This is a genomic window from Sulfurimonas sp. (assembly GCF_023229025.1).
In the GTDB taxonomy this organism is placed as follows: Bacteria; Campylobacterota; Campylobacteria; order Campylobacterales; family Sulfurimonadaceae; genus Sulfurimonas.
The window spans coordinates 1-56,032 of record NZ_JALOAA010000013.1; the positions used below are offsets into that span (position 1 = coordinate 1).

Annotated in this window: 60 protein-coding genes and 2 tRNA genes; 50 read left to right on the top strand and 12 right to left on the bottom strand. The window is 35.8% G+C overall.

The annotated features are described in order from the left end of the window. The 3 genes from M0Q20_RS04595 to M0Q20_RS04605 form a co-directional block, all read right to left on the bottom strand. Positions 1–1,458 (bottom strand): PAS domain-containing protein (locus M0Q20_RS04595; protein WP_295058993.1); only part of this gene is annotated, 1,458 nt, incomplete at its 3' end. 131 nt (positions 1,459–1,589) lie between these two features. Continuing rightward, positions 1,590–1,664, bottom strand: a tRNA-Glu gene (locus M0Q20_RS04600). Positions 1,665–1,744: 80 nt separating this feature from the next. Next, positions 1,745–1,820, bottom strand: a tRNA-Lys gene (locus M0Q20_RS04605). Positions 1,821–1,929: 109 nt separating this feature from the next. Here M0Q20_RS04605 and M0Q20_RS04610 point away from each other — a divergent pair. The 14 genes from M0Q20_RS04610 to M0Q20_RS04675 all read left to right on the top strand — a co-directional run bounded on the left by M0Q20_RS04610 (position 1,930) and on the right by M0Q20_RS04675 (position 15,872). Then, complete coding sequence (locus tag M0Q20_RS04610) at positions 1,930–2,853, top strand: VWA domain-containing protein (protein WP_295058994.1); 924 nt, start codon at positions 1,930–1,932, stop codon at positions 2,851–2,853. Further along, positions 2,850–4,271, top strand: a complete 1,422-nt coding sequence (locus M0Q20_RS04615; RefSeq protein WP_295058995.1) for a VWA domain-containing protein — start codon at positions 2,850–2,852, stop codon at positions 4,269–4,271. The genes M0Q20_RS04610 and M0Q20_RS04615 overlap by 4 nt, the downstream gene beginning before the upstream one ends. After that, the gene (locus M0Q20_RS04620; protein ID WP_295058996.1) at positions 4,252–5,355 is read left to right on the top strand and encodes a hypothetical protein; all 1,104 of its coding nucleotides are present in this window, start codon (positions 4,252–4,254) and stop codon (positions 5,353–5,355) included. Before M0Q20_RS04615 ends, M0Q20_RS04620 begins: the two co-directional genes overlap by 20 nt. Positions 5,356–5,404: 49 nt before the next feature. Next, a complete protein-coding gene (locus M0Q20_RS04625; RefSeq protein ID WP_295058997.1) occupies positions 5,405–6,139 on the top strand; it encodes a hypothetical protein in 735 nt (244 codons plus the stop codon). Further along, the gene (locus tag M0Q20_RS04630; RefSeq protein WP_295058998.1) at positions 6,140–7,042 is read left to right on the top strand and encodes a hypothetical protein; all 903 of its coding nucleotides are present in this window, start codon (positions 6,140–6,142) and stop codon (positions 7,040–7,042) included. It abuts the gene before it with no gap. Between the two features lies 1 nt (position 7,043). Beyond that, positions 7,044–8,450, top strand: a complete 1,407-nt coding sequence (locus M0Q20_RS04635) for a hypothetical protein (protein WP_295058999.1) — start codon at positions 7,044–7,046, stop codon at positions 8,448–8,450. Positions 8,451–8,459: 9 nt separating this feature from the next. Beyond that, positions 8,460–8,867 carry a YcfL family protein gene (locus M0Q20_RS04640; RefSeq protein WP_295059000.1) on the top strand — a complete coding sequence of 136 codons (408 nt, stop codon included), beginning with the start codon at positions 8,460–8,462 and terminating at the stop codon, positions 8,865–8,867. Next, a complete protein-coding gene (gene lpoB, locus M0Q20_RS04645) occupies positions 8,840–9,457 on the top strand; it encodes a penicillin-binding protein activator LpoB (RefSeq protein ID WP_295059001.1) in 618 nt (205 codons plus the stop codon). Before M0Q20_RS04640 ends, lpoB begins: the two co-directional genes overlap by 28 nt. A gap of 69 nt (positions 9,458–9,526) precedes the next feature. Further along, the gene (locus M0Q20_RS04650) at positions 9,527–10,474 is read left to right on the top strand and encodes a MoxR family ATPase (RefSeq protein ID WP_295059002.1); all 948 of its coding nucleotides are present in this window, start codon (positions 9,527–9,529) and stop codon (positions 10,472–10,474) included. 15 nt (positions 10,475–10,489) lie between these two features. Beyond that, the gene (locus M0Q20_RS04655) at positions 10,490–11,320 is read left to right on the top strand and encodes a DUF58 domain-containing protein (RefSeq protein WP_295059003.1); all 831 of its coding nucleotides are present in this window, start codon (positions 10,490–10,492) and stop codon (positions 11,318–11,320) included. Beyond that, complete coding sequence (locus M0Q20_RS04660) at positions 11,321–11,728, top strand: hypothetical protein (RefSeq protein ID WP_295059004.1); 408 nt, start codon at positions 11,321–11,323, stop codon at positions 11,726–11,728. It abuts the gene before it with no gap. Next, complete coding sequence (locus M0Q20_RS04665) at positions 11,721–12,650, top strand: VWA domain-containing protein (RefSeq protein ID WP_295059005.1); 930 nt, start codon at positions 11,721–11,723, stop codon at positions 12,648–12,650. Before M0Q20_RS04660 ends, M0Q20_RS04665 begins: the two co-directional genes overlap by 8 nt. After that, positions 12,647–14,437 carry a VWA domain-containing protein gene (locus M0Q20_RS04670; protein ID WP_295059006.1) on the top strand — a complete coding sequence of 597 codons (1,791 nt, stop codon included), beginning with the start codon at positions 12,647–12,649 and terminating at the stop codon, positions 14,435–14,437. The genes M0Q20_RS04665 and M0Q20_RS04670 overlap by 4 nt, the downstream gene beginning before the upstream one ends. 16 nt (positions 14,438–14,453) lie before the next feature. Continuing rightward, a complete protein-coding gene (locus M0Q20_RS04675) occupies positions 14,454–15,872 on the top strand; it encodes a BatD family protein (protein WP_295059007.1) in 1,419 nt (472 codons plus the stop codon). On the opposite strand, the gene M0Q20_RS04680 is transcribed toward M0Q20_RS04675, so the two are convergent. Next, complete coding sequence (locus tag M0Q20_RS04680; RefSeq protein WP_295059008.1) at positions 15,869–16,699, bottom strand: prephenate dehydrogenase; 831 nt, start codon at positions 16,697–16,699, stop codon at positions 15,869–15,871. The genes M0Q20_RS04675 and M0Q20_RS04680 overlap by 4 nt on opposite strands. A gap of 100 nt (positions 16,700–16,799) precedes the next feature. On the opposite strand from M0Q20_RS04680, the gene bamA reads away from it, so the two are divergent. Then, positions 16,800–19,055, top strand: coding sequence for an outer membrane protein assembly factor BamA (gene bamA, locus M0Q20_RS04685; RefSeq protein ID WP_295059009.1), 2,256 nt, complete (start codon positions 16,800–16,802; stop codon positions 19,053–19,055). Here the strand turns inward: bamA and M0Q20_RS04690 are convergent. The 6 genes from M0Q20_RS04690 to plsY form a co-directional block, all read right to left on the bottom strand. Further along, positions 19,052–20,521 carry a Ppx/GppA phosphatase family protein gene (locus tag M0Q20_RS04690; RefSeq protein ID WP_295059010.1) on the bottom strand — a complete coding sequence of 490 codons (1,470 nt, stop codon included), beginning with the start codon at positions 20,519–20,521 and terminating at the stop codon, positions 19,052–19,054. The genes bamA and M0Q20_RS04690 overlap by 4 nt on opposite strands. A 4-nt stretch (positions 20,522–20,525) precedes the next feature. After that, on the bottom strand, positions 20,526–20,777 hold the full coding sequence (locus M0Q20_RS04695) for a YfhL family 4Fe-4S dicluster ferredoxin (protein ID WP_295059011.1): 252 nt from the start codon (positions 20,775–20,777) through the stop codon (positions 20,526–20,528). Positions 20,778–20,939: 162 nt separating this feature from the next. Then, positions 20,940–22,232, bottom strand: coding sequence for a HAMP domain-containing sensor histidine kinase (locus M0Q20_RS04700; protein ID WP_295059012.1), 1,293 nt, complete (start codon positions 22,230–22,232; stop codon positions 20,940–20,942). Between the two features lie 139 nt (positions 22,233–22,371). Continuing rightward, a complete protein-coding gene (gene hsrA, locus M0Q20_RS04705) occupies positions 22,372–23,046 on the bottom strand; it encodes a homeostatic response regulator transcription factor HsrA (protein WP_295059013.1) in 675 nt (224 codons plus the stop codon). A gap of 101 nt (positions 23,047–23,147) precedes the next feature. After that, positions 23,148–23,477: a dihydroneopterin aldolase gene (locus tag M0Q20_RS04710; RefSeq protein ID WP_295059014.1), complete on the bottom strand. Its 330-nt coding sequence runs from the start codon at positions 23,475–23,477 to the stop codon at positions 23,148–23,150. Continuing rightward, positions 23,474–24,088, bottom strand: coding sequence for a glycerol-3-phosphate 1-O-acyltransferase PlsY (gene plsY, locus M0Q20_RS04715; RefSeq protein ID WP_295059015.1), 615 nt, complete (start codon positions 24,086–24,088; stop codon positions 23,474–23,476). Before plsY ends, M0Q20_RS04710 begins: the two co-directional genes overlap by 4 nt. A gap of 116 nt (positions 24,089–24,204) precedes the next feature. Here plsY and nadA point away from each other — a divergent pair, with 116 nt between their 5' ends. From nadA to M0Q20_RS04840, 25 genes are all read left to right on the top strand, one after another. Beyond that, on the top strand, positions 24,205–25,203 hold the full coding sequence (gene nadA / locus M0Q20_RS04720) for a quinolinate synthase NadA (RefSeq protein ID WP_295059016.1): 999 nt from the start codon (positions 24,205–24,207) through the stop codon (positions 25,201–25,203). Continuing rightward, complete coding sequence (gene nadC / locus M0Q20_RS04725) at positions 25,164–26,015, top strand: carboxylating nicotinate-nucleotide diphosphorylase (RefSeq protein ID WP_295059017.1); 852 nt, start codon at positions 25,164–25,166, stop codon at positions 26,013–26,015. Before nadA ends, nadC begins: the two co-directional genes overlap by 40 nt. 40 nt (positions 26,016–26,055) lie before the next feature. Beyond that, positions 26,056–26,187, top strand: coding sequence for a hypothetical protein (locus M0Q20_RS04730; RefSeq protein ID WP_295059018.1), 132 nt, complete (start codon positions 26,056–26,058; stop codon positions 26,185–26,187). A gap of 9 nt (positions 26,188–26,196) precedes the next feature. Further along, positions 26,197–27,255 carry a flagellar biosynthesis protein FlhB gene (gene flhB, locus M0Q20_RS04735; RefSeq protein ID WP_295059019.1) on the top strand — a complete coding sequence of 353 codons (1,059 nt, stop codon included), beginning with the start codon at positions 26,197–26,199 and terminating at the stop codon, positions 27,253–27,255. 361 nt (positions 27,256–27,616) lie between these two features. Then, positions 27,617–28,426: a hypothetical protein gene (locus M0Q20_RS04740; protein ID WP_295059020.1), complete on the top strand. Its 810-nt coding sequence runs from the start codon at positions 27,617–27,619 to the stop codon at positions 28,424–28,426. Positions 28,427–28,543: 117 nt separating this feature from the next. Next, on the top strand, positions 28,544–29,578 hold the full coding sequence (locus tag M0Q20_RS04745; RefSeq protein WP_295059021.1) for a hypothetical protein: 1,035 nt from the start codon (positions 28,544–28,546) through the stop codon (positions 29,576–29,578). Between the two features lie 148 nt (positions 29,579–29,726). After that, positions 29,727–29,981 carry a hypothetical protein gene (locus M0Q20_RS04750; RefSeq protein ID WP_295059022.1) on the top strand — a complete coding sequence of 85 codons (255 nt, stop codon included), beginning with the start codon at positions 29,727–29,729 and terminating at the stop codon, positions 29,979–29,981. A 139-nt stretch (positions 29,982–30,120) separates the two neighbouring features. Continuing rightward, positions 30,121–31,446 (top strand): hypothetical protein, encoded by a 1,326-nt coding sequence (locus M0Q20_RS04755; RefSeq protein WP_295059023.1) that lies wholly within the window; start codon positions 30,121–30,123, stop codon positions 31,444–31,446. A 10-nt stretch (positions 31,447–31,456) separates the two neighbouring features. Next, positions 31,457–31,732 carry a hypothetical protein gene (locus M0Q20_RS04760; RefSeq protein WP_295059024.1) on the top strand — a complete coding sequence of 92 codons (276 nt, stop codon included), beginning with the start codon at positions 31,457–31,459 and terminating at the stop codon, positions 31,730–31,732. After that, complete coding sequence (locus M0Q20_RS04765) at positions 31,729–32,802, top strand: site-specific integrase (RefSeq protein ID WP_295059025.1); 1,074 nt, start codon at positions 31,729–31,731, stop codon at positions 32,800–32,802. Before M0Q20_RS04760 ends, M0Q20_RS04765 begins: the two co-directional genes overlap by 4 nt. Before the next feature lie 76 nt (positions 32,803–32,878). Further along, positions 32,879–33,817 carry a DHH family phosphoesterase gene (locus tag M0Q20_RS04770; protein WP_295059026.1) on the top strand — a complete coding sequence of 313 codons (939 nt, stop codon included), beginning with the start codon at positions 32,879–32,881 and terminating at the stop codon, positions 33,815–33,817. Between the two features lies 1 nt (position 33,818). After that, positions 33,819–35,189, top strand: a complete 1,371-nt coding sequence (locus M0Q20_RS04775; RefSeq protein ID WP_295059027.1) for a M23 family metallopeptidase — start codon at positions 33,819–33,821, stop codon at positions 35,187–35,189. 45 nt (positions 35,190–35,234) lie between these two features. Then, positions 35,235–36,119 carry a UDP-3-O-acyl-N-acetylglucosamine deacetylase gene (gene lpxC, locus M0Q20_RS04780; protein ID WP_295059028.1) on the top strand — a complete coding sequence of 295 codons (885 nt, stop codon included), beginning with the start codon at positions 35,235–35,237 and terminating at the stop codon, positions 36,117–36,119. A 67-nt stretch (positions 36,120–36,186) separates the two neighbouring features. Then, complete coding sequence (locus M0Q20_RS04785) at positions 36,187–36,573, top strand: hypothetical protein (protein WP_295059029.1); 387 nt, start codon at positions 36,187–36,189, stop codon at positions 36,571–36,573. A gap of 7 nt (positions 36,574–36,580) precedes the next feature. Next, positions 36,581–37,462 (top strand): homoserine kinase, encoded by an 882-nt coding sequence (gene thrB, locus M0Q20_RS04790; RefSeq protein ID WP_295059030.1) that lies wholly within the window; start codon positions 36,581–36,583, stop codon positions 37,460–37,462. A gap of 45 nt (positions 37,463–37,507) precedes the next feature. Next, complete coding sequence (locus tag M0Q20_RS04795; RefSeq protein WP_295059031.1) at positions 37,508–37,771, top strand: hypothetical protein; 264 nt, start codon at positions 37,508–37,510, stop codon at positions 37,769–37,771. Further along, positions 37,755–40,409: a translation initiation factor IF-2 gene (gene infB / locus M0Q20_RS04800; RefSeq protein WP_295059032.1), complete on the top strand. Its 2,655-nt coding sequence runs from the start codon at positions 37,755–37,757 to the stop codon at positions 40,407–40,409. Before M0Q20_RS04795 ends, infB begins: the two co-directional genes overlap by 17 nt. Further along, a complete protein-coding gene (rbfA, locus tag M0Q20_RS04805) occupies positions 40,406–40,756 on the top strand; it encodes a 30S ribosome-binding factor RbfA (protein ID WP_295059033.1) in 351 nt (116 codons plus the stop codon). Before infB ends, rbfA begins: the two co-directional genes overlap by 4 nt. 12 nt (positions 40,757–40,768) lie before the next feature. Beyond that, complete coding sequence (locus M0Q20_RS04810; RefSeq protein ID WP_295059034.1) at positions 40,769–41,218, top strand: ribosome maturation factor; 450 nt, start codon at positions 40,769–40,771, stop codon at positions 41,216–41,218. A gap of 17 nt (positions 41,219–41,235) precedes the next feature. Next, complete coding sequence (gene ribD / locus M0Q20_RS04815; RefSeq protein WP_366933653.1) at positions 41,236–42,237, top strand: bifunctional diaminohydroxyphosphoribosylaminopyrimidine deaminase/5-amino-6-(5-phosphoribosylamino)uracil reductase RibD; 1,002 nt, start codon at positions 41,236–41,238, stop codon at positions 42,235–42,237. 1 nt (position 42,238) lies between these two features. After that, positions 42,239–42,949 carry a bifunctional demethylmenaquinone methyltransferase/2-methoxy-6-polyprenyl-1,4-benzoquinol methylase UbiE gene (gene ubiE / locus M0Q20_RS04820; protein ID WP_295059036.1) on the top strand — a complete coding sequence of 237 codons (711 nt, stop codon included), beginning with the start codon at positions 42,239–42,241 and terminating at the stop codon, positions 42,947–42,949. A gap of 9 nt (positions 42,950–42,958) precedes the next feature. Further along, positions 42,959–44,209 carry an exodeoxyribonuclease VII large subunit gene (xseA, locus tag M0Q20_RS04825; RefSeq protein WP_295059037.1) on the top strand — a complete coding sequence of 417 codons (1,251 nt, stop codon included), beginning with the start codon at positions 42,959–42,961 and terminating at the stop codon, positions 44,207–44,209. Positions 44,210–44,217: 8 nt separating this feature from the next. Further along, positions 44,218–44,814 carry an FmdE family protein gene (locus tag M0Q20_RS04830; protein WP_295059038.1) on the top strand — a complete coding sequence of 199 codons (597 nt, stop codon included), beginning with the start codon at positions 44,218–44,220 and terminating at the stop codon, positions 44,812–44,814. A 65-nt stretch (positions 44,815–44,879) separates the two neighbouring features. Beyond that, positions 44,880–45,293: a hypothetical protein gene (locus tag M0Q20_RS04835; RefSeq protein WP_295059039.1), complete on the top strand. Its 414-nt coding sequence runs from the start codon at positions 44,880–44,882 to the stop codon at positions 45,291–45,293. Between the two features lie 10 nt (positions 45,294–45,303). Further along, complete coding sequence (locus M0Q20_RS04840) at positions 45,304–45,777, top strand: methylated-DNA--[protein]-cysteine S-methyltransferase (protein ID WP_295059040.1); 474 nt, start codon at positions 45,304–45,306, stop codon at positions 45,775–45,777. A gap of 3 nt (positions 45,778–45,780) precedes the next feature. Here M0Q20_RS04840 and sppA read toward each other — a convergent pair whose 3' ends face one another. Continuing rightward, positions 45,781–46,650, bottom strand: coding sequence for a signal peptide peptidase SppA (gene sppA, locus M0Q20_RS04845; RefSeq protein ID WP_295059041.1), 870 nt, complete (start codon positions 46,648–46,650; stop codon positions 45,781–45,783). Continuing rightward, positions 46,650–47,870: a metal-dependent hydrolase gene (locus M0Q20_RS04850; protein ID WP_295059042.1), complete on the bottom strand. Its 1,221-nt coding sequence runs from the start codon at positions 47,868–47,870 to the stop codon at positions 46,650–46,652. The genes sppA and M0Q20_RS04850 overlap by 1 nt, the downstream gene beginning before the upstream one ends. A 94-nt stretch (positions 47,871–47,964) precedes the next feature. Between M0Q20_RS04850 and aroQ the strand changes: the two genes are divergently transcribed. The 10 genes from aroQ to mnmA all read left to right on the top strand — a co-directional run bounded on the left by aroQ (position 47,965) and on the right by mnmA (position 55,900). After that, positions 47,965–48,450, top strand: coding sequence for a type II 3-dehydroquinate dehydratase (gene aroQ, locus M0Q20_RS04855; RefSeq protein WP_295059043.1), 486 nt, complete (start codon positions 47,965–47,967; stop codon positions 48,448–48,450). Positions 48,451–48,455: 5 nt separating this feature from the next. Beyond that, positions 48,456–48,944, top strand: coding sequence for a 2-amino-4-hydroxy-6-hydroxymethyldihydropteridine diphosphokinase (folK, locus tag M0Q20_RS04860; protein WP_295059044.1), 489 nt, complete (start codon positions 48,456–48,458; stop codon positions 48,942–48,944). Further along, entirely contained in the window at positions 48,941–50,215 is a 1,275-nt protein-coding gene (gene flhF / locus M0Q20_RS04865) for a flagellar biosynthesis protein FlhF (protein WP_295059045.1), read from the top strand. The genes folK and flhF overlap by 4 nt, the downstream gene beginning before the upstream one ends. After that, positions 50,212–51,087: a P-loop NTPase gene (locus tag M0Q20_RS04870; RefSeq protein ID WP_295059046.1), complete on the top strand. Its 876-nt coding sequence runs from the start codon at positions 50,212–50,214 to the stop codon at positions 51,085–51,087. The genes flhF and M0Q20_RS04870 overlap by 4 nt, the downstream gene beginning before the upstream one ends. Positions 51,088–51,157: 70 nt before the next feature. Continuing rightward, on the top strand, positions 51,158–51,442 hold the full coding sequence (locus M0Q20_RS04875; RefSeq protein WP_295059047.1) for a hypothetical protein: 285 nt from the start codon (positions 51,158–51,160) through the stop codon (positions 51,440–51,442). Continuing rightward, complete coding sequence (locus M0Q20_RS04880) at positions 51,439–52,122, top strand: RNA polymerase sigma factor FliA (RefSeq protein WP_295059048.1); 684 nt, start codon at positions 51,439–51,441, stop codon at positions 52,120–52,122. Before M0Q20_RS04875 ends, M0Q20_RS04880 begins: the two co-directional genes overlap by 4 nt. 1 nt (position 52,123) lies before the next feature. Continuing rightward, on the top strand, positions 52,124–53,242 hold the full coding sequence (fliM, locus tag M0Q20_RS04885) for a flagellar motor switch protein FliM (RefSeq protein WP_295059049.1): 1,119 nt from the start codon (positions 52,124–52,126) through the stop codon (positions 53,240–53,242). 3 nt (positions 53,243–53,245) lie between these two features. After that, entirely contained in the window at positions 53,246–54,106 is an 861-nt protein-coding gene (gene fliY, locus M0Q20_RS04890) for a flagellar motor switch protein FliY (RefSeq protein ID WP_295059050.1), read from the top strand. A gap of 1 nt (position 54,107) precedes the next feature. Further along, complete coding sequence (locus tag M0Q20_RS04895) at positions 54,108–54,866, top strand: TIGR00730 family Rossman fold protein (RefSeq protein WP_295059051.1); 759 nt, start codon at positions 54,108–54,110, stop codon at positions 54,864–54,866. 5 nt (positions 54,867–54,871) lie between these two features. Continuing rightward, complete coding sequence (mnmA, locus tag M0Q20_RS04900) at positions 54,872–55,900, top strand: tRNA 2-thiouridine(34) synthase MnmA (protein WP_295059052.1); 1,029 nt, start codon at positions 54,872–54,874, stop codon at positions 55,898–55,900. Positions 55,901–56,032: the final 132 nt, after the last annotated feature.

A 56,032-nucleotide genomic window follows, 5' to 3' on the forward strand; every position in this document is an offset into this window, starting at 1 on the left:
TCTAAACATAATGCTGGGGATATGGTTGACAATTGATTGGAGCTCATTTTTTATAGAGCAGATTTTCTCTTCATACTCAACAATATTGGTTACATCATGAACTGTTCCTACTGTATGTGTATGTTCGCCTTTTTCATTGTAGGAGTGATAACCGATCTCGTTTACATGGAGTATAGAGTTATCCGGTCTTACAACTCTGTGTTGGATTTGGTAGTCGCTTTTTGTCTTTATAGAGTCTGAGAATACATTTTTTAACATTTCTTTGTCATCAGGATGAACATAGCTTAAAAAGATATCAAAAGTAGGCGTAATGGATTGCTGCTCAAGATTGAAGATATCGTATATTTCATCGCTCCATGTCAGCTTCTTGCTCTCTGCATCAAACTCCCAAAAACCGAGTTTTGCAAGACGTTTTATGCTCTTTAGCGCGTTATTGCTTTTTTGAAGTTTTTGACTCTTTTTTTGAATCTTGTAGTAGAAGTATGTCAGTAGAGCAAAGAGAAGTATTGTAAGTATATTAATGAGTATATCTTTTTTAAACATATACTCAAGGGAAGGGTTTGGGCGACTTGCAATAATGTACGCTACATGTCGGTTTGAGTATTTGTTGATAATGGGGATAAATGTAGTCATATAGAACTTATCATCAAGGCATGAAAAGAAATTAAACCCTATACCCTTAGAGATACTCTCTTTTAACTCTGAGTAGTTTGCGGTTAATTTTTCAATAAGCTCATTGCCATCTTGTGAAATGCTTTTCTCATAATAGTAGTCACTGCTAATGTTGCTCTGTGTGTAATTTGTCTTTTCATTGTCAAAAACTTTTTTCTCAACTATATCTTTTTTAATGATAAACTCAACATCAGCAGTAGCTTCATTCTTTAAATGCTGAACTATATCTTGCATAGAGATAGAAATCTCAACACTTCCATAATGCTTATCCCCATCAATAACTGGGTAAACAAATCTATAGCCATTGTAAATTTTTCCCTCTTCAAAGCCTGAAATAGGCTCTTTATATCTGTTTACATACGCAACGGTATCTCGCACGCCCTCAAGATTGTCTCCATATTTATCTACTTTGTGAAATCTTAAAAAACTCTCATTGTTTGGCAGATGAAAATGAAGCTGTTTTATTTTAAAGATTTTCATAGAGTTGTAGCTGTCAAAAAGAAGGGAGTATAGCTCTCCACGTGCGCTGTTTTTCTCTCCGATATTCGTGCTATTTGCTTTTTTCATCAACGCATAAACTTCTGCTACATTTATCTTGGTAGTAAGAAATATCTCAGAGTACGCTTTGTAGGCCTTAATAATAGTGTTATAGGTTATGTTTAGCATCTCTTGTTCTTGCTTTAATACTTCTTTTTCGTGATTTTTTATCTGATAGTAAGAGATTAAAAGAGCTGTTGTGCTCAAAGAGATAAAAAAGAGTAGGTACTTTAAGTTTTTTTTGTTCATTAAGATATATTCTTTGTGGAGTTATTTTTATTATTATAACGTGATTATAGCGTTAATATTTTAAAGATATTATATCTAGATAAGTTGTTGTAATGTTAAGCTAATTGAGTTTATAAAGAGAGATGTTTAAGTGGTGACCCCGAGGAGAATCGAACTCCTGTAACATGGATGAAAACCATGGATCCTGACCGCTAGACGACGGGGCCACTCTTTAGTTGGTTTTTGATTTAGTTGTGCCGAAGTTTTGAGCGAAGCATAAAACTAAAAGTGCAAATAAACAAAAAAATGGTGTCCTGTGATGGATTCGAACCATCGGCCACATCATTAAAAGTGACGTGCTCTACCAGCTGAGCTAACAAGACATCTTTAACCTCAAACCTATTGTTTGTGGACGCGAATTATAGGCAAATAGAACTTGCATGTCAAGAAAAAAGAGTTTAAATTTGAAAATTTTTTGCTAGAATACAATCAATGAATTATTTTAGCTTTGAATATGCATATTTTATCCTGCTGTTAATTCCTATTTTATACTGCATGTATAGATGTAGGGAGCAGATAAAACCTATATTTTTTGTTCATTTGCATTTTTTATCCGCAAAAAAGAGCTTTATAAAGCTTGAGCGGCTTATAAAGATTATTATATTTATACTGCTTTGCACGGCTCTTGCTTCTCCGATAGTAATTGATAAGATAAATCCGCTAAATAGGCACGGAAAAGATATTGTTATCTCAATCGATGGCAGTGGCTCGATGAATGCGTCTGGTTTTGATACTCAAGATGAGATAAGCAAAGGCGAGAGGCTTTCTCGTTTTGAGCTTACGAAGCTTATTGCCGCTGATTTTATACAAAAAAGAGAGAGCGACAATGTCGGAGTTGTCCTATATGGGGATTTTGCTTTTATAGCCTCTCCTATAACTTATGAAAAAGAGATAGTCGTTGAGATGCTTAACTACTTAACGCATGGAATGGCGGGGCAAAATACGGCAATAGGCGAAGGCATAGCCATGGGAGTGCGTGCATTTAAACACTCACGTGCCAAAAGCAAGATAATTATACTCTTAACAGATGGGGAGCACAACAGCGGAGATATATCTCCAAAAGATGCCATAAAACTTGCAAAAGATGAGCAGATAAAGATATATACAATCGGCATGGGCAACAGAGGCGAAGCGGATGAGGCACTTTTGCAAAAGATAGCCCATGAGAGCGGCGGAGAGTTTTTTTATGCTGAGTCGGCAAAAGAGCTTCAAGAGATTTATGAGAAGATTGATGAGCTAGAGTCTTCTAAGATAAAGAGCAGGGAGTATCTTCTGAAGGATTATTACTATTTTGCCCCCTTGCTTCTTGCACTCTTTTTGTTACTTTTTTTACTATTTAAAGAGGTAAGAAAATGAGCCTTTTGTACCCGCAATATCTCTGGCTTACGCTGCTGCTTTTACCTCTGTTTATAAAAAGGGATATAAGAGAGTTTAGGGTTAGCGTATATGGTTATATATTGACATCACTTTTTATTATCGTAGCCCTTGCTAGACCGGTTATAGAGCAAGAACCAATAGAGTCAAAGCAGATACTAAGTGACGTTATAATCGGCGTTGACCTCTCTTTTTCGATGCAGGGAAGTGACTTAAAGCCTACAAGATTATCCTATGCAAAAGAGATGCTCAAAAAGCTTGTAGAGGCGCAGCAGCAGAGTCGCTTCGGTGTTCTTGGGTTTACTACCAATGCAGTTGTTCTCTCTCCTCTTACCGAGGATAAGGAGCTTTTGCTTCATCTCTTTGGCTCTTTGGATGAGAACTATATTATCACGCAGGGAAGCTCTATCATGTCGGCTCTTAAACTCTCACGAAAGATGTCTAACTCAAAAACAGCCACAGTCGTACTCTTTAGCGATGGCGGAGATGAGCTTAGTTACGAGGCTGAGAGCATCTTTGCAAAAGAGAACTCCTTGATTGTAAATATTTTTATGACGGCATCTGCAAGCGGTTCAACTCTAAGGCTTAAGAGTGGCGAGCTGTTAAAAGATGAACTAGGAGATATAGTCGTAAGTCGCCAAAACAGTGCAAGTAAAGAGATATCAGATGCTACGGGCGGAATTTATACAAAAGATTTTGATGATTTGCTTGAGGCACTTGATGCGCAAAGAAGCAAAGATAAAGAGAGTAAAACGACTATTATGAGAAATCTTGAACTCTTTTACTACTTTGTGGCATTAGCTATTATCACTTTTTTAGTGAGTGTAACCACACTAAAGAGATATGTAGTAGCATTTTTTCTTCTCTTTGGAGTACATTTGAGTGCGAGCCAAAATATGGAGTTTTTTAATAAAGCGACAGAGTTCTATAGAAGCGGTAAGTATGAAAGTGCACTTCAAAATTTTGAGATGGTAAAGTCAGGTGACGCTGAGACTAAATCTATAATCTACTATAATATAGGCAACTCATTAGTCAGACTCCAGCAGTTTGAAAAAGCAAGAGAAGCATATATAAAATCTTTAACGCTCATGTACTCCAAAGAAGCGGATGAAAATCTAGAGTTTATCCGCGACGCCGGGGAGAAAAAAGAGATGAGCACAGGACAACAGCAGAGCAAAGATAAATCGGCGTTAGCCAAAAAAGAGCAGAGCAAGAAGCAAAAAGAGGGTGGTGGCTCAAATATGCAAGTAAGTGCAGCGGCTAGTAGCGGTGCGGATGATGAGGGCAAGAAGACAAAATCTCAAAACCGAATAAATCTAGATGGCGGCAAAGCAAAACTAAGTTCAAGACAGTATGAGTTAATCAACAAGAGGAGTGTAGATGAGAAGAGACCTTGGTAGAATTTTTTTAACAATTTTTACTCTTTTACATGTAGAGGTTTTTGCTTCAACATATACATGGAGCGGGGCATCAAACAAAACAGAGGCTTTTGTTCAAGAGGCTATACATCTCAAGTATGTGTGTAGTTTTACTAACGCATCGGAGCTTTATACTATTGAGTTTAATCCTGCCGGAGAGTATGAAAAATATACTCTTAAAAATTTAAGACAGAGTGAGCATATAGTAGAAGGCAAAAGGGTTAACAGCTATGAGTTTGTAGCATTTGCCAAAGAAGCCGGAAAAATAGAGTTTGACTTTGAAGCTATCATGAAAAAAACAACCAAAGAGTCTATAGAAAATACTGTAATTGGTAGAGATAATGTTCAAAAAGAGGATTTTACAAAAGAGATATTTAGGCAAAAAACTCTAAATGTTGATATCAAGGAGACAAACACACAGATTGTCGGTAATTTTACAATACAAGAGAAGAAGAACAGACCTGAAGTAAAGGCATACGAGCCTTATCATATGCAGATAACAATCAAAGGAGACGGCAATTTTGAAGCCATAAAACCTATTGAATTTAACATAGATGGTGTTAGGGTTTTTGCAGAAGAGGTAGTTTTAAATCAGACTCTAACTGAAGGCGGCTATCATGGAGAGTGGAGTCAAAAATTTGCATTTGTAGGCGATAAAGATTTTAAAATCCCGCAGATTAATATAGAGTACTTTAATCTACATGAGCAGAAGATAGAGAGTTTAGTGCTTAAAGATAGTGAGGTAAGTGTTGCAAAAGGGTACTCAAAGGAGGAACTTTTAGATGATGTGCCAAAGAAGGAGTTTGAGTTTGATTATAGTTACCTCTACTATGTCTTAGTCTTTATCGCAGGATTTTTAATGGCAAAGGTAGAGTTTAAAAAGATAGCTCCGAAGAAAAATAGTGATGAGGAGTTTATGCAAAGAGTAAAGAGTGCAAAATCACTCGATGAGTTGATGATAATTTTAATCTTAAAAGACTCAAAGAAGTATGAGAAGATAGTTTTTGATATTGAAGCAAAGAAAATTGTTTCTCTAAAGGGTGCTAAGAGCTTAATATTGGATTAACTCTTTTTTAACTAAAATTACTTAGATAAGTAAATAACAGGGATTTTGAGTGAAATATTTTTTTATAATTACTACATTTTTTTTAGCTTCTGTTTTTGCAGGTAAAACAGTAGTAAAAACCGTTACGATAAATCAGATGTTATATCCGCAGATGACGTTTTTACAAGTCAAAGAGATAGCTCTTGAGGAGGCAAAGAAGGCAGCGGCAAAGGAGATTTACGGGGAGACCTTAATCTCCGAGACTATAATGTTTAACGGTAAAGTCTTAGATGATGTAGTGCGTGAGCAATCAGGCGGAGTAGTTCGCATAAAGGGAGAGCCAAAGTTCTCTAACGGCGAGAATTTCGGTGATATAGTCGTGAGTATTGAGGCTTATGCAACAGATGAGGATTTACAAAATAGACCAAAAATAGTAGAGGATAGAGAGTTTAGCATAGATGATGCAGATGAGAAGATAGGGAGACTCAAACGTAGTTTTTACGGGCTTTGGAGTGGTTTTATAATGAGAAGCGGCGGTGGCAGTAGTGATGTTATCATAAAGATAACCTCCTCCGGAGAGGCTACTATAAACTATGTTGCTTCAAATTGTGGCGGGGATTTAATTACTAAAGAGAAGACTCCGACAATGGTTAAATTTCAGCAGAAACTCACCTATGGATATGAGAGATGTACAGATAGAGCCTTCGTCGTTTTAAAGAAAATAAATGATACGCAATCACTTTTTACTCAGTTTGATGAACAGGAGAGAGAAGTTGCAAAAGGAACACTCTATAGAGAAGAGTAGATGAGAAGTTTTGCAAATGGCTTTTTTTTACTCTTTTTGCTCTACTCTGTAACGGGATGCTCACTTGCCGTGAAGCCAGATGAGCCGGAGCAGTTGCCGTACTGGGTAAATAACCACTCCTTAACTCAGGCGGTAGGCACAAGCAAGGTTAATTTTCAGGGCGTTTATACGCAAAGAGCAGCAGCGCTAAATAGTGCAAAAAGTCAACTAGCACATAATATACGCTCATATATCTCCTCCTCCCTGCAAAACGAACTAAGAGTAAGTAACAGCGAAATTTCAAGCAGCTTTAGTGATAAGATTGTTGCGCTAAGTGATGTCTATTTGAGTGACGTACGGCAAGTTGACGCGTTTTTTGATTCGCAAAAAAAGCTCTATATTTTAGTGGAGAGTCCAAAAGAGAAAATTGAAAGAAGATTGGGCTTAGCTTCTAGTGTAAAACAGAGCACAGAGTCACTTCCTGCACTGTTAGCTCGCCCATATGAAAAAGATGAGCTGATGAAGAGTAGGTGTTACCAAAAAGAGATTCTTGAGACAATAAGCACCAAAAGTGCTCTTTTTCAAGGTAAACCCGTTTGGTTTTTTAGACCAAATCAAGGTGGAGTATTAGGCTCGGTAGGAATTGCTGAAAAAGAGGAGGGGATGACTCTAAGGGAGCAGATAAGAGTAGCATACTCTCTGGCAAAAGCATCTTTTTTAAAAGAGCAAAAAATGCGTATAGAGTCCGAACATGAACTGCTAAAAATAGTAAATGAGGATATCCAAACAGAGCTGTTTGAATCCTCAACACTTATAAAAAGTGCAGCAAAATCAACCCCCACAGAGCAAAAGGATATATGGCTAGATCCAAAGAGTTGTGAGCTTTATGTATGGATTGTCGGCAAAGATGAGGTACGCAATTAATATGTTTAAGAATTTATATTTAACGCTTCTTGTTTTTTCATCTCTGCTCTTTAGTGGATGTATGGCTAATCTTGCAAGCTCTATAGGAGTTGATATTACGAGCTATGAGCAAAGCCATAAAAAATTTGTCGCCGGCGAATATAGAGTCTCTGCAGAGACGGCAATAAAAGATAAAAGCAGCAAATCCGGAGTTGATGTTTCAAATCTTCTTCCAACACTTCAAGCCGGAAATAGCTACCTCTTTGCAAAAGATTATAGCAGTAGTCTTAAGATGCTTGATGAAGCAGAGGATATTATAAAAGAGCATCATGAAAAGAGTTTGGCATCCAATACAAGTGATTATTTTACTGGAGTAATGCTCAATGATGCGGCAAGAGATTATCAAGCCTCTATCACAGAGTCCATCATGGTAAATACATATAAATCGATTGATTATATGGCTCTAGGGGAGTTTGAAAAAGCACGTGTTGAGCTAAACCGTGCTGTTGATCGTCAACGCCGCGCAAAAGAGACATATGCAGAGTTGATTGCAAAAGAGAAAGATGCAATAGCAAAGAAAAAAAGTGAAAAAAAACAACCCATTGATAAAACTCTAAATAACTCAAGTGTTAAAAGTATTATTGCACAAAACTACTCATCTCTTGAGCAGTTTGAAGCTTATCCCGAGTTTATAAATCCATTTACCACCTATTTAGCAGGACTCTTTTTTATCATTGATGGTGATTACGCAAAAGCGTCATCGCTTCTAAAAGAGGTACATGGAATGGTTCCGCAGAACAAAACGGCAGAGAGTGATTTTGAGATGGTTGAGTATGCACTTGAGGGTAGAGCTATAAAAGAGAGATATGTCTGGGTTATTTATGAGAACGGATTAAGTCCTGCAAAGACAGAGTTTAGTGTAAACATACCTATTTTTTTAGCATCAAACAAAGTTATATATACAGGTATTGCTCTACCTAGACTTAAACGTGGCTCAAGGGCAACGGACGCTATTACACTTCTCTCTGAGGGGAGAGTTCTTGCAAAAACATCTGTTGTTGCTGACATGGAGAGTGTAATAATCAGTGAGTTTAATTATTCATATAATGATATTTTAACTCGCGCTATATTATCTGCGGCACTAAAGACATACATGCAGTATGAGGCCAAAGATGATAATCCATATCTTGGTTTGGCAACAGCGGCGTTTCAACTCTTAACAAATCGTGCTGATATCAGGAGTTGGAGGAGTTTGCCAAAGGATTTTCAGGTAACAAGAGTTAAAATACCTAGTAGCAATAAACTTCAGTTAAAAACCGGAGCACACATCATAGATGTAGAGATAGACAAAGAGGCAAAGCACTCTATAGTTTATGTTAAAATACCCGCAGCGACTTCAAAACCGAGCGTGAGTGTTATAGAATTTTAAGGAGTTTTTATGAGATTTATAGGATTTATCGCCTTTGCGGTTCTGCTCTTTAGCGGATGTAGTAAGTCCGTAGAGCCAAGTGATGAGATAGTTAAGGTTATAAGCAGTTGCGGAAGCAGCACTATAGTTGTTACAGATATCAAAGGGCGCAAAAAGAGTGACGGTTTCATGCAGGCACAAGTTAGTGGAGAGAACAAATCAAACAGTTATATGCTCCTAGAGTATCAGGTTGTCTGGTTTGATAAAGATGGTTTTAAAATTGAGAGTTTGCTATCAAAGTGGAAGACGACTCCTGCTTATGCAAATCAGCCGTTTCAAATTAATGCAATATCCCCAAATACAAAAGCGACTACGTTTCGCCTATATATAAAATCAGATAAGGAAGTAATATGCGACGAACAATACAGTGGACAGTAGTTTTATTAACTCTTGGAGTTATCTTTAGCGGATGTGAGACAAAAACTACAAACATAGATATAGATAATGACAAAGGTGAAGCGGTCATGGCGCTTGATTATAGAGATTTTCAAGGTGCAGCAACTGATATGATAGAGTCTCTGCTTGCTTCTGGCGCGGTAGATAAAAAAGATGGTACTCGTTACGTTCTTGTTGTATCACGTATCATCAATGATACAATGCAGCATGTAGATACCGATCAGCTAGTAAAGAAGATTCGTGTTGGACTGCTTCAAAGCGGTAAAGTAGTTGTAACGACTGCTGTTGGAATAGACGGTGCAGAAGATAAAATGTCAATGAAGACAAGAGAAGAGCTAAGAGGTAACGTAGAGTTTGATCAAAAAACGGTTGCCGGTAAAGGGAGCATGGTTGCACCTGATTTGAGTCTATCGGGCAAAATTCTTCAGAGAAATATTAGAGTTGACAAAAAGACTCAAAGAGTAGAGTACTACTTTCAAATGTCACTTACAGATATTAAGACAGGTCTTGCATATTGGGAGGATGAGCGAATAGTTGCAAAGAGAGGCAGTAATAAGTCCGTTGCATGGTAGATGTGAGTTGTTTTTCATTAACGCCGTTTTGCTACAATTTGAACAATTTATAAATAAGGCAAAGAGCTTATGATTTCTAAAATAGAGTTGATTAAAAAAGAGGTTTCTAAGGTAGTAGTTGGACAAGAGAAGATGATTGACTCTCTTCTTATTGCACTTTTATGTGAGGGGCACATCCTTATAGAGGGTGTTCCGGGACTTGCAAAGACTACGACCGTAAATGCACTTGCAAAAAGTCTTGGACTTAACTTTAAACGTGCACAATTTACTCCCGACCTGCTTCCATCAGATATACTCGGTGCCGAGATATATGACCCGCAAAATAACAGCTTTAAGATAAAAAAAGGTCCGATATTTACAAATCTTCTTTTAGCAGATGAGATAAATCGTGCACCCGCTAAAGTTCAATCCGCACTGCTTGAGGTTATGCAGGAGAAGCAGGTTACTCTAGGCGATACCACATTTAAGTTAGAGCCGCCGTTTTTTGTTATGGCTACACAAAATCCTGTTGAGCAAGAGGGGGTTTATCAACTCCCTGAAGCTCAGCTTGACAGATTTATGCTAAAGCTAGTAGTTGACTACAACACAAAAGCTGAGGAGTTGGAGATTGCAAGAAGAATCTCAAGCGGCAATTTTCAAGAGATTAAAAGTGTAATAACTCCTGATGACTTAGAGGAGTTAAAAACAGCAGTAAAAAATATACATGTAGATCCGCAAGTCGAAGAGTACATGATAGAGCTTGTAAATGCTACTAGAAGTCCAAGTGAGTATGGACTCGATGATATAAAAGATTATATTCAGTTTGGAGCATCCCCTCGTGTGAGTATCGATATGTTTAAAGCCGTAAAAGCCATGGCTTTTATGAGAGGCAAGGATTTTGTAACGCCTGTAGATGTCGCTTACATAGCAAAAGAGCTTATGCGTCACCGTATTGTTCTTACTTATGAAGCAGAAGCTAAGGGTATTACAACGGATGAGATTATAAAAAAAGTACTCCAAACCGTAGCAATTCCATAGGTTTGGCATAAGAGTATGAGCAAACTAAAAAAAATCTTGGTTCGTGCCAGACGCCAAGTTTTTAGCGAAATGGTCGGAAACAACCCCTCAATCTTTCACGGAGAAGGGTATGACTTCATTGAGCTAAGAGAGTATATGCCAGGAGATGATATTAGGCATATCGACTGGAATATCACCGCTAAGATGCAAAAACCATTTATTAAGATATTTCGTGAGGAGAGAGAGCTAAATGTTGTAGTCGTCTCTATTTTAAACGGAAGTGTCCACTTTGGCTCTAAAAAATTCAAACAAGAGAGCATTGCCGAAATAGCGGCTCTTTTAGGATTTTCTACTCTTAAAAACGGTGACTTGCTAAGCTCTTACATCTTTACGGAGGAGATGGTATCACACACAAAACCGAGCAAAAAGCTCCATCAAATCCATAAAAACGTAGAGGAGATTTTAGAGTTTGACGCTATAAATAAAAAAGTTGATTTCAAAGTTATCTCCGATACGCTCTTTAAAAGGCTTAAGAGAAAATCACTTATCTTAATAATAGGCGATTACTTTGAGATACCTGACTTTAGACTCTTAGCAAGAAAACATGAGGTGCTTAGTGTAATTGTAAGAGACCGCCTCGAAGAGAATCCGCCCGTGATGGGTTTTGCATCTCTTGTCGACCCAGAGAGTGGCGCGGCGTTAGAGGGTGACTTTAACGCTTCAAGCGTGAGAGCCTACAGCCAGAGGGTTGCCGCTCATGACCACAGACTATTTGATGTGCTAAGACGTGATGGCATAAGATTTACAAAAATATACACAGACTCCATTGCAAGCGTAGAGCTTCGCAGACTCTTTGAGGGAAGATAGATGGTAAAAGAGCAGAGTTACGATATTCCTCTACATGATATTAAGCCCATAGTTGAGGTTAATGAGTATTCGTTTTACTATTTTTTAGGGATAGCTTTTCTTGGGGCGCTTTTGATTGCGGGGATAGTTTACCTTATCTATAAGTGGTTTGAAAAACGAAACGCTTTTAATCAACGCAAAGAGCACTTCAGGCTTTTGTCCTCGCTTGATTTAAGCAATGCAAAAGAGAGTGCATATGCCATTACTATGCTTGGTGCGACATTTAAAGATGACAGCCCAAGGCATCATGAGATGTATGAAAATCTAACAAACCGACTAGAGGAGTATAAGTATAAAAAAGAGGTCTCTACATTAAGTAAGGAGGTTTTGGGCTATATAGAACTTTATAAGGAGATGATTGATGTTTGATGGAATCTATTTTGAATTTCCAAAAATATCACTTCTAATTATCATTTTCATTCTTTGCGCAATATTTTGCAAGATGAAGCTTCCATCTATCTATTTTCCTAACACTTCTGGATTTTTAAAGAGCAGTGTCTCGGCATCAAAAACACTATTTTTTCTAAAATGGCTAGGGATTGTCATGATGATAATAGCCCTCATGTCGCCGGTAAAGGATGAGCCTTATGAACTTGAACCAAAAGAGGGGTATGAGATAGCTCTTATTTTAGATGCCTCAGAGTCTATGAAGGCTGAGGGGTTTGACGTTCAAAACCACTACCTTACAAGGTTTGACGTTGTAAAAGAGATTGTAGGTGAGTTTATAAAAGAGAGAAAAAATGACAATATCGGACTAGTCGTATTTGGAGCGTTCTCTTTTATCGCTTCCCCGCCGACTTATGATGCGGATATTTTAAATAAAATTCTCTCGCAGTTATATATAGGAATGGCAGGAAAATATACGGCACTCAACACATCCTTGGCGCAGGGTGTAAATCTTTTACAGATGAGCGATTCAAAGACAAAGATTGCAATTTTACTAACTGACGGTTACAGTACAAAGGAGATAGATAAGATCCCTCTTGATGTAGCAATCGAGATGGCAAAAAAAGAGGGTGTCAAAGTCTATCCAATCGGTATAGGAATGCCGCATGAATACAACAGAGATGTTCTTATAGAGATTGCAGAGAAGAGCGGTGGAGTCGCATTTAGCGCTTCAAATGCAAATGAGCTAAAAGAGGTCTATAAGAGGATAGATAAACTTGAAAAATCAGAGATAAGAGGGGAGAGTTTTACTCATGTTAACTACTATTACCACTTCCCTCTTTTTATAGCTCTTATATCTTTGATGTTGTATATATACCTTAGAAACAAAAGGGGATATGCATGACTTTTTTGCACCCTGAGTTTCTTTACTATATGCTGCCGCCGCTATTTCTCCTCTTTGCTCTACTACTTACACAAAAGGAGGCGCATGCAGATTTTTTCAGCAAAGAGGTTATGGATAGGCTTCGCGTCGGAAAAAATAGACTTACGCTAAAGAGAAGAAATATTCTCTTTTTACTTATGGGCTTTTTTATGATAGTCGCACTTGCCCAGCCTGCCATAAAAGATGGCTTGGTAGAGGTAAAAGCAAAGAGTGCGGACATTATGGTTGCCATCGATATCTCCGACTCCATGTTAGCAACAGATATATATCCAAACAGGCTTGAAGCATCAAAGCAGAAGCTCCTGAGACTCTTGGGCGAGAGCTTGAATGAGCGCATAGGTATAATTGCATTTGCGAAAAACTCATATCTTCTCTCTCCTCTTAGTTTTGACACTAATGCGGTGGCATTTTTGCTTCGTCAGCTTAATACATCTTCAATAACAGAGAAAGGAACCGACTTTTTATCTGTTTTGGAAGTTTTCGGTAAGACAGATAAAAGCAGCGGGAAAAAATATCTTCTTATTTTAAGCGATGGTGGAGACAAGAGTGACTTTAGCAAAGAGATAGAGCTGGCAAAGAAGCACAATATTGTTGTTTTTGTTCTAGGTATTGCAACAAAAAAAGGCTCACCTATAAAGCTTCAAGACGGAACTCTTATAAAGCATAACGGCGAGGTAATTATCTCACAACTAAATGAGAAGATTGCGGATTTGGCAACAAAAACAGGTGGAGTTTATATACAAAGCACTACATCATCCGATGATATTAAGAGAATGTTTCAAGAGATAATGAGCGTAAGCCAAGAGAAGGAGTTAAAAAGTGAGGAGATTCAAAGACATACACCGCTCTTTTATTATCCTCTTGGCATGGCACTTCTTATTTTGTTGATTGCTACGAGTTCGCTTAGCAGGAGTAAAAACATAGCCTCTGTGTTTATGCTCTCATTTTTTCTTTTTAGCTCACAGCACCTTGAGGCAGGAGTTTTAGACTTTATGGATTTGAAAAAAGCAAAAGAGGCGTATGAGAGCGGCGAGTATGAAAAAGCCGCAAAACTCTACGAAGAGCATGCACAAAGTTCATCAAATGAGCGAAGTTACTATAATGCCGCTAACGCATACTATAAAGATAAAAAATATAAAGAAGCGATAGAGTTATATAAAAAAGCGACCTTCAAAGAAGAGGAGCTAAGAGCAAAAAACTTCTCTAATCTTGGAAATGCCTATGCAAAAGATGGCGATTTACAACAAGCACTAGAGGCGTATAAGAGCTCTTTGGAGATTTTTGAAGATAAAGATACTAGAGATAATATGCAAGAGGTAGAGAAGCTTTTAAAAGAGCAGGAGAGAGACTCAAAAGATAGTGAGCAAGAAAATCAAGAAGATAAAGAGCCAAGTGATAAGGATAAGAGCAAAAAAGAAGATAAAAGTGAAGGCTCTGACAAAGGGGATGAGAAAGAGGAGAAAGAAGAGGAGTCTGAAAAAAGGGAGGAGTCTGATAAAAAAGATGACTCAAAAGAGGCGAGAAAAGAGCCGGATAAAAAAGAGTCTAAAGATGAAAAATCTGATAATGACGAGAAACAGAAAAAAGATGAAAACAGCTCTTCTGCACAGGTAGAGCAAAAAGATATTATGAGCGATGAGGAGCAGATGAAGTGGTTAAAAGAGTTAAGCGGTGATAGCTCTACATATCTCTACAAGTTAAACGAAGAAGAGGGTACTACTAAAAATCAGGATGAGAAACCATGGTAGGATATAAAGGCAAAAGATGAGAACAATTACTAAACCGGTATCTATATTATTACTATTGTATAGTGTGGCGCATGCCGGAGTTATAGCTACTGCAACTCCTAAAGAGGTGGAGTTAGGCGAGATGGTTACATACTCGCTTAGTATATCAGGCGAAGATATTACAAGACCCAACATACGCAAATTGTGTGACAGCGATGTAATCTCTACTAGTTCTCAAACTAGCATGCAGATAACAAACGGTGCGATTAATAAAAACTACATACTAAGCTATAAATTTGTTCCGCAAAAAAGCTGTGTTATCAACCCTGTTGAGGTTGAGATAGATGGCAAAATAGAGTCAAGTAATGCGGTAGAAGTAAAAGTTGTCCCTCTAAGCGGTGCTAAAGATTTGGATTTCGTTTTAGAGCTCAAAAGCAGTAAAGATGAGCTATATGTAGGCGAATCATTTGACTTAACGCTAACTTTTAAACAAAGAAGTGATGCAGAAGCGGTTGATAGTGAGTTTACTCCGCCTGAGTTAAAAGGATTTTGGGTTAAAAGTGAGTCGCAGCCAAAACGGTATCAGGAGTCAAAATATACAATTACCGAGATAGTCTATACATTAGCACCGCAAAGAGCAGGCGAGCTAAAAATTCCAAAAGCCCAGATGAGAATAGCTTCACGTGGCTCAAGAGCGAGTAGTTGGGGGGATTGGATTCCTACTATAAAATGGAAGACATACTTCTCAAATGAGCTTGCTTTTAACGTAAAACCGCTTCCATCAGGTGTTAATTTGGTCGGAGATTTTAAGATAAGCGCTATTGTTGATAAGAGGAGCATTAAGGCAAACGAAGCTATAAATGTCACTATAAGCATAGAGGGAGATGGAAATCTTGAAGATATAAAAAGTTTTAAGCCTGATATGGAAGATGTGGCAGTATTTGATGAGAAAATTGCCATAGAGGGCAAAAAACTTACCCAAAAGCTAGTTTTTGTAGCTGAGAGAGATTTTATTATCCCATCTTTTTCACTAAAGTATTTTGATTTAAAAACAAAAGAGATAAAAGAGATTTTTACAAAAGAGATAGAGATAGATGTGCTAAATGAGAAAGCAAAAGAGAAGCTCAAAGTTAAAAAAGAGCCCGAGCCTATGCAAAAAGTCGCTTTAACGCAAAAATCGGAGCATGACAATTTCACTTTAGTATTGGTTTTTATAGGAGGTTTGATACTTGGTGCGCTGTTGATGCTCTTTAAGCCACTCTCAATAACAAAAAAGCCTAAAAGCGGCACAATAAAGGAGCCAAGAGTGCTTCTTGTTAAACTTCTTCCTTTTAGAGAGGATAAAGATGTAGCTAAGATAGTTGAAGCATTGGAGAAAAACATCTACCATGGCGAGAAGATAGAGATAGATAAAAAAGTTTTAAAAAATACTCTAAAGAGATATGAGATAAGTTAATCCAAAATATCGTGAAGTCTATTTCCGGCTTCTATGTTTTTATGAACTTTCTCCCACTCTTCATCCTCTATATGCTTCTTTAGAATGCTTAGTTCATTTTCAAAAAGATCTATTGCTTCGAGTAGATTTTCTCTGTTTTGTCTAAAAATATCTTCCCACATATTTGCAGAACTCTTTGCCAAACGACTCATAGAGCGAAAACCACCTGCAGCGAGAGCCAGAATGTTTTCTTTGTTTTCTTGATTCATAACGGTGTTTGCAAGAGAGTAGGAGATAGCATGAGGCATATGAGATATAAAAGCTGCATGACGGTCATGCTCACATGCAGACATAAAGTATCTCTTCATACCTAAAGCTTTAAATATCTTTTTTGCAGTATCGGCTTGAGCCTTCCCGCTGCCCTCAAGCTCACATAAAACTACTGCTTTATCCAGATAAAGATCCTTAATTGCTGCTAGAGGTCCAAAGTTCTCAGTTCCCGTCATAGGATGAGCTGCTACAAAATTTTCTCTTATGCTTGGCGGTATAGAGGCAATTATCTTTGCTTTTGTACTTCCAAGGTCTATAATTGTTGTATTTTTTTCTATATCAGTTAAATTATAAAGCGCAGAGATTATGCCATCAACAGGAATAGCTAAAAAAATCACATCATAGTTTTTTATTTCTTCAAACTCTACTATTTTATCAACTAAACCAAGTTTTAAAGCCTCTTGGCAGTGAGTATTGTTGTGGTCACTCCCGACAACCGTGCTTATAAAATCAAGGTTTTTTAGACTTATGGCAAGCGAGCCACCCATAAGTCCTAGTCCTACTATCGCTACTTTCATTACATTACTTTGTTTTAATTTTTAAAATTATACAAGATTTACTTAACATTAACCTCATAAAAGGTAAAATCACCTCTTATTTTATAATCATGGGAACTCAATGAGAAAATTTTTAGCAGTGTTATTCATCCTTCTAGCAGTAAACTCCTTCGCATACACAATAAATTCTATTAAATATGAGGGCATGGTCAACATGTCAGAGTCGGTAGCATTGAGAATGCTTAATTTTGATGTGGGTGATACTATTGATGATAAAGTTCTTGATGAGTCAATTAAGGCTTACTTTAAGCAGGGCTACTTTGAAGATATATGGGTTACTTTAAAAGATGGTGTCTTAACATTTCACTTTAAAGAGAAGCCTCTAATTTCAAAAATAGAGCTTAAGGGTTGGAAAGAGAATGATGCAGGGATAAAAGAGAGTATTATCCAGATAAAAGTCGGTGCACTTTATGATGAGAAAAAAATAGAAGCCGCAAAAAAAAGAATTATAGAAGCGATAAGTCAAGAGGGCAAAATTGACAGCGTTGTTGAGATTCAAAAAGAGCTTCTGGACAATGGAAGCTACAAGATAACATTTTTAGTAAATGAAGGTGAAGAGATTATTATAGAAGAGTTGGCATACAGTGGAGTTTCAGGCTTGGATAGCGATGATTTCGACTCTATGATAGCAAATAAAGAGAGAGAGTTTATGGGCTGGTTTTGGGGGAGAAACGACGGGAAGATGAAAGTAAACGAGCTAGCTTATGACCCTCTACGGATACGTGATTTGTATATGCAGCACGGTTACTTGGATATTGATATAAAAGAGCCGTTTGCAAAAGTAAACTTTGATAACTATACGGCAGATATAAGCTACCAGATAAAAGAGGGCGAAGTTTACTACATCAGCGCTATTACAATAGATCAGCAAAAGAATGTAATTGAAGATGAGAAGATAAGAGAGCTTATAAAACTAGAGGTCGGCAAACCTTTTAATGTTCAGACTTTTCGTGATGATTCTCAAAGGATTAAGACTCTTATTGCAGATTTGAGTTACGCTTTTGTTCAGGTAGTACCTGATTTAAAAAAAGATAAAGATAAAAAAGAGGTTGAAGTCGTTTTTAAAATTATGCCTGGAGATAAAGTAAAGATAAGAAATGTCGTTATCGCAGGAAACAGTAGAACGCTAGATAGAATCATAAGAAGAGAGCTATATCTTGGACCGGGGGATATGTATTCATTGACAGATCTCTCAGATTCAAGGAATGCGCTTGGAAGACTTGGTTTTTTTGATGGAAACACTATTGAAGAAAAAAGAGTCGATAGTAAGACTATGGATTTGGTTGTTAAGGTAAAAGAGGCGCCTACCGGTAATATTCAATTAGGTGGTGGATATGGAAGTTACGGTGGTCTTCTTGTAAGCGTCGCAGTCGATGATAGAAATGTTTGGGGCTCAGGAATAAATGTGGGAGTCAAAGCAGAACGCTCTTCACTTACTTCAAGCTACTCTTTTAGCTTAACTAACCCGAGACTAAACGATAGTGATTTTAGCGGTAACTTCTCTCTTTATACTTCAGATTACGAGTATGAAGATTATACTGTACTCTCTGATGGTTTTATTGTAGGAGTAGGACATAGATTTACAAGATATATTAGCGGACATATAGGGTATGGATTTTCACAAAATAGTTATGAGTTTGATGAGACAGATACCACACTAGATACTTTTTACTTTGAAGATTACTCAAAAAGTTCAGTTACGGTTAGTGCAAAGTTTGATAATACAGATGATTTCTATCTTCCAAGAAAAGGTTTTATGCTTTCTCAAAGTATTGAGCAAAGTGGAATTGGCGGAGATGCCGAGTTTGTTAAGAGTAGAACAAACTTCTCAACCTATAAAGGGCTTGAGGAGTGGTTTGGATTTGATGTTATAGCAAGATACAAGGCAAGGCTATACTATGTCAAAGAGACAGGTTACCTTCCAACAGCAGAGAGATTTTACATGGGCGGTATCGGAAGTGTTAGAGGGTATGAGTCATACTCTCTATCGCCAACTATAGAAGATTTAGATGAAGATGACGGCGTTAGACGTGTCGGTGGTGAGTTTACCGCATCAAACAGTTTTGAACTTAGTTTTCCACTTGTTCCAAAGGCTAAAATGCGTTTAGTTACATATCTTGATTGGGGCTATATAGGAACAACTGAAGATAGTAGAAGTGATTATCTAGTAAAAGATCTTAATCGAGGCGGATTCGGTGCAGGGCTTGAGTGGTTCTCTCCGGTTGGACCTATTCAGCTAATGTTCTCAAAACCTCTTGGAGAAGAAGAGGGTGATAAAACATCTACATTTGAGTTTACAATGGGGCAGAGATTTTAGAGAAATAAGATATCTATGCTTTTTTCTCTCACCATCTCTAGCTTTTTAACACTCTCTTTTGCTAAATATAGACTATTTTTAGACTCTACTTTTAGCTCTTGTTTCTCAAAACTAAGAGTAAAGTCAATATTTCTAGGGTAATGGCTCAAAAGGGCAACGGCTAAAGAGAGAAGGTAGCTTAAGGACTCTAGTTGATTTGTATCGGGAAGCAGATCTTTGAATTTATCAACATGAGAAGATGATGGAAGTTTTCTTTTTGTAAATTTTGCTAGAGTTGCAATTAAAATTATCTGCTCATGAGTGAAACCAAACTCTAAAGCCTCTTTTATGAGGTTGTAACTGTTTTTATTATAAGAGTAGTAGTGGATATTGCTTCCGCTCATGCAAAGTTTAGCGGCTATTGCTAGTTCGTAGCGATATTTTTTTTCAATCTTTAGCTCTTCATATGTTAAATCAAATAGCGTTTTTGAGACTTTGCAGAGCTGATTTGCATAAGTTTGATTGTCAACATGCGCATCTAATATATATCTAAGAGAAGTGTTGTAGTTTATAGGAAATCTATCTTTTGAATTTCTAAGCAAGTCTGTTAAAAAAACACCTTCTCTAACACCGACACCGCTTGTAATAAGCTTGCTGATTTTAAATTTTTCAAATATTCTAAGAAGTATAAGTGCACCGGGTTTTATTACATCAAATCTACTGCTTTTAATTCCTAGATTGTTTAGTTCATCCTCGGTAGATTTTATAATTTCTATCAGAAGCATTTGAAACTCATCATAGTTTGGCTCATAAGCATGAAGCTTATCAATTGGGTAGGCATTTTTATTCAATAAGGCATTTGATATTGCTCTAAATGTTCCGCCAATCCCAATAACCGTTGAGACATTAATATTATCAAGCTGAAGCAGTTGTGAGTCAATATAATCTTTCGCGCCCTCAATATAATTATTGTCGAAAAAAAGCTCTTTGAGTCTAACAGTGCCAAGATTTATTGAGATGTTTGAGCTTATATCATGTCTGTTAATAAATGAAAATTCTGTTGAACCACCGCCGATATCTACGCTTATGGCATTTTGTTGCGGCGGCAGTAGGTTTGAACATGCAACAGCTCCAAGGTAGGCTTCTCTTTGCCCATCTATAACTTTTATGCTCAAGCCAAGACTATTTCTGACTCTATTTATAAACTCTTTTTGATTTGGAGCGTCTCTAAGAGCAGAAGTTGCAACACAGAGTGTTTTTCTTGCTTTAAAAGATGAGACAATAGTGAGAAAATCCCTAAGAGCATCAAAGGCTCTTTGCATTGGAATTTCTTGAAGATTTCCGCCATTTTGGTAGGCGTTTTCAGAGATTCTTACTCTGCTTTTTGCTTCATGAAGTATGTGAAATGCAAATCGAGAAGTTTTCTCATAAACTACCATTCTAACAGAGTTAGAACCTATGTCTATGACCGCTACTCTTTTTGCCAAACCTCTACTCTTCTGCTAAAATATTTTTATATTTGAACTGAAGCTCTGCAATAGATTCTACATTGTCTTTATCGGGGATAATACAATCAACAGGACAGACGGATATACATGCCGGCTCATCATAAACACTAACACATTCAGTACAACGATCTGGATCGATGAAGTAGATCGGGTCTCCCTCTTCAATAGCTACGGTAGGACACTCTTCACGACACGCATCACACGCAATACACTCATCATTTATTATCAAAGCCATTAAAATACCTTATAGTTATAATCCAAATTTAAATATATTAAAATAATATATTTTTATGTGCCCGATTTATATCAGAAAAGAGTTAAATGTTTACTTAAGTACAAATATACGATATTTATAAACTCTAGTCAGCTTTAGAATAGTTGTCGGTTTTTACCAAATTTACGGGAGTATACATGAGAGCTTTGAGTTTAGATTTAGCGTTGCGATTGTGCCTGAAATGCCATCTGTTCTGTTTTTTATGCTTATCTTTGCACCAAGTGCATCAGCAGCACTCTTTGCTAAAAATAGACCAAGCCCAACACCGGATTTGTTCCCCTCTCTCTTAAATGGAGCAAAGAAGTCTGAACTCTCATCTATTCCGCACCCCTCATCTATAACTTCAATTAAAAGACCAAAACTGTTCAGGGAGCTTCTCAGGATTACATTTTTGTCTTTTGGAGTAAACTTTAGAGCATTTTGAAGAAAGTTTTGCACTATCTGATTTAAAAGTCCAACTTGAAGTATTGCCATAAAGCCATCAGGCTCAAAGTTCATATATAGAGTTTTACCTTCGTTTGAAGCTAAAAGTTTAAAATCATCTGCTTTTTGTTTCAAAACTTCGATAACATCAACCTCTTGAGGCTTTTCAAGCTGCATTCCCTCTTGACGACCAATGTTTAGTATGTTTGAGACGATTATATTCATCTCATCTACAGTTTTGTTTGTAACTTTTATTGCATCTATATACTCTTCAGCAGAGCGTTTTTTGATAAGCGTTACCTGATTTTTAAGCTTTATAACTGCAAGCGGTGTTTTTAGCTCATGTGCGGTTCCAATAAAGAGCTCTTTTTGATACTTTACAAAATTTTGTATTCTTGAGATAAGATGATTAATAGTAGCTCCAAGTGGCTCAAACTCTTCAGGAAGCTCCTCTGTCTTTATCGGGCGCATAAGATACTCATTCATGTTAGAGAGTTTGTTGCTAAGAGTTTTTACAGGCGTAACGAGCATCTTAGAAAGGGCAATTGCATAAATGACAACAAGTAAAAAACCGGCTATGTTTATAATAAAGATATAGTTAAGAATTTTGTCAATCAGAGTTCTAGTGGGTGTTATATCTTTTGTTATTTTTATGTAACTAAGCTCATCTAAATTAAATGGGTGCATGAGAACAATATAAGATTTATTATCTTTTGTAGTTTCAAAAAAATCAATATCTAAAAGAGACTGTTTAAGATATATAATTTCAATACTTAACCCAAGATAGGTTTCTGGTGCGGGAACTTCCGAGCCATAGATGGATTGATTGCTTGAGATGTTATTTGCGTATACAAGAAGCTCTTTATGTCTCTCTTCAAGAATTGAGCTCTCAATGTAGAAATATAAGATTGAGGAGAAGATAAGTATAAGTGAAACGGAGGAAATTATAAGCTGAATTAAAAAGCTTTGTCTTATACTTCTTTGTGAGAACATTTTTTACCTATTACTTAATTAAAGTTTGTAATTGTAACCTAATTTAGGTTTTAAAATATAAATTTGTAATCTATTGCATGGAGAGTTTTCTAAGAGAGCTTTGCTACAGCGAAAAGAGATAACTCTTTTCACATAATAGTTAATTTATCTCTTTTGGAAAACAGAAACGGTAGCCGCGACGGCGAACAGTCTCTATTGTAGTAATATTTAAAGGTTTGTCCATTTTTTGTCTAATTTGATTAATTGCAACTTCAATAACATTTGGAGTAACAAGCTCCGGCTCTTCCCAGATAGCGTCAAGCAGTTGCTCTTTAGAGACAATTTGGTCACGATGACGAGCTAAATGCGTAAGAACTTCAAAAGGCTTACCTTTTAACTCTATATCGGTCTCTCTATAGGTTATTTTTTCCTCTTCAGGATTGATAGTAAGATCTTCAATCTCAATAATATTGCTGCCGCCAAAACGAAGACGAGCATCTAGGCGAGCAACAAGAACATCAAAATCAAAAGGCTTTCTGATGTAGTCGTCAGCACCGCTTCTAAGAGCCTCTATCTCGCTTTCGTTGTCATCTCTTGCAGATAAAACTACTACAACTGTTTTTGGTGTTTTAGCTTTAATGTCGCCAATAATATCAATGCTATTTCCATCAGGAAGCATCCAGTCCATCAAGACTAGGTCATAGTTGCGAATATCAAGATAGTACTCACCGTCTTTGAGAGTCTCAACAACATCACTTTGGTAACCAAACTCCTTTAGTCCCTCTGCAAGCATTTTGTTCAGTGTGACTTCATCTTCTATAATAAGAATGCGCATAAATTTTGTCCTATTTGTGAATATTTTGGCGGAATGATATCATAATTTTAGGTTAAATTAAAGTAGTTTTTAATTTTTTTTAATAAATCTTTAACTTATAATTAAGATTGAGTTTTGTAATGATTGCTTACACTTACCTTGCAGTGGGGTAAAATTGATGGTTTTGTTACTTTTAAATCTATGCTTTTTATCGCTTTATATTCTTTAATTAACTTTAAATTTATCTCTTTTAAAGCATCTTCTATAAGAAAAAATTCATTTTCTAGCATTGTTTTTTCTATAATTTGAGCAATATCTGCATAGTTTATGAATCCATTTTTATCGTCATAAACAATAGCGGCATTTACAATGACATCTTGAGGTTTTATTCTCTCAAAGTCTAAAATTCCAATAATGCATTGAAATTTTAAATCTTCAATATGAATCGTCATACTACTCTTTTTTCTTCGCCCTTAAAAAGACGAATAATGTTTGGTATATGTTTATAAAAAAGTATAAAACCGATTATTAGAACCGGAGAGTGAGCCATATCTGGATGAATGATAAAGCTGGCAATTATCAGTGCAGCAAGTGCAGTAAGTGAAGAGAGAGATGAAATTTTTATAACTTTTGCTCCAAGTGCCCAAACAGCAAGTGCTATTATTGTCTCAAGAGGAAGCATAAACATCATGACTCCCATACCGGTTGCAACACCTTTGCCTCCTTCAAAGCCAAGATATGGGGAGAAGCAGTGTCCAATGACCGCCATTACTGCAATTCCCCAGAGTGTCGCTTCGCTAACTCCTGTAATATAGGCTACAAGAAGAACTAAAACACCCTTTAGGGCATCAAGTGCGAGTGTTGCTATACCGAGTTTTTTTGCTAAAAGGGGATTGCTCTCTTTTACGACTCTTAAAACATTTGTAGCGCCTATACTTCCGGAGCCGCTAGTTTTTATGTCAACACCTGCAAATTTTTTAGCCAGAAGTAGACCAAATGGAATCCCCCCTACTAAATAGGCTGCAATAAAAAATTGAGCATTAGTATTAAATAAAAAATCCATTCAAAACCTTAAGTAAGATATTTACGCAATTGTACTTCATATATAATTATAGAGATATAAAAATTTTAATTATTTTTTTTTTGATACAATAACGTCATTAAAAAAGAGGATTTTTTTTGAAACTTACAAACGAAGAATTGAAAGAAAAAATAAATGAATATAAAAAGAAGTTAAGCGTAACGGTTGTTGCACATTTTTATCAGAGAGATGAAGTTTTTGAGATGGGCGATATTACGGGGGACTCTCTTGAACTTGCAATTAAAACAAAAGAGGATAAATCAGACTATGTTGTATTTTGCGGCGTAGGATTTATGGGGCAGAGTGTTAAAGTTTTATCGCCGAATAAGAGAGTTGTTATGCCAAAAGCAGCGTGTTGCGCTATGGCTACCATGATTGACGGCATGCAGTTTGATAAATCGGTAAAAGCTCTTAATGAAGCGGGGATAAAGAGTGAAAATATTTTACCAATCACATATATTAACTCCAATGCAGAAGTGAAGGCTAAAGTTGCAAAGATGGGTGGCATGGTATGCACAAGCTCAAATGCGAAAAAAATCATAACAAAGGCTCTTGAAGAGGGAAAAAAGATACTCTTTGTTCCGGATAGATGTTTGGGTCAGAACATAGCAAATCAGATGGGGCTAAAATCTTGTGTTATCGGCGACGGTACAAATTTAGCAGATGCGGATATTATCTGTTTTAACGGTTTTTGCTCTGTTCATCAGCTGTTTGGTGTAGATGATATTAACTTTTATCGTAAAAAATATCCAGGTATTTTGATAGTCGTTCATCCTGAATGCGATCCTGCAATTTGCAGTGCAGCAGACTTTGTGGGTTCGACTTCACAAATTATAAAATATATAAAAGAGTTGCCGGAGGAGCAAAAAGTAGCAGTTGGAACCGAGTTTAACCTAGTAAACCGTCTGCGCAAAAAAAATACCTATGTTCTATCTTCGACAAAGCCGGAGTGCCCGACTATGAATGAGACAACCCTTCAAGATCTCTATGACATACTAAAATCTATTGATGAAGGCGCACCGCTAAATGAGATACATGTAGATGAAGAGACTCAAAAATGGGCAAAAATAGCCCTAGAGAGAATGTTGGCACTATAATGGAGGAGTTTGTAAAAGCTGCACTATACCAAGATGTGGGTCGAGGAGATCTCTATGCGCTAGTTGAGCCTAGTGTAGCTTCAACGGCGAGAATTATCGCTAAAAGTAATGGCGTAGTAGCGGGAGTTGAGTATATAAATATATTGGCAAAACTTGAGGATTTTGAGATAAGCTGGAATGTTCATGACTCAGAGAGTTTTACAGAGGGTGATGTTTTAGCAAATATTAGTGGAAGCTCACATACACTACTAAAGATAGAGAGAACTCTTTTAAATATGCTTCTTCATGCAAGCTCAATTGCTACTTTGACTAAAAAGTATGTTGATATTGTAGAGCCGTATGGAGTCAAACTCTTAGACACAAGAAAGACAAGACCACTACTTAGGATTTTTGAAAAGTATGCCACACGTTGCGGTGGAGCAGTAAATCACCGTATGGGTTTGGATGACTCATTGATGATTAAAGATACGCATCTTAAGACTATTGATGATTTAAGCTCATATATAAAAAAAGCAAGAAAAAAGATACCCTTTACTGCAAAAATTGAAGTAGAAGCCGAAACATTTGAGACGGCAAAAGAGGCTTTTGAAGCTGGAGCTGACATTGTTATGTGTGATAACATGACTCCAAAAGAGGTTAGTGAAGTTGTAAAATATAGAGATGAGAACTTTTCACATGTACAGCTTGAAGCTAGTGGAAACATATCTTTTGAGACAATAGAGAGTTATGCTAAAACAGGGATTGATGCAATAAGTAGCGGCTCCTTGATTCATCAAGCAAACTGGATTGATCTCTCTATGAAAATAGATTGAAAATATAGCAAGATTTTGTGCGCTCTTCTAGGAGATATTAATGGCTGATGATCAGGAAAAAACCGAAGAGTATATCATTTTAAACGAAAAAGAAACTCGTCTCTTTTTCTACGCTAAAGCCGCTGTGGCTACTAAAGTAAAATCTTTTTCAAGATTTTGTGCGCTCTTCTAGGAGACATTAATGGCTGATGATCAGGAAAAAACCGAAGAACCCACGTCCAAAAAGATAGAGGACGCCAGAAAAGAGGGGAATGTCCCGAAATCTCAAGATGCTTCCGGGGTTATGACACTTTTTATTGCTATTTTAGCCCTTTTGCTTCTTTTTCCATACATGAGTGCGCATATGCTCTATCTCTCAAAATATTATTTTTCGCTATTAGGAACACCTCTTGATAGAGCTTTAATGATTGATATTGCAATTATAACAATTAGAGAGTTTCTTCTTATCGTTATGCCTCTTACGATTGCAGTTGCTATTACAGGTGTTGCAGCGGCATTTGCTCAATTTGGATTTCTTTTTACAACAAAAGCTATTATGCCGGATTTAAAAAAGATAGACCCTATAAAAGGGACAAAGAATCTCTTTTCAGTAAAAAAAATTATTGAAGGCATCAAGATAACCTTTAAATCCTTCACAACACTAGGCGTAGGTTTTGTTTTTTTCTTTCTTTTTATAGTTGAGCTTCCTACCGTAGCTCTTTTTGGATTGGGAGATCAGATGATATGGCTTAAAGATAAAGCCATAGTTATTGCATTTGTCATGCTTTTGATTATTTTTGTTTTTGCAATAATAGATATCGTAATTGTACGAAAACAGTACTTTGACGGGCTAAAGATGAGTAAACAAGAGGTTAAGGATGAGATGAAAAATATGGACGGAGATCCTTTGATTAAAGCAAAGATTCGTCAGATACAGATGCAGGCTTCAAAAAAAAGAATGATGTCGGAAGTCCCTAATGCAGATGTTGTCATAACAAACCCGACTCACTATGCAGTTGCCATAAAGTATGATGAGCAGAAGTCACATGCGCCTATTGTCGTGGCAAAAGGTATGGATAATATAGCGTTGCAGATTAAAAAAATTGCTAGAGAAAACGGTGTGCATATAGTTCAAAACCCTCCACTAGCAAGAAGTTTGTATGCTCAAGTAGAGTTAGACAAGCCGATACCAAGCGAGTTATTTGCAGCTGTAGCAGAAGTTCTTGCATATGTTTACAAAATGAATGCCCCAAAGCGTTAATTTTTCATACATATTTCAATAGAAACATCGATAAATACGGACTTCTATAAACAAAGTATTTATATAACATAAAATCACATTGAAAACTTCTTGAAGAAAATAGGTACAAAAATGGTGCAAAAAAAGTTCAATAAAAAATTATATCAAGATAACTACTTTTTAATACAAATATAATATAAAATAATTTTAATCATTCTAAAGAGGGTTTAATTTATTTGAAAAAGTTAGAATACAGAAAATTTTGCAGTAGCTGTGGGAAGAAAATATTAATAATATAAATGCAGAATTTTAATAATCAATGTGCATTGCAAAAAAACATTTTCTAATTACAGTATAATTTTATATTAGTCTAGGGGGATGTATGGAAGAAATAATAAAATCAATAAAAGCTTTTTTATACGATAGGGCGTCTAGTCCATTAATAGGTGCCTTAATTGTTTCCTGGTCATTTTGGAATTATAAAATGTTCTTTATACTGTTTTCAGATGAAAAGATAGAAAATAAGTTTTTATTGATTAATACTTTATTTGATAAAAATAATCCTATAGAGTTTCTTGGACTTGCATTGCCATTTTCACTATCAATGCTATTGGATGGGGCTGTGTACCCTATATTATTAACAATATTTTATATCTATGTATATCCATTTTTAGCTAAGCCCGTATATAAATATAATTTACAAGAACAATTGAAATTAATAAATTTAAAAAAAGAAAATGAAGGCAAAAAACTGCTTAATGTCGAAGAATCTAATCAAATTCAATTAGAGTTTTTAAATTTACAAGATAAATATGAAGAAGAAACAAAAAAATTAAGAAACAAACTTTCATCTTTACAGGCTTTATTAAATGAACAAGAAAAAATACCAAGTTTAGACAATTACAAAAAACCAGTAAATGAGAAAAATATAAATAATGAAAGTTCAGATGAAAAATTAAATGAAGCAGAAACTCAAATTCTAAAATTATATATGAATAAAGGTGATTTAAGACTTTCAAAGAGAGAGATACTATCTCAAGTTTCAAAACATAATGATATCGCAGAAGTAGCTTTATCTTCTCTTAAAGACAAAGATTACATAAAAGCTTTCTATACAGCACCAACAACATACTCAATTACACAGAAAGGTAAAAAATATCTTATAAAAAATTTTCCTAAAGAATATACATAGAACAATTAAATTTAAATTACCAATCAATTAAGTTTTTAGTTACAATACATTATGTTTAATGCTAATAAATTTTATGAAGCAATTTTATATTTTATTGAAATTTTAATAAGTAGAAAGTTGTATAGTTTTGAATTATCAGTTGTATATCAACAAGCTCACACTATCTCAAAACAAGCATTCTATACAAATACAATAGATAAATATTTACAAAATCTCGAAACCAATTTAAAAAACACTCAATTACCTGAAGCAAAAGCCCAAAGAAGATACAAAAACAGAATTACCAAAACAGAGTTTGACATAATCAAAAAACTTTATGACTTATATGATGTTGAGATTGTTGCCACAAATGACGAAAAACCATATTTTTACAATCTTTTATATCTTATAGATAGTACTAATTGCATTAAATACATAAAAGAAGAGCAATTTAAATGTGCTGAGACTCAATATAATTATGATAACTATCTCTCAAAGACTCAGGCTCAAAAAGATAAAGCTAAGGCATTTGACAAACAGCATGATATTAATGAAGCTCAATTGCATAAGGAATTAATAAATACATATAAAGACCATAAAATTAAAGGCTCTATGATAATTAAATCTTTACAGCATCCTATTTTAGAATTATTTGCAGAAGATGCTATGTATCATGTCCTCAAAAATAATCAAAACTTCCAAAAGCAATTTTCTAAAGTAAACTTTACAGAACTAGAACTAATACAAGGCTTTACCCATCAAATTTCTTGGAACTATACGCATTGGAAGTATGATGAGTATAAAGAGTATATAAAAAAGCATAATCAAGAAGCAAAAAAATATAATCCGAATAAAGAGAACCATCAAGATTATAAAAGACCGCTCTCACTTATCAAAAAACTAGATATTCAAAACCAAATTATAGAAATTATAAATGCTGTTTTTCACAATGAACCTATCAAGCAAATACGCTCTAGAAAAGAAAAACCAAATGTTTTAAAAGTTTATGACGAGATACATATACCTACTACTAAATCTGTTCACTCCTTAGAACAAGCTTTTTATTCACTTGTAAAAAATGAAATATTGCCAGACTTTGGAATAACAGAACTTCCACTAACTGACAATCAGCTTTATCAAGCTTGTTGTTTTGCAAGACCATACTTGTATTGATTTTTTCGTAAATATCCCCTAAAAATAAAGTCACTATTTGCAAATAATCTTCAAAAATTTCCTCTAAACTTTTCGTTATCAAATTTGAAACTCACGCAAGTGAGATGTACTTAATGCATTGAGTTTAACTCAACACAAAGGCTTTATTATGATTGTCATAAAAGCAAAACTTTTCGGAGTTTATATTAGTTCAGATTTTACAAAAGAGGACGGAACTGTAGTTCAGGGTAAACCAAAGCTGCAGCTCTTAGGAGAAGTGACTTTAAAAAACGGAGAGAAAAAAAGTGAACTTTTGGATATCTCTATCCCAAAAGAGAAGCTAAATCTCTATAAGGACAAAATCGGCTCAACGGTTGAAGTAGAGGTCGGTGTCATTGGAAAGTGTAGTTACTACGGTATCTAATTAAATAACTCGTTGTGAGAGGAGCTTATCATCGGCTTGTGATGCCTAAATCACAAGAGATGAAGAGCGACTCGAACGATGAGCTTTATATCCGAGTTCTTGGTAACACTCGGTTCTTAACATATTTCAAGGTAATAAAATGGAAGATAAAACTATAACTTCCGCTGATTTGCCTAAAGTGATTAGCGGAATAGATACCCTTTTCTACTTCTATGAGTCCAATGATTTATATGACGACTTCTTCTTAGATATATTAGACCAGTTGGAAGATAGCAAAGGAAGATTTGAAAAGCGTGAAATAGCTTATTCAAATAAGGATTTAAAGATTGCAATAAGCAATCAAGTTTTTGAGTTTAACGGTAAGGCGCAGGGCTTCTACTGGTTTACGAATTTAGACAACTTCTTAAGTGTTGGATTTAAAGATAGTCTAACAAACAGAAGTTTAAATGATATACAAGTGCAGTTCAACGCTGTCGGTATATACACACTAGGCATCAAAGCACTTCTTAGATATACGGATGATATATTTAAAGATGTAACAACTGGCTATAAGCCAGTCACTAGAGCTGATTTAAATATGTTTGTTCAGTCAAATATGTCATGGCTCGAAAAAGATATGTTTGTATCTCGTAAACGTCAATACACGACTCATCTAAAAGAGATTTCATCCAAGTACAGACTTCAAACGCTGTACATAGGAAAAGCACCTTTTTTACTTCGTTTGTATGATAAAAAAGAGGAGTTAAAAACATCTAAAAAAAGTGAGTTGATGTATGAGTATTTTTTAAATAACGGCTTTAACACACAAGATGACATCTTTAACATAGAGTTTGAGATGCATAGGAAGCATTTAAAGATGTATAACATTGATACGGTAGATGATTTACTGGGATATGCCCAAAAGCTCTTTAAAGAGTCTATGGATGCAATCAGATTAGTAGATTTATCTACAATATCAGAGAACTCTATCAATTCGCAAAATAGATATAAAGCAGAGATTCATCCTCTATGGAAACACTTTAGCGACTCATACGAGCTAAAAGATTTTTTAGCACTTGATATGCCATTAGAGAGACTAAAGAGAAAAAACTACTCCTACACTATTGAAGATGCAATGAAAGAGCAAGTGTCTTTAGCTAGAAAAGCTTATGTCCATAATATCGTAGTTGATGAGCGGTTTTATGAAGAAGTGCTAGAAGCGTATCATAAAAGCAGAGAGCCTAAATATCTGATAACTAAATCCGCCAATATAGAAAAAGAGCTAGATGTAGTTTATGAAACAATATCAGAGCCTATAAATCTAAAAGAGCTAGATGATTTAGAGCTAGAGAAATATATCAAAATGATAGAAAATCTTATGACTGATCCTAACTCAGATTTAAAGGCTCTTATGAAAAAACATGAACTAGCATTTATAGAGTTAAAGTGCAGAGGCAAGTCTCTGTATCAAGAGTCTCTTTTTTAGGCGGTTGAGTATGAATGTAAAAGCTTTTGAAAATTTGGAGTTAATACCCGAGTTGTTAAAAACCGTACAAGATTTAAAAACACTTGTAAATATCTTAAAGCCTGAGTTGAGCACTAAGCGAGGTGTAGCCATGTTTTTAGGGGTTACGGAGAGAACTGTCAACAACTATATTTCAGAGGGTAGGCTTATTGACGGATACCACTTTAATAGAAAAAATGATAAAATATTAGTGTTTATAGAAGATGCCGTTATCGAGTTTAAGATAAACAGAGGTAAAGGTAGATGAAAAAGTTACGGTTCAAAAATCGTGAGGGTGTATTGTATTTTGGTATCGGCGGAAAATTCAAAAGTTCCAAGATGAAAGATACTAAAATTAATAGAAATATCATCATTTCAAAACATAGAAATGGTGAGTTAGATGAAGAGCTTGGATTTAAAACAGACAAAAGCCCGACTCTTCTCATGTTCCTTGACAAAGTACTACAAGAAAAAAGAGAAACTTTAAAAAAAAGTTCCATAGAGCATTATAGCAATTCTTATAGAAGAATTTCTGCTTATTTTGAGGATAAGGCAATCGAGAAGTTTAAGCCTATTGAGATTAAAGAGTTTCAAGATAAGCTCGCAAAAAAATATAGCCGTTCATTGATTAACAATGCACGGACTCTCTTAAGAGAAGCCTTTGATTTGGCAGTTTTAAGCGAACTCATAAATGTGAATCCGGTCGTCTCGGTTAGACCTCCAAAATTTGTAAAACCTAAAAAGAAACAAAATCCTTTCACGCTTGATGAGATTGATTTGATTTTGGAGAATTCTCAAGGCTTCATTAGGAATTTTTTTGGCATCTCTTTTTTCACGGGTATGCGTGGCGGTGAAATTCTCGCTTTAAAATGGGATGACGTGGATTTTTACACGGACACCATCTCTGTTACCAAAACCGTATCTAGGGGAGTGATAAACTCTACCAAGACGCAAGCGGGAACTAGGGATATTGAGATGATACCTCAAGCAAGAAAGTTCTTTGAAGCACAGAGACTTGAGACGGGATTGCAAAATTCATTTGTTTTTTTACAGTCCGATATGAAATCATATCACGGAAGTAATGTCTTGTTCTACAAGTACTTTAAAAGGCTGATTGAAAAATTGGGTCTTGAAGATAGGGCAATGCATAATACGAGACATACGTTTGCCAGCATTATGTTAAATCATGGAATTGAGCCTTTATGGGTTTCTGCTACGTTAGGACACAAGAGTCTGGATGTCACTTTAGGCGTTTATACCCATTACATGCCACGCAAAGAAAAGATGGTTATAGGCTTTTTAGAAAAGAGGTACAAAACAGGTACACACCACTCATAAGGTGCGTATTTAAGAGGTGTATGTTTACAAAATGAATAAGAAGTAGTATACAATTTCTCAAAAAAAGATAGAAAAATTGAATAAGATTTTAGACAAAATAGAAAAAGCTACCCATATTGTTCTTATCTCTCATATTAATCCAGATGCGGACTCTATAGGCAGTGCCAGTGCCATGTACAGTTTTTTACTACAGAAGCATAAAAAAGTCTCTTGGTTTTGCAAGACTTCTAGGATAGATGAAAAGCTGTCTTTTCTGCCTTGGTTTGAAAAGATAAAAAGCAGATTCCCCTCATCTGCAGATTTGGCGATTTCTCTTGATTGCGCTGATGAGAAACGTATGGGCATTTTAGTAGAGTGTGATCTTATAAATATCGATCATCATGCAACTAACAAAAATTTTGGCAACATAAACTTAGTTAAACCGGATTTTATTAGTACAACAGCAGTTATATATGACTTTTTTAAGATAAACGGCGTAAAGATAAATAAAAAAATGGCAACAGCTTTATATACAGGCATCTTAGATGACTCTGAATTTTTCCTCTCTAAAAATGTCGATGGCACGACATTTGCTTCGATTTATGAATTAATAGAGTTGGGCGCTGATTTTAAATTATGCAACAAAAGAGTTGCAAAAAGCGTCTCATTAGCAGCTCTGAGATTAAAATCTTTAATGTTTAAAAATATGTCCTTACATGAGAGTGCAAAAGTAGCTGTTTTTTGCGTAAGTTATGAAGATATGAGAGCAACGGGAGCAGTCGGGGAAGATTGCAAGGCACCTCTTTTTGAGTCTTTAAATCTTGAGAGTGTAGAGGTTTCTTTACTGCTTAGGCAAAGGAGCAATTTTACTATAAAGTGCTCCATTCGCTGCTCTTTGGATATAGATGTTAGTAAAATTGCCTCTATCTTTGGTGGCGGTGGACACCTTGGTAGAGCAGGTTTTGAGATAGATGAGATTATCTCTTTGGATGAAGCAAAAAGTAGAGTATTAGAATTAATAAAAAAGGAGTTATAGCTTGAGAAGAGGAAGAGATAAAGGGTCATCAACACTGTTATTGGGAATATTTGCAGTAATAGTAGGTATAGGTCTATACATATATAATTCAGAGATGTTTGAGAGAGAGACTCCAATAATCTTTATGAAAAACAACGGATACTGGAATCTTAAAAATCCGCTCGATATAACAATAAACGATACAAGTGGATTGAAATCATACAGAGTTACATTAGTTACAAAAACAGAAGAGACACTTCTTTATCATGAGCAATTCTTAACTCCTCAAAAATCTCTCAATGTCAGGGTAGAGCCTCCAAAGAGTGCATACACAATGAACGAGGATGAGATAAAAATAGTTGTTGAAGCACAAGATATAAGTAAATGGAATTTTTTAAACGGAAATATTGCTCTTAGTGAGTTTAAACTAAAAATTGATAAAAAAAGACCTCTTTTAAACATTATTTCAAACTCATATAAGATAAATAAGGGCGGCGCTGCGCTTGTTATATTTAAAGCAGAGGATGAGAATTTAAAGGAGTTGTATATACAGACAAACTTTGATAAAAAGTTTTTAGCACAGCCGTTTTATAAAAAAGGGTACTATATTTCTCTGCTTGCATGGCCGGTAAAAGAGGCAACATTTAAGGCTACTGTTATGGCTAGAGATAGAGCCGACAATATCTCAAGAGCAGATATTCCGTTATATTTAAAAGAGATCAATTATAAAATCTCAAATATAAAGATAAGCGATAATTTCTTAAAAGGGAAAATAGCCGAATTAGCAGAGGAGTTTGCTGAAACTCAAGGTGTTGCAGACTCTATAGAGCAGTTTAAAATTATAAATGAAGATATAAGAGTAAAAAATGAGGATTTAATTCATGAGATAGCATCAAAAGTTTCAAATGAGATGGTTGTAGATTTTAATATAAAGAGAATGTACCCGCTTAAAAATGCTGCTGTTGTTGCTCGCTTTGGCGATCATAGACTTTACTCTTATGCAGGCGAGAAGATTAGTGAGTCGTATCACCTCGGGCTTGATTTAGCAAGTAATGCAATGGCAGAGATAAGACCTCAAAACGGCGGTGATGTTGTCTTTAGCGGATATAACGGCTTATATGGAAATATGCCTATTATATCTCATGGGCTAGGACTCTATACTCTCTATGGGCACTGCTCAAACGTAAATGTAAATATTGATGAGAGGGTAGAAGATGGAGCACATATTGCAAATACGGGCAAAAGCGGTTATGCGATGGGAGATCATCTTCATTTTGGAGTTTTAGTTCAAGGTATAGAGGTCCGTCCTGCTGAATGGATGGATACTACTTGGATAAAATTAAATATTGACGATGTAATAGAAAACGCAAAGAGTATTATAGATAAAAAGTAAATTTAGTGTACAATTTATATCAAAAGCAATAAAATAGGAATAAAAATGTATCAAACAACTATAAAAAAGAGTGTTGAACTTGTCGGAATAGGACTTCACAAGGGTTCTGCGGTTAAGTTAAGATTGGAGCCGCTTGAGTCAAATAGTGGTTTGATATTTTATCGAAGTGATGTTGATGTGGCTATTGCTCTTGTTCCTGAGAATGTTGTTGATACGAAAATGGCTACTGTTATAGGTAAAGATGGTTATGTAGTCTCTACGATAGAGCACTTGCTATCTGCTATATATGCTTATGGGATTGATAATCTTAGAATAGTTGTTGATGCTGATGAGATTCCTGTGATGGATGGCAGCAGTGCTAGCTTTTGTATGCTCTTAGATGAAGCCGGAGTTATTCAGTTAGATGTGCCAAAAAAAGTTATGAGAATAAAAAAAGAGGTAATAGTACAAGAGGGAGATAAATATGTAAAACTCTCGCCTTCGCCAGATCTGCAGTATGGTTTTACCATTAAATTTCCTCATCCCGTTATACAAAAACAGGAGTATATTTTAAACTTTACCAAGCAAAACTACAAAGATGAGATTTCACGCGCTAGAACATTTGGCTTTTTGCATGAGGTTCAATACCTGCGTTCAAAGGGTCTTGCACTTGGAGGATCATTGGAAAATGCAGTTGTGCTAGATGAAAAAAAGGTTCTAAATCCTGAAGGGCTTAGATTTCCTGATGAATTTGTAAGACATAAAATATTAGATGCTATCGGCGATATGGCTCTTGTTGGAATGAACTTTGTAGGCAATTATGAGGCGATGGCAGGTAGTCATGACCTTAATCATAAGCTAACGTTAGAGCTTTTAAAAGATGCGCAAAACTATGAAGTTATTGAGCTTGTTGATGAAAAAACATTAGAGCTAGAAAAAGCGTATGCCTAAGAGTGTCGATTTAGTTTTTATCACACTCTCCTCTCCTATACAAATCGGGATATATGAGGAGAGAAAATTGATAAAAACTATAAGAAGCGATGAAAAAAGCTCAGAAGTATTACCAAATATATTTAGCGAACTATTAGATGAGTATGATATAAAGGGGCTTTTTTATGCAAACGGTCCCGGCAGCTTTATGGCAATAAAAATTGCATATATTTTTTTAAAATCTATAAGTATTTTAAAAAATATACCGCTTTTTGCAACAGATGCGTTTTATTTTAATAAAAATCAGCCAATCAAAGCGATTGGAAAGCTATACTTTGTTAAAATTTCATCAGAAATAAAAACTCAAAAACTAGAAAGAGCGCCTGAAGCGAGCTTTATGCTTCCTGATATGCTTGAGTATAAAGAGTTTAGCACAGCTGCATCTCCTCTTTATGCAATAGGAGCAGTTGGATAGGAAAAAAGTGACAATAAGTGTACCGGCAACTAGTGCAAACCTCGGACCTGGATTTGACTCATTAGGCTTGGCAATGGATTTGCGTAATGTGGTTGAGTTTCATCCATCAAAATTTTTTAGTGTTAGTATAAAAGGGGAGGGTGAAAATAACCCTAGGCTTAAAGGTAATAATCTTTTTGTTAGCATCTTTAATGAACACTACAATAGATTAACTAAAAAAAGACAAAATTTTAAGTTTACCTTTTACAATCAAATACCGATGTCAAGGGGGCTTGGCAGCTCTTCGGCTGTGATTGTTAGTGCAATCTCAAGTGCCCATGAAGCAGCCGGAATAAACGTCTCAAAAAGAAGAATACTAAACCATGCTCTAGTCTATGAGTCACATCCGGATAATATTACGCCTGCAGTGATGGGTGGTTTTAATGTGGCTACAGTAGAAAAGGGGAAGGTTTTTTCACAAAAAAAACATCTTCCGGATTACATAAAAGCGGTGGTGGTTATTCCAAATAAACCTATTAATACATCAAGAGCAAGAACATTTTTGCCAAAATCATACTCTAAAGAGAATGCTATATACAACCTCTCTCACACGGCACTTAGTGTTGCGGCTTTTTTTAACGAAGATTGGGAGATTTTAAAACTTGCTTCTCAGGATAGATTTCATCAAAAGGCTAGAATGAAAATATTGCCTGAACTCTTTAGTGTACAAAAGACGGCATATGAGAGCGGCGCATTAATGAGCACACTCTCAGGTAGCGGCTCTACATTTTTCTCTATGGTTTATGATGAAGATTCTGCTGCTATTGCAAATAAGCTTAGTCAAAAATTTCCGGAGTTTGTCGTAAAAGTATTGGATTTTGATAATGATGGGCTTATTGTAGAAAAATAGGTTAGTTTATATCTTCTTAGCTAAATCAAGGAACTTTTGGATATAATGGCGAAAAAATTTACCCAACCTCTTAGGATGTGTATATCTTGCAGACAAAGAGATGCTCAAAGCAATCTTATAAGACTTCAGTGCATAGAGTCACAAATAAGTCTTTTTGGAGGAAGTGGCAGAAGTTTTTATATATGCAAGATTTGTCTTGAAGATAACAAGAGAGTATTAAAGGCGCTGATGCGACAATGCAGAGGTGGTGATAGAGACAAATTTGCCAAAACACTAAAGGAGATCATCACTGATGACAGAAAAAGTTAGAGTACACGAAATTGCAAAAGAGCTAGGAATAACTTCCAAAGATGTAGTTAAAAAAGCTTCAGATATGGGCGTTGACGTAAAGTCTGCAAATAGCTCAGTTACAATGCAAGAAGCAGAAAACTTAATGAACTATATTATGAGCGGTGAGCCTGCACAGACACCAAAAGAAGAGAAGAATACAGCTACTAAAACAACTAGTGATACTCAAAAAAAAGAAAAAACTCCCGAAAAAGAAACCTTAAAAGCTAAAGAGAAAACATCTGATGCAGTAGATGAAAAAAATACTCAAAAAGATATTGCTACAAAAGAGAAGAAAACACAAAAGACAGAAGAGTCTAAAGCAATATCAAAAGAAGAGAAGCCTGAGTCAAAAAGCAAAGAGGAGGAGCTGCAAAAAGCGGAGCCTAAAGTAACTGACAGCAGCGAGCCTAAGAAAATGCAGATTAAAAAATCTGGTCTTAAAATTGTAAAAAAGAGAAAGCAGCCTCAAGAAACAGATAGTTTTGACAAGCAAGCGCAACCCTCAAAACAGAAATCTTCACTATCTTCATATGGTAAGATTAGTGCAGAAGTTTTAGAAGAGCTAGCTAAAAAGAAAAAAACTACAAAACAGATATCAGGGGCAAAAAAGCAAGAGCAGGGTGTAAAAATAGATATTTTTGGCGACTCTCTTACTGAAGTCTCTATGGATATGGATGATCAGGTTGTTCTCCTTGATATAAACTCCACAGAGAGACGAGAAATTCCCCCAGAGGAGCCTAGAAAGCCTAGAGCGCCAAAACCTATTGGAAGAAATGCGAATAAAAAAGCTGCTCCAAGGGGTAGAAGAGTTTCTCGTGATAAGAGAAAAAAGTATGTAAAAGATAAGCCTGAAGATATAGTAGTTACGCATGTTGAAATTCCTGAGGATATCCGTGTTTATGAGTTTGCAGAGAAGTTAAACCGTCCAATTTCAGACGTAATTAAAGTCCTATTTAGTCTTGGTTTAATGATGACTAAAAATGACTTTTTAGGACATGATGAAATTGAAATTTTATCTGAAGAGTTTGGAGTTGAAGTAACTATTGTTGACCCTAAAGATGCCTTTAATTATGAGGAAGATTTAGCTGAAGAGATAGATGAAAATGCTACAAAAAGACCTCCTGTTATAACTATTATGGGGCATGTCGATCATGGTAAAACATCACTTTTAGATGCTATTAGAAAAGCTAAAGTCTCAGAAGATGAGGCGGGTGGTATTACGCAGCATATAGGTGCTTATACAATTGAGCAAAATGGCGAAGCAATAACCTTTATTGATACTCCCGGGCACGCAGCTTTTTCTCATATGCGTCAAAGAGGTACGGATGTTACAGATATCATTATAATTGTTGTAGCAGCCGATGATGGAGTAAAACCTCAAACAGAAGAGGTTATTAAGCTTGCTAAGGAGTCCGGTGCTCCAATTATAGTTGCAATAAATAAAATGGACAAAGAGAGTGCTAACCCTGATATGGTCAAAGGGCAAATGGCTGAGCTAGGAGTGAATCCTGCCGATTGGGGAGGAGATATAGAGTTTATTCCAATATCGGCAAAAAGCGGAATGGGGATAGAGGATCTTCTTGAAAACATCCTTCTTACCGCGGAAGTTTTAGAGTTAAAAGCAAATGAGAACGCTATGGCTAAAGCTGCCGTAGTTGAATCATCTCTTGAAAAAGGTCGTGGACCTGTTGCAACGGTAATTGTTCAAAACGGAACTCTAAGTGTCGGCGACTATGTAGTTTGTGGAAGTTCTTATGGGCGTGTAAAGGCTTTAATTGATGAAAATAAAAAACAGATTAAATATATTAAACCTAGCCATACCGCTGTTGTTGTCGGCTTAAATGAGGTTCCATCTTCCGGTGAAATCATGATGGCTGTGAGTAGCGATAAAGAGGCAAAAGAGTATGCTCTAAAACGTCATGAGTATGATAGACACAGAGAGTTGTCACATAGTACAAAATCTACTTTAGAAGATATGACGAGTATGATTGCAGAAGGACGTTTAAAGTCTCTTAAAGTCGTGCTAAAAACAGATGTTCACGGTTCACTTGAGGCTATTAAGGCTTCGTTAAATGAGCTTAGAAATGATGAAGTAAAAATAAACATTATATCTTCGGGTGTAGGTGGAATTACTGAAAATGACGTTGAACTAGTGAGTAATAGCGAAAATTGTGTTCTTCTTGGATTCAATGTTCGTCCTACCGGAGGCGTAAAAGCACTTGCTAAACAGAAAAATGTAGATATCAGAACTTACTCTATTATATATCAACTTCTTGATGATATGACTGGAATGCTAACTGGCATGATGGCACCTAAATTTACAGAGACAAATACCGGGCAAGCCGAAGTTAGAGATACATTCAAAGCGCCTAAGGGTATGGTTGCAGGATGTGTTGTTGTTGATGGTAAACTTATTCGCGGCGGTCTTGTTCGTGTTATTCGTGATGGCGTTGTTGTACATGAGGGAGAGCTTACTTCACTTAAGCGCTTTAAAGATGATGTAGAAGAGATTGGTAACGGTTATGAGTGTGGTGTTATGATTAAAGGTTACGACGATGTTATTGTTGGCGATGTAATCGAGACATTCAAAAAAGTTGAGCAAAAAGTGTCACTGTGACAGAAGCCCAAATAAAGTTAAAGAGAACAGAATCACTTCTCTTGGAGCTGATTCCTGAAGCCTTAGGTTCTCTTAATGACAATAGACTCCATAAGCTTGATATCATAGATATAAAGTGTTCACGCGGTAGAAGTGATGCAAAAGTCTATATTGACCCTGCTTCATTTAGTGAGCAAGAGAAGAGTGAGTTCTTAAAACTTCTAAAAAAGGCAAGACCCATTTTAGAGACGTTTTGTATGAAAGAACAAGGTTGGTTTCGTTCTCCAAAATTTACTTTTGAGTTTGATGAGCAGCTTAAAAAAGCTCAAAAAATTGAAGAGCTGTTTAAAAAAATTTCCAAAGATTAAGAGAGGTTTTTTGTGAGTTTAGAGAAAGATATAGAATCAGTCGTAAAGTCAGTAGGATTAGAACTCTATGACATTTCTGTCGTTAATGATGGAGGGGATTCAATTTATAGAGTCAGTATTATCTCAAATGAGATAGAGAATGAAAAACGAAAAAATGTCAGTTTGGATGAGTGTGTTGAATTAACACACCTTATCTCACCTCTATTAGATGTAACACCACCTGTTTCAGGGGACTACAGACTTGAAGTTGGAAGCCCCGGTATTGAGAGAAAAATAGCTACAATCAAACAGTTTGAACTCTCTACAACAGAGAAGGTTATCCTTACTTTAAAATCAAAAGAGAAGTTAACAGGAACTCTAATTAGGGTTGAAGGCTCTAAGATTTTTTTAGATGTTAACGGCGAAGAGTCGGCTGTTGATTTCTCTGAAATTTCAAAAGCGAAAACTTTCTTTGAATGGTAATAGATTTTAAATTCTATATGAGACTGGCCCTTGATGAGGCTTGGAAGTATCAAGGATTGACTTACCCAAATCCTGCCGTGGGTTGTGTTATTATCTCTGAACATAATGAGATTTTAGCGCTTGAGGCTCATAAATATGCCGGCGGTCCACATGCTGAAGTGGAGGCTCTTAAGTCTGCGTACTTTAAACTTACGGCGGATAATAAAATTTTAGAGATTAATTCCTCATCCCAAATTCACACATACCTTCTAAAAAATCATAACAACTGCTTTAAGAACGCTACTATTTTTACGACTCTTGAACCATGCGCTCATGTCGGCAAAACTCCATCTTGCGCAGCTCTTATCTCTATGCTAAAAATTAAAAGAGTAGTAGTAGGCTTTGATGACTTAAATATAGAGGCTTCAGGCGGAGCAGAAATTATTTCTCAAGCGGGAGTAGAGCTCAAAAGAGATATATTAGCAAAAGAGTGCGGGGAGTTGACTTTACCATTTAATATGTGGAAAAAAGATAGATTTGTCTTTTTTAAATGGGCACAGAGATTAAACGGAACTACAGATAACGGAGTTATAAGTTCAGAAAAATCCAGAAGAGTAGTTCATGCCATGAGAGATGTATGCGATTTGTTAGTTATAGGCGGAAATACAGTAAGAGTAGATAGACCAACATTAGATGCAAGACTCTCAGGCGGCAGAGCACCGGATATCTTAATATTATCAAAGAGTAAGGTTTTTGACCAAAATATCCCGCTATTTAGCGTAAAAGATAGAAAAGTTACAATTAGTGATAATTTTTCTATTTTAGATAACTATAAAAATATAATGATTGAAGGCGCTGATGAGATGTTTAGACTAACTAAGGGAATTGTAGACTATTATCTCTGTTTTTTATCGCCTAACATTGGAGGAAGCAGTAGTTTTAGGGCTATAGATGAGAAGTTAGAAATTTTAAATATACAAAAAGATGAGCAGGATATAATTATGTGGATGAAGCAAGCAAATAACAGGGGAAACAGCTAGAATGGAAAAACAGGAAAAAATAGTATCTATGTTTGATAATATTGCACCTACTTATGATACGGCAAATCGTGTCATGAGTATGGGAGTCGATAAGAGCTGGAGACGTAAAGCTTGTGATTTAGCTTATAGATTATATGCAAATGACTCTATAGATAAGATTGTCGATGTAGCCTGTGGAACCGGTGATATGATGAATTTTTGGAAAAAAAGGTCAGAGATAAACGCAATAGCAGTAGGAGAGATAGTCGGAGTAGACCCATCAAAGGGGATGGTTGGAGTTGCAAGAGAGAAGTTCCCTAAGTTTAACTATCATATAGCAAAAGCGACTGAGATTCCGATGAAAGATGGTAGCGTAGATATTTTAAGCATTACCTATGGAATTAGAAATGTTGTTGAGAGAGAAGAAGCACTAAGAGAGTTTAACAGAGTTTTAAAAAAAGGTGGTTTAGTTGTTATCTTAGAGTTTATGAAGAATGAAAATCCATCTCTGCTTGGAAAGCTTAGAGATTTTTACATGAATAGAGTTTTGCCAAAAGTAGGTGGTTTCATATCTAAAAATCTAGAGGCTTATGAGTATCTGCCAAACTCTATAGAGGATTTTTCTACAGTTGAAAATATGAAAACAGAGTTGATTGAAGCAGGCTTTGATATTTTATATGCAAAGAGTTTCTCCATGGATATATCGACACTTTTAATAGCAAAAAAACAGTAGGTTATATTTTTGCATACGCTAAGCGTCTCTTCTTTAAACGAACAGATCAAAACTATCTTAGAGAGCACTTTTGAAAAGGTGCTTGTAGAGGGAGAACTCTCGCGCGTAACTCATCATGGCAGTGGACATATCTATTTTAGTTTAAAAGACGCATCATCCTCAATAAGAGCCGTCATGTTCAAAGGCAATGCCTCAAGATTAAGATTTGAACTCCAAGAGGGGTTAAAGGTCATTATTGAGGGAGCCGTAACACTCTATAAGCCGCGCGGTGAATATCAGATAAACTGCTTTAGTATTCAGCCATCAGGTCATGGAGCATTAGCTCTTGCTTATGAGCAGTTAAAAGAGAAGCTTGCAAAAGCTGGTTATTTCAGTAGTGAAATTAAAAAGCCGCTTCCAAAGTTTCCAAAAAAGATTGCTCTTATAACATCTGCTACAGGTGCTGCTATTGCCGATATGCTCCGCGTGGCAAATAGTAGATATAGAGCTGTAGAGATTGATATTTATGATGTTTTAGTCCAAGGAGGGAGCGCTGCGGACATGATTTCAAAAGCTTTGCGCAGAGCTGACTCAAAGGGTTATGATATTATACTCATTGGGCGTGGCGGCGGAAGTATAGAGGATTTATGGGCTTTTAATGAGGAGATAGTAGCTGATGCGATATTTAGAGCAAAAACTCCCATTGTATCTGCAGTTGGACATGAGATAGACTGGGTTATAAGTGATTTTGTGTCGGATTTAAGAGCACCGACCCCTAGTGCCGCAATGCAGATGATACTGCCTGATGAGAATGAACTTTATCAATATATTGACTCTATTTCGGCTCAATATACTCAAAAAATAGTGCAGAAAATATATAACTCAAAACAAGAGCTTACGCATTTGATTAACTTATATTTAGGACACTCTATTGAGAAAAAGATAGCACAGAAAATTGAAGATATAAAACAGCTAAAAGGCGCTTATACTCAGACTATATCATTTAAAATGCAGAGTTTTTATAAAGAGGTAGAGTCAATTAGAGTTAGATTTCCTCATGTAATAGATAGTAAAATTAATATTGCTCAAAATCAAGTATTAACACTACAAAAAATGTTAGAATCAAATAATCCAAAGTTAAAAAGTAAAAAAGGTTTTGTTCAAATATCTAAAGATGCCAAAGTTATTGATATAACATCTTTGAAGGTTGATGAGGTTTTTGACTTAATGAATGATAGAGTTATAGTGAGTGCAAAAGTACTTCAAAAAAGAGATATATAGGAGTTTATATGAATTATCCGGATTTTTTTGATAGTGTAGTAACTATTAAAGTAGTTGATCCACTAGCAAATGTTTTAGGCGCATTTGAAGAGGGGTTATATGAGTTTAATTACTTAGAGGTTGTAAAAGCGGCTGGGCACAGTTGTCCTACTGTTGCAGGTGCTTATATCACTACATACGCAGGATTAAAAGCTCTATATCCAAACTCTCCTGCTGTAAGAGGAGAGATAAAAGTCGAGTTTAAAGAGTCTTTAGAAGATGGCGTAGCCGGCGTAATAAGCAATGTAATATCACAAATAACCGGAGCAACGGACAAGAGCGGTTTTAAAGGCTTAGGCGGCAAATTTGCTCGTCACTCTCTGATGAGTTTTGATGAAGATATTAGCTCCTCTGTTAGATTTACAAGATTAGACAACGGTAAGAGCGTTGATGTTTACTACGATCCTTCACTAGTAGGAGGAAGCCCTAAGATGCAGCAGCTAATGCAGAAAATGATGGGCGGAATGGCTAATGCTGCAGAGATGAAAGAGTTTGGTGAACTTTGGCAAGATAGAGTAAAAAGAATTTTTGACAATATGCCAACTGTTGTTAAGGTTATAGTTTAATAGCAGTAACTTTTTAGTAACCATAATTGTAATATACTTCTTTACAAAAAAGTAGAGGAGTATTTATGGCTTATTTTAGTAATGCTAAGGTTGGAGATAGAGTATTTGGTTTAGTTTTTGGGGCTGGAGAAGTATCTCAGATTTTTGACAACAGCCATTATAAAATAATGGTAAATTTTAAAAATGATTATGAAGTTCCTTATACAGAAGATGGCATTCCAGGGTGGGGACGCTTTAATAAGCAGACACTTTTTTATAAAGATGATATAGATTTAACCAACGTTGACTTCTCTCCTGTTTCAAAAATATTATCTGTTAAGAAGATAATAAAACTAAAAGAGAAGAAAAAACTTCAAGTAAGACTTCCATCGGGTATCTGGAAGAGTGTAAAAAAAGCCGAACCGTCATATGTAGAAGATTTGCTTGAGCGTGAAAAATATCATATGTTCAGAAAAAAACCTGAAAAAAAAGAGAGCTAAAACACTCCTCATGAAGAGATCCTGCTACAGCCGCATTATTAATACGCCTATAGGTAAAATGATTGCAGTGGCTAGTGAGGATGCCATTACTCATCTTGATTTTATAGAAGCTGATGATAACTTCGATAACTGCAGCTCTGATTATAATCTTCTACTTAGGCTAGAAGAGGAGCTTGATGAATACTTCTTAAAAAAACGACAGAAGTTTACTTTGCCGCTATCTCCAAGCGGAACCGAGTTTCAAAAGGGTGTTTGGAAGACTCTGCTTACAATACCCTATGGAGAAACAATATCATATGCGACTGAAGCTAAAATTTTTGGAAATCCAAAAGCGACAAGAGCAGTTGCAAATGCAAACGGTAAAAATCCAATCTCTATTTTGATTCCTTGTCACCGCGTTATAGCATCAGGCGGCGGCTTAGGCGGTTATAGCGGGGGATTAGAGAAAAAAGAGTTTTTACTTGCTCTAGAGAGAGCAAAATAGCATTTACTTCATTACTAAAGAGGGGAAGTATGTGTGGATAGTAACTGCAGTCTGAGCGGAGAACTTCTTCATAAATTTATCAATCTTATTCTCTTTATTCCAAATTTGTTCTCTTACTCCGCTAAGCTTCGCCAACTTCTCTTTAGCATCATATTTAACTCCTATACTATCTATGAGACCGACATCTTTAGCTTGTTTAGCCGTAAATATATGGGCATCTGCAAACATATCTCTTTTGTTTATATCTAAACCTCTGGCTTTTGCCACATCTGTGGTAAAGAGATCGTAAGTTCCTTGTATAACTTTGTTTAGCTCATTAATCTCATAATCAGTCCACTCCCTATCACTTGCACCAATTTTTTTGTACTTTCCTGCTTGAATGCTTTGTGATTTGATACCAATTTTATCCATAAGCTCGCTTACGTTTGCCCCTTGCATGATTACGCCGATGCTCCCTACCATTGAACCGGGATTTGCTACTATCTCGTTTGCCCAGATGCTGGCATAATAGCTCCCGCTTGCCAAAGTACCGCTTGCATAAACGACAACGGGCTTTTTCTCTCTTGCTCTTTTTAGAGCATATGCAACTTCGATAGAGGGTGCAACTGCTCCTCCTGCCGAATCAATATTTAACAAAATACCTTTTACAAACTGATTTGCAACTGCTGCGTCAATCTGCTCAATGACCTCCGAAGTCTCCATGATAGGACCGACTAAGTAAACCTCTTCAAGGTTGTTTGGTTTTAAATCCTCCTTGCTTTGCGGTGCAAATATTAAAAAAACTATAAGTAGAAAAACCATAGCCTTGAAGTGCTCTTGAATAAACTTCATTGTGGCTAAAATGGGAGAAAATAACTTTTTAATAAATTGCATCAGATACCTTTTTCTAAAATTCCGTTAATGTAAACTTTTGATATATTATATCTATGAAGTATTAAATGAATAGCTAACTCATCACTTGGTTTGCTCTGTAAATCTAATACTATCATGTCTGCACTCTTGCCTTCTGCTATCTCACCGCTGTTAATACCCAAAGCATCTGCTGCGTCTTTTGTTACACTTCTTATAAGTTGTTTGGCTAACTCTAAAAGAGGCATATTTGAGTGCATAAAAAGAGCACATTTCATCTCTTCAAAGAGATCAAGCTTATAGTTTGAGCTAAGTCCGTCTGTTGCACATATCCATCTAATGTTATGCTCTTGGAGTTTTTTCAAATCAAGCGCACCGTTTCCTAAGAGTCTATTTGAAATAGGGCAGTGTATAACCGTATGTCCATTTGAGGAGAGCATCTTTAGCTCCTCTTCATTTGCCTTTATAGCATGTGTAAGTAGTGTCATGTAGCCACTAAAATGTTCTAAAAATTCGCTAGAACTACTAAGTGAGCTATTTTGTTTTAATAGATTTTGAAAAAAATCTTTAAAATCCCCCTCACTTTTATCCAGCCAATCTCTCTCGGCACTACTCTCCATAAAATGGGTGGTGAGTTTTAGCTTCTCTTTTTTTACAATTTGAAGTGCTTTTTTGATTAAAATAGGATGAACCGAGTATGGAGAGTGGATGGCGACTCCAGAATAAAACCCTTCTCTTTTTATACTTTTAGAAGCATCAAGACGCGCTAGGAAATCCGTAAAAAGAGCATCGGCCATTTTTGCTTGTGAACCTATAAGCTCATTGAAAAAGATAACATTTTGTTTTGCATCTGCGCACGCTTGTAAATCCATCCCATGTGAACTTATAGCACCAAAGGTTGTAATTCCGGACTCTAGCATTGAGTCAATTGCTTTTGTCATACAACTACTATCACAGCCTCCTATAAGCTCTTCGCGGTTCTCTATTACGCTATAAAGCCAGCTAATAAAATCTCCATAAGAGAGTTTTGTTCTATTTGCGCTAAACTCTAGATGTACATGAGCATTTATTAGCCCGGGCATTAAAAGAGAGTTTTTTTTGAGTTTTGTGACAACTGCATCGGGAAACTCTTTTTTTAGCTCTTTAAGCGGAGCAATCTTTTTGATTTTTTTATCAAATGCTACTGACATGTTAGATAATAGAGTGTCGGGAGTCAATATATAATCTGGAGTTATTATCTGCATATTCTATCTTTTTGTCTAAATTTAAAATAGATTATGCTTAATTTAGATAAAATTACTCCTTAAAAATTATAATTATTAAACAAAAAGGCAGAAGATGAAAATAGTAGTAATTCAGGGACCAAACTTAAATATGTTGGGAATAAGAGAGCAACAAATTTACGGTTCGATGAAGCTAGAGCAGATACATGCTCAGATGAAAGATTTTGGTGCACAAAATGAGATGGAAGTAGAGTTTTTTCAAAGCAATCTTGAGGGTGAGATTGTAGATAAGATTCAAGAGTGTTACGGAGATGCAAACGGTATAATAATTAATCCTGCGGCATATACTCACACATCAATAGCTATTCGTGATGCAATCTCAGCTGTAAATCTTCCTACTATTGAAGTTCATATCAGCAATGTTCACCGCCGTGAAGAGTTTAGAAAACAAAATATGGTTGCTCCTGTTTGCTCATCTTCTATTGTCGGGTTTGGTCCATTTGGGTATCACTTGGCAATGGTGGGCATGGCACAGATTATGAACGAGATAAAAGCGGTTCAAGAGATGCAAAAGCAGTCTCAAGCTACACAGGAAAACTAATTTTTATGTATATTAGGCGTAAATTAAGTAAAGAGCTAGAAACTTTTAAAAATTTACGCAACACATATATAAATACTACACATAGTTCACATAAGTATGTAGCAACAGTAGGGATTGGCGGAAATGTCGGCGATGTAAGAAGAAGGTTTAATCATTTGTTTGTATATCTTAAAAAAGAGAAGAGAGTTAGCCTTTTAAAAACATCACTGATTTTAAAAAATCCTCCTTTTGGATTTGTTAATCAGAGTGATTTTTTTAATTCTATTATAATGTTAAAGACTAACATGCAACCAAAGTTTTTCTTAGGCTATTTAATGAGACTAGAGAAAAAATTTGCACGCAAAAGAAGTTTTGCAAATGCTCCAAGGACATTAGATTTGGATATAATTTTTTTTGATAATAGGGTAGTTAAAACACCAAAACTTCAAATTCCCCATGAAAAGTGGTTTGAGAGAGATAGCGTGTTGATACCATTAATGGACATTTATAGATGAAGATATTAACTTTTACCGGAAGAACGCCTTCAGAAGCATTGAAAAAAGCTAAGATGGACATCAATTATAGTAAAATGCTTCATATAGACACAAAAGAGATTCAGAAAAAATCATTAGGCAGAGAGCCCGTTTATGAAATTGTTATGGGTATTGAGGGGGAGCAGACAACTCACGATACTTATCAAAAAGTAAAATCCATGCAAAAAGATGAGCGACCACTAACCCAAAAAAGTTCAGATGTTTTGTATGATATCTCCAACGCAGCTAGACAGATATCTAAAATAGCAGAGGTAAAAGAGCCTCTTTACGACTACCAAGAAACTAAAACTAATTCACTGCTTGAACCCAAAGAGCTAAAAGAGATAAAGTCTGAGATTGCCAAACTCGGAGATAAAGTAAAAGTTATTCAAAATATGTTTTGGGATGAAAAAGCACCTGATCTAGAGAGTCATATTCCTGCAGAGTTTGCAGAGATATATCGCCTAGCTTCTCAAAGCGGTATGAATCGAGAGCATCTAGATGCTATTATGAGAATGACTCTAGAGCATATGCCTTTTAGAATGAGAGAAAACTCCAGTACCATTAAGAGATATTTTCAGACTCTTCTTAGAAAGATGGTGCCGATTAGACTTGAGAGCACTCCATCTATCGGAAATAAGAAAGTTGTTATGCTAGTTGGTCCTACGGGTGTGGGAAAGACAACATCAGTTGCAAAACTTGCAGCTAGATACTCATACTTAATGCAGAAAAAGTATAAAGTGGGTTTAGTTGTACTAGATACATACCGCATAGGTGCAGTTGAGCAGTTGATGCAGTATGCTAGAATGATGAAGCTCGGAATAGAGACTGTTGTTGACCCTATAGACTTTGCTAGTGCGCTAGACTCATTAAAATATTGTGATTATATTCTTATAGATACCATGGGTTCAAGTCCTTATGATAGAACGAAGATTGAAAAGATATATGAGTGTTTAGATGGAAACGATATAAAGTATAACATTGATGTGGTTTTGGTAATGCCAAGCTCCATAAAGTATGAAGATTTAAAGGCTACTTACGAAAATTTTTCTAGTTTAAATATTGATACTTTGATGTTTACAAAGCTAGATGAGACGAGAGGCTTTGGTAATATCTTCTCTCTTGCTTATGAGACGAAAAAGCCTATTAGTTACTTCTCTGTCGGGCAAGAAGTTCCTGAAGATTTAGTCTGCGCAAGTAGTGATTTTTTAGTTGAGTGTTTGTTAAACGGCTTTAATAGGAGTAAAACATGATGGGGCACCAAGCTAAAAAGCTAGAGGAGTTAGTATCATCAACAGCTGCTAAAAAATCAAAAAAAACTCGTTTTATAGCTATAACAAGCGGAAAAGGCGGGGTGGGAAAAAGCACAATAAGCTCTAACCTTGCATATACTCTCTCTCAAAATGGATTAAATGTCGGTATTTTTGATGCAGATATCGGTCTTGCCAACTTAGATGTTATGTTTAATGTAAAGATTAAGAAAAATATTTTGCATGTTTTAAAAGGCGAAGCAAGTGTTTTGGATATTCTAATTCCCATAACAAGAAATCTTATACTTATTCCGGGGGAGAGTGGGGATGAGATATTAAAGTACTCTGATAAAGCTCTTTTTGAGAGGTTTATGAGTGAGGCTGAGGTGCTTGATAAGCTAGATGTCATGATAATTGACACCGGTGCAGGAATAGGGGATCATATAAAGATGTTTTTAGATGTTGCGGATGATGTTATTGTAGTTACCGTTCCCGATCCAGCTGCAATAACAGACGCATATGCAACAATAAAAACTATAGCTACTTTTAGAGACGATATAAATTTAATCATGAATCAGGTCAAAAATGAGAAAGAGGCGATTGCAATATATGAAAAGATAAAAAAAGTGGCATTTGCAAATATAGGAGATAAGTTAAACATAAAATTTTTAGGCAAAATTAACAGTGATATTAAAGTCTCCTCCTCTGTAAAACAGAGAGCTCTTTTTAGCGTAGTGCATCCAGGTTCATTAGTTCATAAAGATATACTCTCTATCGCTAATGAGATTAATAAGAATTTGGAACAGGATGTGCTTGTTATGCCTAGCGAAAGCGGATTATCCGGACTTTTCAAGCGGTTAGTAAAGCATTTTTAAACTAAATTTAAGGCAATTATTGATGTTAGGCGAGAATTTTATATACTTTTTTACTATTCAGGGATTTTTTATGGGAATAGTGTTTGGTATATTAAAATCATTTGATGCGGAGGGTCTGCTAGTATATACATTTTTAATAACAACTTTTTTTTATCTTTTTTCCCATATAATAGTATCTATGTATTATAAAACAACTCTCGGTAAGCTATATTTTTTTCCAAAAGAGTCACATGAGAAGAGACTTGATCTTTTTGCCAATGAGATAAATAAAAGAGAAAAAATAATTGATTCAGCTATTAAGATAACAGATAAAACAGCTCAAGATAACAGCCCAAGTAGTGAGAAAAGTTCATGATTTCTGCATATACACAAGATTTAAAACATAAAGAAGATGAGCTAGCAATTCAATACCTGCCTGCAGTAAAAGCCATGGCATATAGATTAAAAGAGAGACTTCCTAGCTCTATTGATTATCTGGACCTCTCTGCAATAGGGACAGAAGAGCTTATAAAACTTGCAAGAAGATATGATGAGAGTTTAAATGACTCTTTTTGGGGTTATGCTAAGAAGAGGGTATATGGAGCTATGCTTGATTATTTAAGAAGCTTAGATGTTCTTAGTCGTGCAAGCAGAAAGCTAGTAAAAGCTATAGACTATGCCATAGAAGAGTATAGAGTATCTCATGATGAAGAGCCAAGTGATGAGCAGTTGGCTGAGATGCTAGATGAGAGTGTAAAGAAGATACATGAAGCTAGAATTGCCTCATCTATCTATACCGTTATGCCTTTAGAAGATCAGTTGCAAGTAGGTGATGAAGGCTCTTCGATTGCTAATATAGAAAAAGAAGAGTTAGTGGAGAATATTAAAACTGTTCTTAGCCAATATACTCAAAGAGAGCAGTTGATAATACAGTTTTACTATTTTGAAGAGTTGACACTAAAAGAGATTAGTGATATTTTAGATATTACAGAGTCAAGAATTTCTCAAATTCATAAATCTGTTATTCATAAAATTAAAGAGAGTGTGGGAGCTTAAGATGGCAGATATACTTTCACAAGAAGAGATTGATGCGCTTTTAGATGTTGTTGATGATGAGGGAGATGATTTACTTGATAGCGGAGAAGACTCCCTAGTTTCTCAAAGACAAGTAACGCTTTATGATTTTAAAAGACCAAACAGAGTATCAAAAGAGCAGCTTCGTGCGTTTCGCGGTATCCACGATAAGATGGCAAGGTCATTAGCTTCTCAGATATCATCAATTATGCGCTCAATTGTAGAGATTCAGCTTCACTCTGTTGACCAGATGACCTATGGCGAGTTTCTAATGTCACTTCCTAATCCTACCAGCTTCAACGTATTTTCTATGAAGCCGTTAGAAGGAAGCGGTGTTATAGAGATAAATCCTTCAATCGCTTTTCCCATGCTAGATCGCCTTTTGGGCGGAAAGGGCGAGCCTTTTGACGCCAGCAGAGAGTTCTCAGATATAGAGCTTAGTCTTTTTGAGACTATTTTAAGAGTTATGATGGCTACTCTTAAAGAGGCTTGGGGACCGGTTATGGATATTTTTCCAAATATTGAGTCAAAAGAGTCCAGTCCAAATGTTGTTCAGATTGTTGCTCAAAATGAAATTGTTGTCATGGTTGTTATGGAGATTATTATTGGACAGAGTTCAGGTATGATGAATATATGCTATCCTGTTATCGCGTTAGAGCCGGTTTTGCCAAAACTTGCCAGCAGAGATTTAATGTTAAATGAGACAAGTACAAAAAAAAGCAGAAATACAGAGCTACATGTGCTTCTTGGCGGTGCAAAAGTCGGTATTGAAGCGATGCTCGGTAATGCAGAGTTATCACTTAGAGATGTATTGGATTTGCAAAGCGGGGATATTGTAAGGCTTGATAATGCAGCTGATGATATGGTTACGCTTTGCGTTGATGGAAAAGATAGATTTAAAGGTAAAATAGGACTTAGAAGATTTAGAAAATCAATACAAGTTACCGAGATAATTGATACGGAAAAAGATGCAGTAAAACGTGCATTAGAGAATTTTGAAACTATTAGACGAGAAAAGATATCGGGTGTAAAAGAGATTATATTTGATACTGATGAAGCTCAAAATAGAGATAGAGATGAAAAAAAAGTAAAAGAGGAGTAGGGGATGAGTGATTTTATGAAACTGTTTGAAAATGAGACGGTGGCTACTGTTGAGGCACTAATAGGGCAGGCTCCATCACTTAAGCTCAAAGAGGAGCAAGAGTTAAGTATCATCTCAAATATAATCCCTCCAATAGTTTTGCTAAACATAAGTGTAAGTGGAGATATTGATGCTTCTGCTATGGTTGCATTAACACCAAACCTAGTTACATCTTTATCTGATATGATGATGGGCGAAGAGAGCAGCAGTAGAGAAGATGTTAGTGAGGATGATTTAGATGCTGCAAAAGAGATAGTCTCAAACATATTTGGAGCAATTTCAAATACGCTCTCAGCTCAAAAAGAGTTGCCCGTACTATCTTTTAGTATTGACAAGGTTGATTATATTAGTGAGGATAAAGAGGTATCGTTAGAGAATTATAGTAAAATGTTTGTCTATAACTTCAATATAGAAGATGTTAAATCTCTTTTTATGCTTATAATGGATGAGAGTTTACAAAATGCGATATTTAAGCAAAATAAATCCTCAGATGATGGAAAAAAGCTTGAATCAGATAACTCTTCACAACACTCAGCATCTATCTCCTTAAATAGTGAGGAGATGAACAATATATCTCTAATAATGGATGTAAAACTTCCTGTTAAGGTTAGAATCGGAAAGAAGAAGATGCTTCTAAAAGATGTTTTAAATATGGACATAGGTTCGGTAATAGAGTTAAATCAATTAGCAAATGACCCTTTAGAGATACTGGTTGATGACCATGTTATAGCAGAGGGAGAAGTTGTTATTGTTGATGGTAACTTCGGGGTACAAATAACTACTATAGGAACAAAGAGAGAGAGGCTTAATCAGCTCAAGGGATAAAATGAAAGATAGAAGAAATGAATTAGCTAAGAGATATGTCAAAGACATTAAGTCTGCCGATGTCTGGAGCGTTTTTAGAATAGTTGCTGATTTTGTTAAAGGTTTTGATGACCTTGGAGAACTTGGGCCATCAGTAACTATTTTTGGAAGTGCCAGAACAAAAGAGGATGATTTTTATTACAAAGAGGCTCAAAAACTCTCTCTTATGTTGGCAAATAAAGGTTTTAACATTATAACAGGAGGCGGTCCCGGAATTATGGAGGCTGCAAATAGAGGAGCAAAAGAGTGCCCTGATATTGAATCTGTCGGTTTAAATATAGATTTGCCTTTTGAGCAAGTTTCAAATAGATATACTACAAAAGAGTTATACTTTGATTATTTTTTTTCAAGAAAAGTTATGCTTGTTAAATACTCTATAGCTTATGTAATATTTCCCGGGGGGTTTGGGACGTTAGATGAGCTGTTTGAAGCATTGACTCTTGTTCAGACAAGGAAAGTAACCGGAGTTAAAATTTTTGTAGTAGGTGTTGACTTTTACCAGCCCCTTCTTAATTTTATAAAAGATAAATTGCAGCATAGCGGAATGATTGATAAAGATGATGTAGAGATAATTAGATTGACTGATGATTTACAGCGCGTTGTCAAAGAGGTTGAGGAGTCGCTTATTGACCAGATAGAAATTCTTGAAGAAGTAGGCTTAGAAAATACTAAGTATTATAAATCCTTGTCAGATTTTAAAGATGAACAAGATACAAAGTAATAAAAATGAAAAAAAGTAAAGTTTTAGTCGGAATGAGTGGAGGTGTTGATTCAACAGTCTCTGCACTACTCCTTAAGAACCAAGGATATGAGGTAGAGGGTTTATATATGAAGCTTCACTCTAAGCCGGGCTATCATGAGATTAATCAAGCAAGAGCACAAAAAGCTGCAGATTTTGTTGGAATTAAACTGCATGTACTGGATTTGCAGGAGACCTTTAACAGAGAAGTTTTTCAACCTTTTATAGATACTTATGCTGATGGTAAAACACCAAACCCCTGTGCTCTATGCAACAGAAGCCTAAAGTTTGGCGAGATGGTAAAGTTTGCAGATAAAATTAGTGCTGATTATGTAGCTACAGGGCACTATATAAAAAGTGATGGAAAATACTTTTACGAGGCAGATGATGACACCAAAGACCAAAGTTATTTTCTTTTTTATGTCGATAGAAGTATACTGCCTAGACTTATATTTCCGCTAGGAGAGAAGAAAAAAAGTGAAGTTAAAGAGATAGCGGCATCCATAGAGGGGTTAGAATCGTTTGCTTCTCAGGGTGAATCTTCTGAGATATGCTTTGTTGAGACAACCTATACGGATCTACTTAAAGATTATGTTGAAGTTGACAACGTAGGTGAAGTGATTGACAAAGATGGAAATGTTGTAGGTGAGCATAAAGGATATATGCACTATACAATAGGCAAAAGAAAGGGATTTACTGTAAGAGGTGCACATGATCCGCACTATGTTTTAAGCATTGATGCAGATAAAAATCAGATAGTTGTAGGGAAAAAAGAGGAGCTATCATGCAGTAGTGTAGTTTTAAATAATTTAAATCTATATACTGACGAGAAAGAGTTTGATACGACTGTAAAACTAAGATATAGAACAAAAGCTGTACCGTGTCATGTTGTAGTAAAAAACAATAAAGCGTATGCAACTTTAAAAGAGAGCGTATTTGGCGTAGCAACAGGGCAAGCCGCTGTTTTTTACGATGATTCTAAGCTTATAGGCGGCGGCTGGATAGAAGAAAACTGACCATTAAAAGCACCCATAAAAGTGCAATATAGAGATTCTTCAAAAACTCTCACACTAATTAAGAAATAAATAAGCCTAACTTGCCTATAATTCCCCTCCACAAAATGAGTGAAACGAAATTTCTACGCAAGC

What these genes read in the sequence shown, in the direction of transcription:
- M0Q20_RS04610 (WP_295058994.1), top strand. Translation starts at nt 1,930, where the DNA reads ATGAATTATTTTAGCTTTGAATATGCATATTTTATCCTGCTGTTAATT.
- M0Q20_RS04615 (WP_295058995.1), top strand. Translation starts at nt 2,850, where the DNA reads ATGAGCCTTTTGTACCCGCAATATCTCTGGCTTACGCTGCTGCTTTTA.
- M0Q20_RS04620 (WP_295058996.1), top strand. Translation starts at nt 4,252, where the DNA reads ATGAGAAGAGACCTTGGTAGAATTTTTTTAACAATTTTTACTCTTTTA.
- M0Q20_RS04630 (WP_295058998.1), top strand. Translation starts at nt 6,140, where the DNA reads ATGAGAAGTTTTGCAAATGGCTTTTTTTTACTCTTTTTGCTCTACTCT.
- M0Q20_RS04635 (WP_295058999.1), top strand. Translation starts at nt 7,044, where the DNA reads ATGTTTAAGAATTTATATTTAACGCTTCTTGTTTTTTCATCTCTGCTC.
- M0Q20_RS04640 (WP_295059000.1), top strand. Translation starts at nt 8,460, where the DNA reads ATGAGATTTATAGGATTTATCGCCTTTGCGGTTCTGCTCTTTAGCGGA.
- lpoB (WP_295059001.1), top strand. Translation starts at nt 8,840, where the DNA reads ATGCGACGAACAATACAGTGGACAGTAGTTTTATTAACTCTTGGAGTT.
- M0Q20_RS04650 (WP_295059002.1), top strand. Translation starts at nt 9,527, where the DNA reads ATGATTTCTAAAATAGAGTTGATTAAAAAAGAGGTTTCTAAGGTAGTA.
- M0Q20_RS04655 (WP_295059003.1), top strand. Translation starts at nt 10,490, where the DNA reads ATGAGCAAACTAAAAAAAATCTTGGTTCGTGCCAGACGCCAAGTTTTT.
- M0Q20_RS04660 (WP_295059004.1), top strand. Translation starts at nt 11,321, where the DNA reads ATGGTAAAAGAGCAGAGTTACGATATTCCTCTACATGATATTAAGCCC.
- M0Q20_RS04665 (WP_295059005.1), top strand. Translation starts at nt 11,721, where the DNA reads ATGTTTGATGGAATCTATTTTGAATTTCCAAAAATATCACTTCTAATT.
- M0Q20_RS04670 (WP_295059006.1), top strand. Translation starts at nt 12,647, where the DNA reads ATGACTTTTTTGCACCCTGAGTTTCTTTACTATATGCTGCCGCCGCTA.
- M0Q20_RS04675 (WP_295059007.1), top strand. Translation starts at nt 14,454, where the DNA reads ATGAGAACAATTACTAAACCGGTATCTATATTATTACTATTGTATAGT.
- M0Q20_RS04680 (WP_295059008.1), bottom strand. Translation starts at nt 16,699, where the DNA reads ATGAAAGTAGCGATAGTAGGACTAGGACTTATGGGTGGCTCGCTTGCC.
- bamA (WP_295059009.1), top strand. Translation starts at nt 16,800, where the DNA reads ATGAGAAAATTTTTAGCAGTGTTATTCATCCTTCTAGCAGTAAACTCC.
- M0Q20_RS04695 (WP_295059011.1), bottom strand. Translation starts at nt 20,777, where the DNA reads ATGGCTTTGATAATAAATGATGAGTGTATTGCGTGTGATGCGTGTCGT.
- M0Q20_RS04700 (WP_295059012.1), bottom strand. Translation starts at nt 22,232, where the DNA reads ATGTTCTCACAAAGAAGTATAAGACAAAGCTTTTTAATTCAGCTTATA.
- hsrA (WP_295059013.1), bottom strand. Translation starts at nt 23,046, where the DNA reads ATGCGCATTCTTATTATAGAAGATGAAGTCACACTGAACAAAATGCTT.
- M0Q20_RS04710 (WP_295059014.1), bottom strand. Translation starts at nt 23,477, where the DNA reads ATGACGATTCATATTGAAGATTTAAAATTTCAATGCATTATTGGAATT.
- plsY (WP_295059015.1), bottom strand. Translation starts at nt 24,088, where the DNA reads ATGGATTTTTTATTTAATACTAATGCTCAATTTTTTATTGCAGCCTAT.
- nadC (WP_295059017.1), top strand. Translation starts at nt 25,164, where the DNA reads ATGGGCAAAAATAGCCCTAGAGAGAATGTTGGCACTATAATGGAGGAG.
- M0Q20_RS04730 (WP_295059018.1), top strand. Translation starts at nt 26,056, where the DNA reads ATGGCTGATGATCAGGAAAAAACCGAAGAGTATATCATTTTAAACGAA.
- flhB (WP_295059019.1), top strand. Translation starts at nt 26,197, where the DNA reads ATGGCTGATGATCAGGAAAAAACCGAAGAACCCACGTCCAAAAAGATA.
- M0Q20_RS04740 (WP_295059020.1), top strand. Translation starts at nt 27,617, where the DNA reads ATGGAAGAAATAATAAAATCAATAAAAGCTTTTTTATACGATAGGGCG.
- M0Q20_RS04750 (WP_295059022.1), top strand. Translation starts at nt 29,727, where the DNA reads ATGATTGTCATAAAAGCAAAACTTTTCGGAGTTTATATTAGTTCAGAT.
- M0Q20_RS04755 (WP_295059023.1), top strand. Translation starts at nt 30,121, where the DNA reads ATGGAAGATAAAACTATAACTTCCGCTGATTTGCCTAAAGTGATTAGC.
- M0Q20_RS04760 (WP_295059024.1), top strand. Translation starts at nt 31,457, where the DNA reads ATGAATGTAAAAGCTTTTGAAAATTTGGAGTTAATACCCGAGTTGTTA.
- M0Q20_RS04765 (WP_295059025.1), top strand. Translation starts at nt 31,729, where the DNA reads ATGAAAAAGTTACGGTTCAAAAATCGTGAGGGTGTATTGTATTTTGGT.
- lpxC (WP_295059028.1), top strand. Translation starts at nt 35,235, where the DNA reads ATGTATCAAACAACTATAAAAAAGAGTGTTGAACTTGTCGGAATAGGA.
- M0Q20_RS04795 (WP_295059031.1), top strand. Translation starts at nt 37,508, where the DNA reads ATGGCGAAAAAATTTACCCAACCTCTTAGGATGTGTATATCTTGCAGA.
- infB (WP_295059032.1), top strand. Translation starts at nt 37,755, where the DNA reads ATGACAGAAAAAGTTAGAGTACACGAAATTGCAAAAGAGCTAGGAATA.
- ribD (WP_366933653.1), top strand. Translation starts at nt 41,236, where the DNA reads ATGAGACTGGCCCTTGATGAGGCTTGGAAGTATCAAGGATTGACTTAC.
- ubiE (WP_295059036.1), top strand. Translation starts at nt 42,239, where the DNA reads ATGGAAAAACAGGAAAAAATAGTATCTATGTTTGATAATATTGCACCT.
- M0Q20_RS04830 (WP_295059038.1), top strand. Translation starts at nt 44,218, where the DNA reads ATGAATTATCCGGATTTTTTTGATAGTGTAGTAACTATTAAAGTAGTT.
- M0Q20_RS04835 (WP_295059039.1), top strand. Translation starts at nt 44,880, where the DNA reads ATGGCTTATTTTAGTAATGCTAAGGTTGGAGATAGAGTATTTGGTTTA.
- M0Q20_RS04840 (WP_295059040.1), top strand. Translation starts at nt 45,304, where the DNA reads ATGAAGAGATCCTGCTACAGCCGCATTATTAATACGCCTATAGGTAAA.
- sppA (WP_295059041.1), bottom strand. Translation starts at nt 46,650, where the DNA reads ATGCAATTTATTAAAAAGTTATTTTCTCCCATTTTAGCCACAATGAAG.
- M0Q20_RS04850 (WP_295059042.1), bottom strand. Translation starts at nt 47,870, where the DNA reads ATGCAGATAATAACTCCAGATTATATATTGACTCCCGACACTCTATTA.
- aroQ (WP_295059043.1), top strand. Translation starts at nt 47,965, where the DNA reads ATGAAAATAGTAGTAATTCAGGGACCAAACTTAAATATGTTGGGAATA.
- folK (WP_295059044.1), top strand. Translation starts at nt 48,456, where the DNA reads ATGTATATTAGGCGTAAATTAAGTAAAGAGCTAGAAACTTTTAAAAAT.
- flhF (WP_295059045.1), top strand. Translation starts at nt 48,941, where the DNA reads ATGAAGATATTAACTTTTACCGGAAGAACGCCTTCAGAAGCATTGAAA.
- M0Q20_RS04870 (WP_295059046.1), top strand. Translation starts at nt 50,212, where the DNA reads ATGATGGGGCACCAAGCTAAAAAGCTAGAGGAGTTAGTATCATCAACA.
- M0Q20_RS04875 (WP_295059047.1), top strand. Translation starts at nt 51,158, where the DNA reads ATGGGAATAGTGTTTGGTATATTAAAATCATTTGATGCGGAGGGTCTG.
- M0Q20_RS04880 (WP_295059048.1), top strand. Translation starts at nt 51,439, where the DNA reads ATGATTTCTGCATATACACAAGATTTAAAACATAAAGAAGATGAGCTA.
- fliM (WP_295059049.1), top strand. Translation starts at nt 52,124, where the DNA reads ATGGCAGATATACTTTCACAAGAAGAGATTGATGCGCTTTTAGATGTT.
- fliY (WP_295059050.1), top strand. Translation starts at nt 53,246, where the DNA reads ATGAGTGATTTTATGAAACTGTTTGAAAATGAGACGGTGGCTACTGTT.
- M0Q20_RS04895 (WP_295059051.1), top strand. Translation starts at nt 54,108, where the DNA reads ATGAAAGATAGAAGAAATGAATTAGCTAAGAGATATGTCAAAGACATT.
- mnmA (WP_295059052.1), top strand. Translation starts at nt 54,872, where the DNA reads ATGAAAAAAAGTAAAGTTTTAGTCGGAATGAGTGGAGGTGTTGATTCA.